This window comes from Kitasatospora sp. NPDC059599 (assembly GCF_042735125.1).
Lineage (GTDB): Bacteria > Actinomycetota > Actinomycetes > Streptomycetales > Streptomycetaceae > Kitasatospora.
Window position 1 is genome coordinate 1 of record NZ_JBHWCL010000002.1, and the last position, 50,829, is coordinate 50,829.

Below are 50,829 nucleotides of genomic sequence, written 5' to 3' on the forward strand. Positions count from 1 at the left end.
CCCCGGTGTAGCGGGCCAGCGCGCCGACGATCCGTGCGGACTCGATCCGCCAGACGGCCTCGACGGCCCGCCGCGCCGGTTCGGCGACCGGCGGGCCGTCGGCGGCCCCGGACGTCACAGCTGGCCGGTCCGCTCGCGCCACGCCCGCTCCTTGATGATCCACTCGTTGTCCTGCGGGAACTCCTCGATTCCGGGCACCCGGCGGACCTCGCACTTCGAGCCGGGGACCGCCGGGAGCCGCTTGGCCCACTCGACGGCCTCCTCCTTGGTGGCGACGTCGATCAGGTAGAAGCCGCCGAACAGTTCCTTCGTCTCACCGTACGGCCCGTCGGTGACCACCGGGGTCTCCCCGCCGAAGTCGACCACGACGCCCTGCGACGGGTCGTCCAGCCCCTCGGCGGCGACGAGCACGCCCGCCCGGATCAGCTCCTCGTTGAAGCGGCCCACCGTTTCGAGCATGTCCTCGAAGGGCGTCTCCATCATCTTCGCGACGGACTCGTCCGTGCCCCGCATGATCAGCATGTACTTCGCCATGGTCGGTCTCCTTGTCCGGGGGGGTCGTTCCTCGACCCTCTCAGTCCCAGGTCGAACGGCGCAGCCGCGGATCGACACGGTCGAGCGACCCGGGTGAGATTTTTTCGGATTCCTTCCCCGACGGGCGCTCCCGGCCCCCGTACGGGGAGGCGGCGGGGGCGGGAGCGCCCGTCGAGCGGCGGAGGGCTGGTGCAGGCCGGGCGCGGACCGGGCGCGCGTGTCAGCCGTACGTGTCAGCCGCGGAAGGCGGCGGTGCCGGCGGGGGTGCCGAGACCGGTGGGGCCGTCGTAGCCGGGGCCGGCGGTGCAGAAGTAGGCCGGGCTGCAGGATCCGTTGGTGCCGGTGGTGACGTCGTTGAGCGCGCCGGGGTGGGCGTAGGGGAAGGAGGCGGGGTTCGAGCCGGCGCTGGGGGTGCCCGCGTCGGCGTAGACGCCGGTGATGATCGGGGTGGCGGCGCTGGTGCCCCCGAAGGTGCTCCAGCCGTTCCGCTGGTAGCTGTCGTAGACGGCCAGGCCGTGGCCGGGGTCGGCGGCGGCGGAGACGTCGGTGGCCATCCGGTGGTGGCAGCCGGTGTCCTTCTGCCACGCGGGTTTGGCCTCGTAGGCGGAGCAGCCGGAGCCGGTGCCCTCGCCGGGTTTCGTGTTCCAGGCGCTCTCGCTCCAGCCGCGGCTGTTGCCGGCCCGGACGAGGGAGGTGCCGCCGACGGAGGTGGCGTAGGGGGAACTGGAGGGGTAGCCGACGCCCCAGGAGTAGTCCCAGTCTCCGCTGCCGGCGACCATGGCGATGCCGGGGTGGTCGTAGTAGTCCTTGTCGTAGGTGGGGTCGTCGGCGGATTCCTTGAAGATGTAGCTGTTGGAGACGAACTTCGCGCCGAGGGCGACGGCCCGGTTGACGGCGGCGCCGATGTCCGAGATCTTCGCGCTGTTCGCCTCGACCAGGATGATCTTCGCGTTCGGGGCGGTGGCGGAGACCAGGTCGAGGTCGAGGGAGTCCTCGGCGCCCTGGTTGGCGCTCGCGGGGGAGGGCAGCGGGCTGGTCCGGCCGTCGGAGTCGACCTTGCGGAAGCAGCCGTTGTCGGTGCTGCAGGCGGGCAGGCCGTACTGCTGGCGGTAGGTGGCGAGGTCGCTCTCGGCGTCGGGGTCGTCGTAGGCGTCGATGACGGCGATGGTCTGGCCGGAGCCTCCGTCGGACGGCAGGCGGTAGGCGGACCGGAGGTCGGCGGGCCCGTAACCGGCGGGGGCGGCCGATCCCTTGGCGACGGCCGGTCCGGTGGGGGTGTCGGCTTCCAGGACGTCGCAGCCTGCGGTGGTCTCGGTGGGGGCGGCGCACAGCTGGTGCCAGGGCCGGTGGGTGGCGGCGGACGGCACGGCGTGGGCGACGGGGGAGGTGGCGAGGGTGGTCAGGGCCAGGGCGGCGGCGGACCACAGGGCCCGGCGGGGGGTGCGGTGGCGCGGGTGGCGGTCGGTGGGGGTGCGGTGGCGCGGGGTCCGGTGGTGGGGGGTCATCGTCGGTTCCTCACTGGTCGGTTGGGCGGGGCCGCGGGGATCAGGAGTGCTTCCAGGTGTCGGTGAAGGAGTCGCCGCCGCCGGACAGCGGGCCGGGCACGGCCTCGGTGACGCCGTTGCGGGCCATGGTCACGGTGGCCGCCGAAGCGGCGGCCAGGGTGCGGCCGTCGACCGCGGCGTGGGTGAAGGTGACGCTGCCGAAGTCCGCCAGCGGCTGGCGGGAGCCGTTGCGGTTGGGGGCTTCGGCGATCACTTCGGCGCTGCCGTTGGTGGCGCCGCCGTAGCGGGGGAAGGACTTGGTCTCGGTCCAGCCGAGGGTTTCGTCGGTGAGCCGGGCGGTGTAGGTGTCCTGGGCGTGGTCGTAGGTGACGGAGGCGGTCATGGTGTCGCCCGGCCGCACGGCGTCGCGGTAGGGGGACTCCGGGTCCGGGTAGTTCTCCCACCAGGCGAAGTAGCGGGGCGTGGCGTTGACGGCGGTGCACTCGGCCTGGGTGCCGGTCTGTTCGACGGTGCTGGTGCCCTGGCCGTCGAGGCCGACCCAGACGGACACCGCGCCGACGGCTGCGCAGGTGATCCGGGGCTGGGTCCAGGTCGCGCTGACGGAGTGGTGGGTCGAGCCGGTGGCCGCGTAGCCGGACCAGTTACCGGAGGTGATGCCGGAGGTGATGCCGGAGGTGATGCCGGAGGTGATGCCGGCGCGGGAGGCGGCGGGCGTCCTCGCGGGGGTGGAGGCGGCGGAGGTGTCCGCAGGGGTGGAGCCGGCGGCCGCCGCGGCGGCCGGCGGTGCGCAGAGCATCAGTGCGCAGGCGGCGGCGAGGGAGCGGGCGTAGGAACGGGGGCGGGCGTAGGAACGGGGGCGGGTGCGTGCCGTGGCGCGACGGGGCATGAGGGGGCTCCTCGGGAGGGGGGAGGGGCCGGCCCCGAGGGGGGCGGGCCGTGATGGGACGAGAGTGTCGTCCGGCACCGCAGAAGTGGTCAACGCCTCTGGAATTCCTGGTGGTTGACGGTTCGAACCAGCCTCCCGAGGGCCGCCCGCAGGGCCGCTGAGCTGCGGCGCGGGGTGCGCCCCGGCCCGCGGGGCGGGCAATTCTGTGGATTCGCCAGTCGAGTGGCCCGAAGGCCCCGGGACGGAGCAGCCGCACTGGGGAATCCACAGAATTGGCCGCCGCTGCGGGACCGCGATCCGGCCGTCGGCCCGTCACCGCAGGCCTGCGGCATCCACACAGTTGACGGCCGCTTGACAGCAGGAACTCACCAGCTGCTCAGGGGTGTTGACGCCCCATCGGTGCTGCGGGACGGTCGACCCCTGCCGACGGCCCGGCGCGCCGCACCCGGTGGGTCCGCCGTCCGCACCACACCCCCAACCCCCACCCCCCTCCCCGGAGACAGGCATGCCCTTCCCCACAGCCCGTTCCCGCACCACGCTCGTCCTGGCCGCGGCGGTGGCCGGCGCGACCGCGGCCGCCGCGCTCACGGCCGGTACCACCGCCTCGGCCGCCGCCACCCTCCCCGCGCCCGACCACATCGTCGTGGTGATGCTGGAGAACCACGCCTACGGGCAGATCATCGGCAGCTCCGACGCCCCCTTCCTCAACTCGCTCGCCACCGGAGGCGCCCTGCTCAAGGCCTCGTACGGGATCACCCACCCCAGCCAGCCGAACTACTTCGCGGTGTTCTCCGGCAGCACCCAGGGAATCACCGACGACTCCTGCTACTCCCCCGGCTTCAGCAAGGCGCCCAACCTGGCGACCGAGCTGAGCGCGGCCGGAAAGAGCTGGGGCAGCTACAGCGAAGCCCTGCCCAGCCAGGGGTCCACCACCTGCAGCAGCGGCGACTACGCCCGCAAGCACGCCCCCTGGGTGGGCTTCGGCAACGTCCCCGGCTCCACCGCGCACACCTTCGCGCAGTTCCCCTCGGACTACGGCAAGCTGCCCAAGGTCTCCTTCGTCATCCCCGACCTCTGCAGCGACATGCACAACTGCTCGGTGGGCACCGGGGACTCCTGGCTGAAGAACAAGCTGGGCGGCTACGCCTCCTGGGCCAGGAGCCACAACAGCCTGCTGGTCGTCACCTACGACGAGGACGACCGCAACAGCGGCAACCACATCCCCACCCTGATCTACGGGCAGCCCGCCAGGGCGGGTGCCACCAGCAGCACCTCGTACAACCACTACGACCTGCTGCACACCCTGGAGGACCTGGCCGGCACCGGCGCGCACGCCGGCAAGTCCGCCTCGGCCACCGACATCACCGGCGTCTGGAACTGACCGTGTACCTCGCGGACAGCCGTCACACCCCGGCGTCCGACGCCGCCCCGGCCCGACGGCCGGGGCGGCCCGCTCGGATCGCCACCACCGTGCTGGCGCTCGGGACCGTCAGCCTCGTCACGGACATCTCCTCCGAGATGGTCACCGCCGTACTCCCGCTCTACCTGGTCACCACCATGGCCGTGTCCCCCCTGGGGTTCGGCGTCCTGGACGGCGTGTACAACGGCGCGACCGTCGTGGTCCGGCTGCTCGGCGGGCTGCTCGCCGACCGGCCCGGCCACCGGCCCGGCGGGTACGGCACCGACGGGCACGGCACAGAGGGGCACGGCACCGACGGCCACGGCGCCCACGGCCACGGGCACGGCACCGACGGCCACGACACCCACGGCCACGGGCGGCACAAGGCCGTCGCGGCCGCCGGGTACGGGCTGTCGGCGCTGTGCAAACCGGCACTGCTGCTCGCCCGCACCACACCGGTGCTCGGCCTGGTCCTCGCCGTGGACCGGGCCGGCAAGGGGCTGCGCACCGCCCCGCGCGACGCGCTGATCTCCCTGTCCACCCCGCCCGAGCGCCGCGCCCGCGCGTTCGGCGTGCACCGGGCGATGGACACCGCCGGGGCGCTGGCCGGACCGCTGCTGGCCTTCCTGATCCTGCGCGCCGCCCCCGGCGGCTACCACGCGGTCTTCACGGTCAGCGCCTGCGTCGCGGCGCTCGGCGTCCTGGTCCTCGTCCTGTGCGTGCCCGCCCGCCCCGGTGGCACGGTCGGCGGCGTGCTCCCGCTGCCGGCCGGACGGCCCGTCGCCCGGCTGCTGCGCCTGCCCGGCCTGCGCCGGGTCTGCCTGTGCGCGGCCCTGCTCGGACTCGCCACCCTCAGCGACTCCTTCGTCTACCTGTTCGCCCAGCGGCGCCTGGGCCTGCCGGCGGGCTGGTTCCCGCTGCTGCCGCTCGGCACGGCCGCGGTCTACCTGCTGCTCGCGGTCCCGCTGGGCACGGCCGGTGACCGGTACGGCCGGCGGCGGGTGTTCGTCCTGGGGCACCTGGCCCTGCTGTCCGGGTACGCCGTCCTGCTGCTGCGCCCGGCCGGCGGGCTGCCGGTCGCCGCGGTCGTCCTCACCCTGCACGGCGTGTTCTACGCGGCGACCGACGGGATGCTCGCGGCCGCCACGGCCGCCGTCGTGCCCGCGGCGCGGCAGGGGGCCGGCCTGGCGCTGGTGGGCACGGGCCAGGCCGCCGGCCGCTTCGGCTGCTCGCTGGCGGTGGGGGTGCTGTGGGCGCGGTGGGGGGACGGCGCGGCACTGGCGGCGATGACGGCCGCGCTGGCCGGGGCGGTGGCCGTGGCGGCGTGCGTGCTGCGGCCGGGCCCGGCGCGCGGGGAGGAGGCCGCGTGAGCGGCGGACGCAGGTTCCTGGTCCTGCTCGCGGCGGTCGCGCTGCTCGCGGCGACCGGCACGCTGGCGGTGCTGCACGCCGCCGGGCAGGCCCGCGGCGCCCGGGCGGACGGGCCGCCGGTGCGGGCCGGGACGGTGACGCTCGGCGCCCAGCCGGACGGCCCCCGCCTGGTGTTCCGCAGCATGACCTGGGGCCCCGACCGCGACGAGCTGGCCTCCGTCCCGCTCGGGCAGCCGGACGACACCCGCACCGCGGCGTCCGCCCCCACCTGTCTGCGCTTCCACGCGGCGGCGGGCACCGGGATCTGCCTGCAGGCGGTGCACGGGCTGGTCCAGGACGGCTACCGCGCCGTGGTCCTGGACGCGGCCCTGCACGAGGTGCGGCACTACGACCTGGCCGGGATCCCGACCCGGGCCCGGGTGTCGCCCTCGGGACACCTGGTGGCGTGGACGGTCTTCCTCAGCGGGGACTCCTACGCCGGCGGCTCCTTCTCCACCCGCACCTCCGTCCTGGACACCCGCACCTGGACGCTCCAGGAGAACCTGGAGGACGACGCCGTCACCCTCGACGGCGCGCCCTACCGCTCCCCGGACGTCAACGTCTGGGGCGTGACCTTCGCCGACGACGAACGGTTCTACGCCACCGTGGCCACCGGCGGCCGCACCTACCTGGCCGCCGGCGACGTCACCCGCCGCACGCTCACCACCGTGCACGGCAACGTCGAGTGCCCCTCGCTGTCCCCCGACGGCACCCGGATCGCGTACAAGAAGCGCGTGCCCGGCCTGCCCGACGACGCGCCCTGGCGGCTGTACGTGCTGGACCTGCGGACCATGGCGGAGAGCGCGACCGCCGAGCAGCGCGACGTCGACGACCAGGCGCTGTGGCTGGACGGGCGGACCCTCGCGTACGCGCTGCCGAGCGACGACGGCACCGACGTGTGGAGCGTCCCGGCCGACGGCTCCGGGGCGCCCGCCCTGCTGGTGCGCGCCGCCCTGGCACCGGCCGTCGTCCGCTGACACCATCCGTCGACACACCTGACGGATCGTCACCAACCCTTCGGCGGGCCGTCGGCACGAGCGGCGGCCCGCCGAAGGGCGCTCCCGGCCGGGGTGGTCAGCCGGCCCGCGGCGGCACCGGCGCGAGGTCCTCGTTCCACTCCCAGGACAGCCCGTAGATACCGGGGGTGACGTCCGGGAACACGGCACAGGCGTGGCCGGCCGGGGAGACCCTCAGCTGCTCGTCACTGGACGGCGGCGCGTCGTGCTGCGGGCGCCAGAGCGCGGCACACCCGGCCGGGAGGTCCGCCGGGTCGAAGCGCGCCCGCAGGACCAGGTTCTTCCCGGGGAAGCGCACCATGCGCTGGTAGCGGGTGGCGACCTGCTCCGAGGGATAGGCGTAGCTGTACTCGACGACCGTGCACTGCCCCGGCCCGAGCACCAGATCGAGGAGTAACTCCGCTGCGGCCAGGCCGCGTTCGCGGTCCACCCGGCGCCGCCCGAGTCGGCAGCCGACCAGGCCGGAGAGACCGAGGTCGGCGCCCGCGGACATCTCGGGCTTGGCCTGGGTGAGCAGGATCAGCCGGTCGGCGCCCGCGGCCAGGGCGCGGACCACCTGCACGACGTCCACCCGGCGCTCCTCCCGCCGCGCGCCGATGTGCACGTCGACCCGGGTGTGCAGGGTTTCCACCCGGGCGTTGGTGCGCGGGTCGAGGTCGGCCAGGACGCCCTCCACCGCCGGATCACCGAAGGTGCTGGCGTAGTCGAGCGAACCGGGGACGTGTTCCACCCAGCGTCCGCGCGGGCGGCGCGGGCCGAGCAGGACGACCAGTTCGTCCCGGTGCAGGCCCAGCACCTCCTCCAGCACCCGCACCGCCGCCAGCGAGTCGGGCCGTTCGGGTCTGCTGCGGCCGCGCTGCCAGTAGCTCAGGCTGGAGACGCTGACCTGGACACCGCGGCGGTCGAGACGGCGCTGGATCCCCTCCAGGCTCAGCCCGCTGTCGCGGATCGCCGTGCGCAGCGCGAGGTCGAACGGCCCGGTGCGCAGGGCCTGGAGGAGTTCGGGGCGGCGCGCGGGGCCGACGGGCCGAAAGGGTGGACCGGGCACGGTGTCCTCACTCTCCCCGGGGACCGCTGCCGGGCGGCGGTCGTACCGGCGGAGTCCCACGATGGCAGCGAAATCTACCGCCGGAGGGCGCCGCGGGAGCCCCTGATCGCAGATCCTTCACCTCCTCCGCCCGGCCGGGGGCGCCGACCGCCCCGGGGTACGTCCCCGCGGCGGTCGGTCGCCGTCAGCGGCGGCCGTCAGGGCCGGGCGGGCGCCGTCACGGCCGGGCGGGCGCCGGATCCTGGACGCGCCCCTGCAGTTGCCTGGACAGCTCCGCGACGCAGGCCGCGAGCTGCCCGGTCGTCAGCTGCCCCGGATCACCACCGCACCCGCCCGTCGGGGCCGACGCGCCGGGTGCCGGGGCCGGGGTCGCGGTCGGTGCCGGTGCTGGTGCCGGTGCCGGTGCCGGTGCCGGTGCCGGCTGGCCGCCGCCGGGCGGGGTGATGCTGCCGTTCAGCGACACCAGGTTGGGCGTCACCGTGGCATCGCCCGACAGGTCGATGTAGTCCTGGGTCTGCCCGTTGAAGTCCACGAAGCCGCGCCACATGTCCCGGCCGAACGGGACGAGTTCCTGCAGCGCGCCGCCCTGCCCGGCGCTGATGGTGATCGAGGTCTGCTGCGCCATGTACGACACCATCCGGCCGGCCAGCACGTCCAGGTTCACCGACGGGGCGTCGTCGCGGCGCACGTACACGTGCAGTTCGTTGAGGCCGCCGCCGGCCCGGTCGGCCTGCAGCACGGCGTACCCGACCACCAGCTGCGAGGAGCTCTCCCGCGGTACCAGCGGCGTCACGTAGTACAGGTGGCCGTCGGCCTTCGAGCGGAGCAGGAACTCACCCGGGTTGCCGGCGTTGGTCGCCGCCGAGGTGTGGTCGTAGCCGAAACCGCGGTCGTCCTTGGCGCCGCGCCCGCCGAGCCACTGCACCTCGTGGATCTGGTCCCGGACGACCGAGGCCGGGTACACGGCGCCGGGCAGTTCACCCGGGGCGACCTCCGCCCGGTACGTGACGGCCGGCCGGCCGTCGGGCGAGCCGCGCAGGACCAGCACCCCGGCCGGTTCCAGCACGGTGCGCTGCCGCCAGCCGATCTGCCGCGCCACCGAGACCACCACCACCGGCCGGGCGGTGCGGGGGTCGGCACCGTCGCAGTAGCCCCAGATGTCCTGGTCGCTGTAGACCAGTTCGGGGAACCGCTCGGCGAGCAGGTTGCGCAGGCTGACCGCCCCCGAACCGGCGAAGGCCCGGCCGAACGCGTGGTCGCCGCGGAACGCGCAGGTGGCCACCGAGTTCGAGCGGCCGTCCCAGACGGCGACGCCCTCCATCGGCTGCTCGCCGGAACCGTCCAGGACGGCCGTCCACACGCCGCCGCCCCGCGAGGCGTCGGGCAGGTAGTGCAGGCTGTGCCCCATCAGGTGGACACCGGAGGTCAGGCCGGCGCTGTCGGTGAGGGCCTTGGTCGCCGCCGCGTACGAGGCGGTGCGCGCCTCGAAGTCGAAGTCCGGCATCGGCGCGGTCTTCACGCAGGCCGGCACGTCCGCGGTGCCCACCAGGTCGCAGCGGACGCCGTCCCCCGGGCGGGAGTGCTCGGTCACCGGCAGCACCGAACGCGGCGTGCCCGCACCGCCCTCCGGGACGTCGAGCACGGTCGCCGCCGCGTAGAAACGGCCCGCGTCCTTGTCGTCGTCCCACAACCCGGTGCCCACCCGCACCAGCGAACCGACCACCGCCAGCACCGTCACCACCAGCGCCAGGCGCACCCACCGGCCGCCGAACCCGGCCCCGGACTCCCCCGCGACGTACACCACCGCGCCCACCGTGCCGCACAGGCCGACCGCGGCCCAGATCCAGAACAGCGGCGTCGCGTCCAGGACACCGCCGTGCGGGAACAACTCCTGCTGGAGCAGCAGCACGTAGCTCTGGTCCTGCTGCCCGAAGCCACCGAACGCGAAGTGCTTGACCAGCCACACCACGACCGCGACCAGCGGCATCCACAGCCACCAGACGGCCAGCGCCACCAGCCCGTTCCGCACCACGCTCCGACGGACGTCACGCTCCGTCATCCGCGCCCCCTCTCCTCCGCCTACCGGCCGCTCCCCGCCGCGCGCTCCCCGCCGCGCGCTCCCCGCGCACGGCCCCGCCCCGGAGGCGGGCTCCGATGCTACGCGCCGGGCGACCCCGCCGGCCGGGAATACGCACACCCCAACCACCAACCAGGGAAAGGTCCTTGACGTCGGCGGGGGTACGGAACGGCGAGCCCGGGGCGGAGCGGGCACGCCGTCCGGAGGTCGCCGGACCGGATCCGCTCCTCGTCCGGCTCCACGGCGAAGACGCCCGGCCTCCGGACGCACTCCTCGCCCGGCACGCCGTCACCGCCGACGGCCGTCCAGCCGGTGAGGACCCGCTGCGGGCTCCGCGCGACCGTCGGGTTGCCACGGCCCGGCAGGAGGTCGGCCGGTGGGCCGCGCCGGTCGTGGTCGGCAAGCGGGAGGCCTCGCCGGTCGTGGTCGGCGAGCGGGAGGTGCAGGTGTGTACGACGGGCCCACGGCAGGCCCACGACGGGCGCACCCACCGGCCCGGCGACGGGGACCGGCCGGGCGACCGGGCGTGCGTAGAACCGGCACCGGACCGGTGACGGGGCGCCGTCCGTCCGACGGCGCCCGGGTGGGAGCAGGCCTCGGCCCCCGGTCAGTGCCGGCGCCGGGCCCGACGCCCGCCGGCGGGCCTGCCGGACCGGGCCGGGCCGGCGCCGTCCGACCGCTCGTCCACCGGGTCCGGCGGCGTCCCCTCCGGGCGCAACGCCAGGCCCACACCGACGGCGGCCGCGACCAGGCCCAGCACCGCGAGGGGGCGGGACCACTCGCCCGCCCCGGTGGCGGCGAAGGCCGGCAGCAGGACCAGCAGCGCGGCGGTGAGCGCGGCACCCGCGGCGGCGGGGCGGATGTTCGGGCGCCGGGGGCCGAGCGCGTCGAGCAGCAGCAGGTGCGCCGCGAGCAGGACGGTCACCGCGAGCGCCCGCCACCAGGGCGGCTCGCCGAGGGCGGCGAGCAGGACGGATCCTGCGGCGAGGAGGGTGGTGCGGGCGGCGGACAGGTGCCTCAGCCAGGCCGGCGAGACCGGGCCGTCCGGTGCGGGGACGGCGGCCCAGAGGGCGCCGACCGCGACCGGCAGCAGGCAGACGGGCCCGAACCGGTCGGTGAGCGTCCCGGCTCCGGTGCCCGCCGCGGCGAGGGCGAGGGCGGTACCGGTGCCGCGCAGGGCGGCGCGTTCGAGGCGCGGGCCCCAGCCGGTGGGGCGGGCCGTGCGGAGGCGGCGGGCCGGGGCGGCGAGCCCGCGATCGGGTTCGCCCGGTGTGCGGTCCGGGGCGGCGAGCGTGCGGTTCGGGGCGGTGAGCGTGCGGTCCGGGGCGGCGAGCGTGCGGTTCGGGGCGACAAGCGTGCGGTCCGGTGGTCCCGGCTCGGTGGCGGTCATCCGGCGGCTCCCGTGATCCGGCGGCGCAGCAGCGGCGCGAGCGCCAGGTCCAGGGTCTCCCCGGGCGTGTGGCGGACCACGGGGACGCCCCGGCCGCGCAGGGTGGCGCGCATGGCCTCGCGTTCCGCGCGCCACAGGCGCAGCGCGAGGACGTCGGTCCCGTCGCCGGGGCGGGCCGCCGGTTCGCCGACCGGGATCTCCACCACGACGAGCGGGTTGCCGCGTTCGCGGACCCGGCCGAGCACGTCGAGGACGCGCTGGTCGGCGAGCGGGGTGAACGCGTAGACGAGGGCGTGACCGGGCAGGGCGGCGAGCGGCAGGGGCGGGAGGGGGCCGCGCGCGGGCCGGTCCTGACGGACCTCCAGCACGCTCTCCACCATGCGGTAGAGCTGCCGTTCCCCGGTGGAGGCGGTGAGCAGGCGCAGGCGCCCGCCGACCGCGAGGAGGCCGATCCGGTCGTGCCGGCGCAGGTAGGCGCGGGTGAGGCCGGTGGCGGCGCGCAGGGTCTCGTCCAGGCTGCGCCGTCCGGTGGCGGCGTCGAGGTAGTCGGCGAGCGTGTCGAGCAGGACGACGGCGTCGGCGGCGCGTTCGGCGGCGAACTGGTTGATCTGGACGGCGTCGCGGCGGGTCGTGGACGGCCAGTGGATCCGCCGCTGCCGTTCGCCGGGCACGTGCGGGCGGACGCCGATGACCTCGATGCCGGTGCCCTCGTGCGCGGTGGTGTGCTCGCCGATCCGTTCGGGCAGGCGGACCGGGATCGGGGTGAGCCGGGCGGCGTCGGGGACGGGGAAGACGTCGACGGTGCCGAGGTCGGCGCGGACGGTGCGAAGGGCCAGGCCGCGGGCGTCCGGCACGTCGAGGTCGACGACGCCCAGGTGCCGGCGGCCCCAGCTGTCGGCGCGCAGGACGAGGTCGACGCCGGTCGGGGTGACGGTCAGCGCGTCCAGGGCGAGGCCGGGGCCGAGTGCCACGGCGGGCTCGGGCGGGCCGGTCCGGCCGTCGTGGTGCACGGTGACGTGGACGGTGACGGGCTCGCCCTCGAAGCAGCGCTGCGGCCGGGCGGTGCTCTCGGCGGACAGCCGGGTGGGGCGGCTGCCCGCGGGGGCCGCCAGGGCGAGCAGGACGGCCGCGAAGGCGGCCGGGGCGAGCAGCCAGGCGTGTCCGGTGGCCAGGGCGGCGAGGGCCGCGACGGTGGCCACGGTGAGCAGGCGCAGGGTCTGCTCGGCGGGCCGCCAGTGCGGTGACGGCGGGCTGTCGGGCAGGCCGGCGGCGGTGGCGCGGACGCTGCGGGCGACGGCCAGGGCCCGGGCGCGGCGGGCGAGCCGGTCCGTGCCCTCGCCGGACGGGGCCTGCGCGGGGGACGGGCCGGCGTCCGGGGTGCGGTTCACAGCGCCTCCGCGCGGGCCGGCGTCCGGGGTGCGGTTCACAGCGCCTCCGCGCGGGCCGGCGTCCGGGGTGCGGTTCACAGCGCCTCCGCGCGGGGCAGCGTCCGCGGCGCGGGGACGGAGGCGATCAGCCGCGCCAGCACGTCGTCCGCCTCGATCCGGCGCACCCACAGTTCCGGCTTGAGCGTGATGCGGTGGGCCAGGGCCGGGCCGGCGAGCGCCTTGACGTCCTCCGGGGTCAGGTAGTCGCGGCCCTCCAGCATGGCGTGGGCGCGGGCCAGTTGGATCAGCGCCAGGCCGCCGCGCGGCGAGGCGCCGACCTGGATCTGCTGGTCGTTGCGGGTGGCGTCGACGAGGGCGATGACGTACTCGACCAGGTCGTCGTCGACCTCGACCCGTTCCACCGCGGCCCGCATGGCGAGCAGTTCCGCGGGCCCGGCCACCGTCCGCAGCACCGGCTCGGGGGCCGCCCGGTCGATCCTGGCGCGCAGCATCGCCGCCTCCGTGGCGGTGGGGAGGTAGCCCATGCGCACGCGCAGCAGGAAGCGGTCGAGCTGGGCCTCGGGCAGGGCGTAGGTGCCCTCGTACTCGATCGGGTTGGCGGTGGCGATGACGAGGAAGGGGTCCGGCAGGCGGCGGGTGGCGCCGTCGACGGAGACCTGGCTCTCGGCCATCGCCTCCAGGAGGGCGGCCTGGGTCTTGGGCGGGGTCCGGTTGATCTCGTCGGCCAGCAACAGCTGGGTGAACAGCGGGCCGGGCCGGAACACCATCTCGCCGGTGTTGCGGTCGTAGAAGGGCGCGCCGGTGACGTCCGAGGGCAGCAGGTCGGGGGTGAACTGGATCCGGCGGAAGTCCAGGCCGAGGGTGGTCGCGAACGAGCGGGCGAGCAGGGTCTTCCCGAGCCCGGGCAGGTCCTCGATCAGGACGTGTCCGCCCGCGAGGGCGCCGAGCATGACGAGGCGCAGTGCCTCGGGCTTGCCGACCACGGCCCGTTCGATCTCCGTGATCACCGCGCGGGCCCGCTCGCCGGCCTGCTGCGGCGTCAGCGGCGGCAAGGTCAGCGGCGGGGTCGCGGGGACGGCCTCCGGCGCACCCGGGACGGCAGGGTCTGCCGACGCGGCCGGGTCGGCCGGGCCGACCGCGGGCTGGGCGGAGTCGTGGACGCTGGTGGAAAGGTCGGACATGACGCTCCTGCGGAAACGATGCGGTCGGTGGTGGGAGGCGTGGCGGACCCGGGCTCCGGAGGCGCCGGCCCCCGGGTCCGGAGGGTCAGAGCGAGTCGAGCCGGTCGACGAGTTCGCTCAGGACCGCCGCCGGGAAGGCACCGGCCGGGGCCGGCGCCAACGGGTCGATCCACGGCCACAGTCGGGGCCCGAGCAGGTCGGCAGCCCGGTCACGGTCGACCGACAGGTCCACGCCGTGGACCTCCGCCAGCCGCACCGTGTACAGCCGTTGGAGGCGGAAGCGCAGCGGCGCGGCGTCGCCGTCCGGGTCGAGGCCCTGGCGGACCGTCCAGCGCCAGTCGCCGAGGCCCGGCTCGTACGCCTCCATCTGCCGCGCCCGGCTGCGCAGGGTGCGGGCACCGGTTCCCGCCCCGGCCACCCGGCGGGCGACGAGCAGACCGGTGGCCGTCAGCAGGACGACGCCGGCCCCCGCCCCGGGCCACCCGCCGACCAGGCCGAACAGCACCTCGGCGAGGACGGCGGGCACGGCCAGCTCGATCAGGCTGTGCCGCACCGACCCCGGCCGGGCGAGCTCCCGCTCCGTCCCGTCCGCGGACCTGTCCGCCGACCCGTCGGAGCCGTCCACCGGCCCGTGGTGTCGCGGTGTCGCGCTGCTCACCGGCGTCCTCCCCCCGTCTGCGCCGCGGCGTCCGCCGGGGGTGCGGTGTCCTCCTGGGGTGCCGCGTCCGCGAGCCCGGCGGCGATGGCGTCCAGGGCCGTACGGGCCCGGCGCACGTGGCCGTCGTCCATCGGGTGGGTCGAGTACCGGGCCTCCCGGAACAGCGCGGTGAGTTCCCGGGCCCCGGTGGCGTCGATCCGGCCGTCCGACAGCGCGCGGCGCAGCAGCTCCGTCGGGCTCTCCCAGGCGTGCCGGGGCAGGCCGGAGGCGGCCAGCGAGTCCTCCATCGCCGCGTAGCAGGCGATCACCGCCGCCCGGGCGTCCGCTCCCCTGAGGGCCCGGCGGCCGGAGTCGACGGCCTCGGCGAGGGCGGCCTCGGCGCTCGCGGGCGCGGGGGCGGGCAGCACCTCGGGCACCTCCGGGAGCCGGGCGCGCCGGCGCAGCCGGAGCACGAGGACGACGACGAACACCACCAGCGCCGCTGCCGCCAGGGCGATCAGCGCCGCGAGCAGCACGCCGGGCGCCTCGGCCACGGTCGGCACCGGTGGCGGAGCCGGCGGGACGGTCTCGGGGGCGAGGGTGACCGGCGGACGATTCGGGTGCGGCAGGTCGGGCGGTCCGGAGACCCGGCTGCGCAGGACCAGCAGCAGGAGCGGCACCGCGACGGCGGCCGCCGGCAGCAGGAGCATCGCCGCCTCCCGCAGGCGCTCGGCCCGGGGCGTCGGCCCGTCGAGGTGGCGGACCTCCTCGCGGAAACGCACCGCGAACCGGCCGACCAGCACCGCCCAGCCGAGCCCGATCAGCACCACGACCCCGGTGCCGGTCACCGGCCCGGCAGCCGCCGTGCCCAGGAGTCCGCCCCCGGGTCGCAGCGCCGCGGCGGCGAGCAGCAGGCCGACGACGACCAGCAGCACTCCCACCGGCCGACCGACCCGCCCGCGCGTACGCGACGGCGACCCACCGCTCATGCGAACCCCCCGGCTCCCCCGCGTGCGACAGCACGCGAACTGCAGCGTCGCACACCGACCGTCACGGTGTCACCTGCCGCCCCGTGCGTCCCCGGCGCCCCACGGAACCTCCGGCGGCGCTCCCCGGGCCGCGGCGCCCGCGCGGCCACCGGCAACGCCGTCACCGGCCGCACCGCCAACGACCACGCCGCCGACGGGACCGGCAGGCGACGGGAGCGGCAGCCGACCGCCGACCCGCCTGCCCCGACGGCGGGTTCGCCGTTCTCCGCCGACCGTCGCGGCCCGGCCCGGCCGGTGCACAACCGGTGCGCACGTCACCGTTCCCCCGTCGAGCCGTGCCGGCCGCCCGGCGCGAACGCCGTGGAGGCCCTCACCGCCGGGTGAGGGCCTCCATCGGACGGTTCTCCGGTCGGCGGTTCAGCGGTGCCGGCGGGCGTAACCGGGCGAGACCAGTGCGATCAACACCGCCGCCACGCCGACCTGCAGCGCGTGCCGGATCCAGTCGATGCCGCCGGTGTGACGCACACCCAGGTAGGAGGCCGCGGCGTTGCCGAGCACCGCGCCGGCGGCGCCGACGAGGACGGTCAGCCACAGCGGCACCGGCTGACGGCCCGGCAGGACGAGCTTCGCCAGCAGACCCACCACCAGACCCGCGATCACGGCCCACAGGATCGTCACGACGTTCTCCCCTCGTTCGGTCTTCGGTCCGACTCGGACGCCCACCGTGTGCCCCCACTCCGGGACTTCATGCCCGGCCCCGCGACCGCGCCGTGCGGGCTTCGCCGAACTCGGCGCCGGGTCGCGCGGGCTTCCGCCGAACCCGGGTGTTTGGCCTGCCGGATCGGGGTGAGAAGAGGGCCGGGTGGGCAACGAGCCGCCCGGACGGCGTCCCTCCCCCGCCTGGTTCGCCGTCCGGGCCCGTCCCGCCACTGCTCAGAGCCCGGCCACCGTGTCGACGCTCCACCGGCGGCCGGGCGGAGCCGGGGCTCACGGACGGACCGTCAGTCCGTCCAGGGTGAGGTCCAGGAGGCGTTCGGCCCGCTCCCGCTGGTCGGGTCTGGCCGAGGTGACGGCGATGCCTTCGAGGGCGGCGCCCATGTCGGCGGGGCTGATGTCGGTGCGGATCGCGCCGACGGCCGCGCAGGCGTCCATCAGCTCGGCGAGGGCCCGGCGGATCATGTCCCGGCTGTCGCCGTGCGGGTTGTTGCCCGCCGCGGTGACGGCGCGCAGCACGTCGGCCATCCCGGATTTGGCGGCGACGTAGTCGAGGAAGAGCCGGGTCCAGGCGTGCAGGGCCTCGTAGGGCGGTCTCGCGGCGAGCAGTCCGGGGACGGCCGCGCACAGCTGGGCCACCTCGTTGCGGTAGACCGCCTCGACGAGGGCCTCCCGGGTGGGGAAGTTGCGGTAGAGGGTGGCGCTGCCGACGCCCGCCGCTTTCGCGATGTGCTCCAGGCGGGCGTCGAGGCCTTCCTCGGTGTACACGCGCACCGCGGCCGCGAGGATCTTCTCCCGGTTGCGCTGTGCGTCGGCGCGCAGCGGGCGCTGGGTGCTGCCGTCGGTCACGTGTCGTCCCTTCCTGTCCGGTCTGTCGGCTGTCGGCTGTCGGCTGTCGGCTGTCGGCTGTCGGCTGTCGGCTGTCGGCCGATTTTCCGACCGATGGCGGGTCGATTGCCAAGCGGGGAGTTCCCCACTTACTCTTCGGAGAGGTAAGCGGAGGAGTCCCCACTTACCTGCGTGGCCGCCTGCGGCCATCCACCCAGGGAAAGGAAGTGGCCCGTGTCGGGAATCGAAGGCAAGGTCGTGGCGATCACCGGCGCCAGCAGCGGCATCGGAGCGGCGACGGCCCTCCACCTCGCCGCGCAGGGAGCGCACCTCGTACTCGGCGCCCGCCGCCGGGAGCGGCTGGACGCGGTGGTCACCGAGATCACCGCACGGGGCGGCAGCGCCGTCGGCGCCGTCGTCGACGTGACGCGTCGCGAGGACCTGCGGCGCCTGACGGACACCGCGCTCGACCGGTACGGCCGGCTCGACGTGCTGGTCTCCAACGCCGGCACCATGGCCGTCTCCCCGTTCGACGAACTGCGCCAGGACGACTGGGACGCCATGGTCGCCACCCACATCACCGGCCTGCTGAACGGGATCGCGGCCGCACTGCCCGTCTTCCGGGAGCAACGCTCCGGCCACTTCGTCACCATCGCCTCCACCGCCGCCTACGTCGTCAAGTCCCCGCAGGCCGTCTACGCGGCGACCAAGACGGCCGTGAAGGTCCTGACCGAGGGCCTGCGGCAGGAAGCGGGCCCCGACCTGCGCGTCACCCTCGTCTCACCCGGCTTCACCGACACCGAGGGCGTCGGCAAGGGAGTCGGCCCCGACGTGGCGGCGGCGCTCGCCCGGCAGCGCGAGGAGATCGCCATGCCGCCCTCCGCCGTGGCCGCCGCGATCGGCTACGCCATCGACCAGCCCGAGGGCATCGACGTCAGCGAGATCGTCGTCCGGCCCACGGCACAGGCCTGACACCGCGTCCGGAAGTCCGCCGCACCCCACCCGCCCGGGCCGCCGTCGGCTCCCCATCAGCGCTGGGGGCGCGTGCGGGGGCCGTGGTCGGCCCCGGGTTCCGCTCATCGTCGCGTGACGGTCACCTGGACGGTCTCCTGCCCGGGAGCGGCGACGAGTCGGAGCAGCCGGGCGTCAGGGGCGGACACGACGTCGGCGCCCCGGCTCTCGACCCGGTAGCCGTCGGGGTAGTCGCCCTGCGGCAGGAAGACCTCGGTGCGCGCTCCGGGGGCGAACGGCTGACCGGAATCGGCACGGCGGGCGCCGTACCGGAGGGTGAACGTCCCGGTCGTGCCGTCGTAGTTCCACTGCTGCGGGGTACCGGCGACCGCGCGCGGATACGGCCGGACGACCGCCGGGTCCATCAGGTTCGGGCCGGTCGGCGGCTCCTGGGGGTGACCGGGTGTCTGGTCCTGCGGCCGGGACCAGAACATCCAGGACAGCATGGCGCCGTCGAAGCGGTCGGCGAGGCGGGTCAGCCTCGCCGCGTCCTCGGTCGCACCGAACTCGGTCAGCAGGCCGACGACGCCGTCGGCGGCGGCGCGGTCCGTCCCGTTGGGCACACAGGTGTCGACCGGGCCGAAGCAGTAGTCGTGGAAGCTCATCCCCGCGTTCGGATCGCCGGTGGGGTTCGGCATCCAGTCCGGTGTCCCGAAGTCGTTGGTCAGGGAGGGCTCGTAGAACAGCAGGTGATCGCGGTCGACCCGGCGGACGGCGTTCATGGCCTTCGCCTCGAACGGCGCGAGCACGTCCTTCTCGAAGCGGGGGCACCCGCCCGGGAAGCAGGTCGGGTAGTCCCAACCGGGCCACGGCTCGTTGATCAGGTCGTAGCCCAGGACGTACGGCCGGCCCGCGAAGCGCTGCGCGACGTGCGCCCACATGGCCGCGTAGTGCTCCTGCAGACCGACACCGTCGGACGCGGCGTGATCGTGCCAGAAGTTCGCCCACGTCTGGTTCTGCGCGGGGCTGGTGAAGTAGACCTCCGGAAAGCCCGGATTCGGCTTCACCGGGAGCCCGTCGGCGAACACCGCCCACGCGGGGAACCCGCTCCAACTCGCGCCCACCGATTCGTTGAACGCGTCCTGGTGGGAATCGACGAGACTGTGGATTCCGTACCGGGCCAACAACTGCTGGGTCTGCCCGATCTGCTCGATGTAGGCGTCGTCGTAGACCCCGGGCTGCGGCTCGACGGCATTCCACGCGAAGCCCAGCCGCACCGCGTTGAAGCCGTTCTCCGCCAGGAACCGCGCGTCCTTCTCGCCGAAACCTCCCGCCGCGGGGAAGTACGGCGGCTTCTTGTAGACCATGTTCACGCCGTGCAGGGTGACGACCCGGCCCTGGTCGTCCGTGAGCCACCGGCCCGCGCGCCCCAGGTCGGGCGGCGCGGGCGTCGCCGCGGCCGGCGTGGTCAATCCCATGACCAGCATGGCCAGTCCGAGACACCGCGCTGCCGAGGAAGCGATTGTCATCATACGAACCTTTCGGCGGGAAAGCGCCACCTGCGATTCCACGGCGCCGGCGAGAAGGGCGGGAAGCTGTTGCGGCGAACCGGAAGTCACCCGCGGCGACACCCGCCCCGGTGCGGTCGATCGATCCGAACGAAAGGACCGTCGAGATCACGGAACCGAGATCACGGAACCGACGAGGAAATGCTATCCACCGCGGACCCGATTCGGTCACGACACCCCGCCGAATCCCGAACCGGCCTGCCCCCGGGGCGGAACGGCCGCGCCGGCGCCGGGTCCGCCGTCGAATGTCCGGGGCACCTGCGGGTGCGTGTCCTCCACGGATGCTCGGCCCGTCGCGGGAGCCTCCGAGGGTGTCGCGGTGAAGGCACCTGTCGACGTCACGGGAGGGCACAGGAGGTGGGCCACGGCGGCAAGGCATTTGCTCAGGGTCGCACTGACACCAGGCCCGTCTCGTAGGCGTTGATGACGAGTTGGGCACGGTCGCGGGCGTTGAGCTTGGCGAGCAGACGGGTCATGTGCGTTTTGACGGTGCCCATGCTGATGGTGAGGTGGGTGGCGATCTCGGTGTTGGAGAGGCCTCGCCCGACGAGGGTCAGCACCTCGCGTTCGCGTTCGGTGACGCCATCGAGCGATTGCCGCGCCGAGGTCGGCTCGGCGCGGCTTGTGTGGTGTGCGATCAGGCGGCGGGTGGCACTCGGCGCGATCAGGGCATCGCTGGCGGCGACGACGCGGATCGCACCGAGGATGTCCTCCAGCGCCATGTCCTTGACGAGGAAGCCCGAGGCACCGGCGCACAGTGCGGCGTAGACGTACTCGTCGTCGTCGAAGGTGGTCAGGACGACGACGCGGGCTGTGGTGGGCCCGGCGGTGATCAGCCTGGTGGCTTCGATGCCGTCCATGCCGGGCATACGGATGTCCATCACCACGACGTCGGGCCGGGCGCTCTCGCAGAGCCGGACCGCGTCGGTGCCGTTGCCGGCCTCTCCCACGACCTCGATCTCGGGGTTGGTGGCAGCGGCCATCCGCAGGGCGGCGCGCACCAGTGGTTGGTCGTCGACGAGGACGATGCGGACGGTCATCGGACCCCTGTCGGCAGGGGCAGACGGGCGGTCACCCGGAAGCCTCCCTCGGGCCGGGGCCCGGCGGAGAACTCGCCGTCCAGGAGGCCGACTCGTTCCCGCAGTCCCATCAGGCCGTAACCGGAACCCACCGCGGTGCCGCACCCGCGCCCGCAGTCGAGGACCTCGATGAACAACTCTTCGGGGCGCTGGTCGATGGACACGTTGCACGAGCCTGTGCCGGCGTGTCGGACCACGTTGGTGATCGACTCCTGGACGAGCCGGAAGGCCGACAGGTCGATCTCCGGAGGAATCGGTCGCCGTTCGCCCTGCCACCGCACCTCGACCCGGACACCGGCCGCTGCCGTCGCTGTGGCCAGCCGCTCGACATCCGCCAAGCCCGGTGCCGGACCCAGCGGCACGGGCCCGGACAGGTCATCGGGTTCGGCCTCCCGCAGTGCGCCGAGCATGCGGCGCAGCCCTGCCAGGGTGTCCCGGCCGGCGGCTTCGACGGCGGTCATGGCCTGGCTCGCACTCGGTGGATCGATGTCGATCACCATGCGCGCGGCGCCGGCCTGGAGGGCGATGATGCCGATGTTGTGCGCGACCAGATCGTGCAGCTCGCGCGCGATCCGCAGCCGCTCGGCGGTGGCGGCCTGGGTTGCCGCCTGGGCGCGCGACGTGCGGGCGTGGTCGCGGGCCTGACGTACCGTGTTGCCGATCAGCCAGGCAACCGCGCCGGACAGGGCGTCGGCGAGTTCCGCCGTGGTGCTGACCGGTCCTGCCAGCAGTTGCAGGCTCGGGTAGCCGACCAGTGCGCCGAGCGCCATGGCAGCCGCGGTGAGCGAGGTCCTACGGGGGCGGGAGGCGGCGAGGAAGCCCAGCGCCACAACGGCCGCCAGGAACAACAGAATCGGGATCTGCTTCAGGTTCAGCGCCATGGAGGCGGTGAACGCGCCGACGAGTAGCAGGGCGAAGGCCGGCAGCGGCCTGCGGTGCAGTGCGGCGCTACCGACCAGTGTGACGGCAGTGGCCACTGCCAGAGCCAGCCAGCCCGAGCCCGAGGGGCTGGTCCCTGCCGCGGGGTAGTCGATCGGTCGGGACCGGCCGGGGAACGACGCGTACACGGCCAACACGTACACCATCGCCGCACACCAGGTCAGTGACGTGCAGAGACCCGGTGGCACGCGTCTGAGCAGGGACAGGCTCGGCAAGACGGACATGCGCCCGATCGTAGCCACACGATCTCCGTAAGGGCGTCAGACCAGGGTCGTACGATGTCCGGTTGACCGGAAGTCACAAGAGCGGACACCGGTCTGATGCCGGGACGCGCGCTCCGGGGCACCGTTGGACGCGTGATCGAAGCGAAAGAACTGACGAAGCGCTATGGCAGTACAACGGCTGTCGACGCCCTGACCTTCACCGTGCGGCCGGGGCACGTTACCGGCTTCCTCGGCCCCAACGGAGCGGGCAAGAGCACCACTCTGCGCATGATCCTGGGGCTCGACCGGCCGACGGGTGGCACAGTCACGGTCGGTGGGCTGCGGTTTCGCGACCATCCGCGCGGGCTTCGGCATGTCGGTGCGCTGCTCGATGCCGCAGCCGTCCACGGCGGGCGCAGCGCGTACGCACACCTGTGGGCCCTGGCCCGCAGCAACCGCATCCCGCGCCACCGGGTGGACGAGGTCTTGCGGGAGGTCGGCCTGGCCGACGCGGCGCGCCGGCGGATCGGCGGGTTCTCGCTCGGGATGAAGCAGCGGCTCGGCATCGCCACCGCCTTGCTCGGTGACCCGCCGGTGCTGCTCTTCGACGAGCCGCTCAACGGCCTCGACCCCGAGGGCGTGCTGTGGGTACGCGGCCTGCTCCACCGCCTGGCCGCCGAAGGCCGCACGGTGTTCGTCTCCAGCCACCTGATGAGCGAGATGGAGAGCACCGCCGACCAGCTCATCGTGATCGGCCGGGGTGAACTGATCGCGGCCGAAAGCCTGACCGAGTTCGCCGCGCGCAGCGCTGGGGCAAGCGTGGCCGTGCGGACGCGCGAGCCCGAAGCACTGGCAGCACTGCTCACCACCCACGGCGCGATCGTGCGCCCGGACGGGGAGGGGACGCTCAAGGTCACCGGCCTGAGCGCAGCCCGGATCGGCGAACTTGCCTTCCAGGCCCGCATCCTGTTGGGCGAGCTGGCCACACAGAACGCCTCCCTGGAGGAGGCGTTCATGGACCTGACCACCGATCACGTCGAATACCGCGCCGGAGACCCGCGATGACAACGACCAAGGCGACCACCCGAGCCGCTGTCCCCGAGCCCCGCCCGCAGTTCCGCGACCTGCTCGCCGCCGAATGGATCAAGCTCTGGTCGCTGCGCTCGATCCGGTGGACCTTCGCCCTCAGCGCGGCAGCCCTCATCCTGTTCAACACCAACGGTGTCCTCGCCGACTACCGCAACTGGCCGGACTACTCGCCACAGTTGCGGGCAAGCTATCCGGCGGCGGGCTATCTGGACGCTTACGTCCCCAGCGCGGCGATGGTCCTCATGCTCGTCAGCGGCAGCATCGGCGCGATCGTCGTCGTCAGCGAGTACGCCAGCGGCCTGGTGCGCACGACCTTCACAGCAGTCCCCGCCCGAGGCTCCTTGACGGCCGCCAAGTCGCTTGCCGTGGCCGCCGCCACCGCCGTCTACGGCGCACTGATCGCCGCGACTTCGTTCGCCGTGGCCCAGGCCGTCCTGTCCGGTCGGCACATCGACCTGTCCATCAGCCACCCGGGCGCGCTGCGCGCTGTACTGGCCTCCGCCCTGCTCGCACCAGTGTGTGCGCTGATCGGCATGAGTATCGGCGCCGTCATCCGGCACACGGCGACCACCATGGTCACGACGGCTGCCTTGCTCCTGCTGGTCCCTGAATTCTTCGACGAGCGGCATCACTGGTCGGCCGCCATCGCGCACGCCATGCCCTACACCGCCTGGCAGCGGCTGTGGCGCCTCGACGAACTCGGCTTCCCACCGGGCATCCACTACCCGGCGACGGCCACCGAGGCATGGATCACCCTCGTTGCCTGGCCCCTGGTTGCGGTGCCCTTCGCCGCGCTCGTCGTACGCCGCCGAGACCTGTGAAAGGGGGCTGCACGACGAGGGTTTCTTCCCGCACGAGGGGTTGCCGTTTGACGGAGATGCGCTCTGCTGCCGGTGTGGGCGAGCGCGGGCGCAGACCCTGCATGCCCACGACGACGGAGTCGGTGCAGCTGTCACAGACCACGGCCGGCCACTCATCCGCACCCGCGGACTCCCCAACCGGGATGTCATCCAAGAGCTCGCGCACGTAGGCGACGTGGGGGGCCTCGACGACAAGGCGAGCACGGGTTTCAGCGATCACGGAGTCGCGACGCTCCGTGGCCGCCCGAGAGACCTGTGCCCGTCCTCACGTCATGGCTGGCGACCCGCTTGGGGATCGGTTCGCGGCGCTGCCACCCGCGCGGCCGAGGGTCGATCCGACCCGTCCCGCGGGAAGCGCCGTTGCGCCCTCCGAAGGGCGCGACGGCGCTTCGCCGTGGTGACGGAAGGGGGTCAGCGGCCGATCTTGTCCAGTTCGGCGAGATCCTCCTCGGAGAGCGGGAGTCCCGCGCCCGCGACGTTCTCGCGCAGGTGCGCCACCGACGAGGTGCCGGGGATCAACAGGATGTTCGGCGACCGCTGCAGCAGCCAGGCCAGGGCGACGGACATCGGCGTCGCCTCCAGCCCGGAGGCCACGGCTGTGAGCGCCTCGGACTGCAGCGGGCTGAAGCCACCGAGCGGGAAGAAGGGCACGTAGGCGATGCCCTGCTCGGCGAGCTCGTCGACCAGCTCGTCGTCGTGGCGGTGAGCGAGGTTGTACATGTTCTGCACGCACACGATGGACGCGATCGCCTGCGCCTCGGCGACCTGTTCCGCCGTCGCGTTGCTCACGCCGAGGTGCCGGATCAGGCCCTGCTGCTGGAGTTCGGCAAGCACCTCGAACGCCTCCGCGAGCGAACCGGTCACGGGGCCTCGGGCGTCGCCGAGCCGGAGGTTGACCACGTCCAGCGTGTCGAGACCGAGGTTCTCCAGGTTCTCCTGGACGGCGCGGCGCAGCTCTTCGGGTCGCCGGGCCGGAGGCCAGCCCCCCTCCTCGTCCCGGGTCGCGCCGACCTTGGTCACGATGTGCAGCGAGTCGCGGTACGGGTGCAGCGCTTCGCGGATCAACTGGTTGGTGATGTGCGGCCCATAGGCGTCGGCGGTGTCGATGTGGGTGATGCCGAGGTCGATTGCCTCGCGCAGGACCGCGAGTGCGCCGTCGCGGTCGACCGGCGGGCCCATGACCCAGGGGCCGGCGAGCTGCATGGCGCCGTAGCCGAATCGGGTGACGATCAGGTCGCCCAGGGTCCAGGTGCCGCCGGGAAGCGAGGCGGAGGACGTACTCATGCTGTGCCTTTCGCGCTGAGCCGGATAGCGGTGCCCAGTGGCACCTTGCATCACTATTGGTGTGTAGCTTCCTGCCGGGAAGAAGGCACTTCGGAGTGCGTAAGGCACCCGCGGGTGAAGGGAATGGTCCATGGCAACGATGACGGCGGCCCAGCAGAGGGCACAGGCCAAGATGGAGTACGACGCCTTCCTGGCCGCCTGCCCCAGTCGCAAGCTGCTCGACCGGCTCTCCGACAAATGGGTCACGCTGATCCTGGCCGCGCTCGGCAGCGACAGCGCGCATCAGCCAGGCACCGACTGCGCCGGCGAGCCCCGGTCGATGCGCTACTCGGAGCTGCTGCGCCTGCTGGCCGGCGTCAGTCAGAAGATGCTTACCCAGACGCTGCGCTCCCTGGAACGCGACGGTTTGATCACCCGCACCGTGACGCCGACCGTGCCGGTCACGGTCACCTACGAGCTGACCGACCTCGGCCTGTCACTGCACGAGATGATGCGCGGCCTCAAGACCTGGGCCGAGATGCACATGGACGATGTCCTCGCCAACCGCGAGACCTACGACACCCGCGTCGCCTGAACCACAAGGGCAGGACGTGGCCGGTGGTCCGCTTCAGGCATGGGATCGGATCAGGGTTGCCGGCGGCGGGAACGGTCGCGTGTGCGGGTCGGTCAGCCATGACGGAAGCCCGGGCACAGATCCCCCCGGTGATCACAGAGCGTCGCAACTCCGTGATCACGGAGACCTGTGCCCGCCTCGCTGCCCGGGTACCCCACCCCCACCTGTCCGTGCAGGCTCTAAGCTGCCCGCCATGGGCCTGAACACGAACGAAGCACCGGCGTCCGGAGCCCTCGTCCTCCTCGACGCCGCGGCGGTGGCCGAACTACCCGGGGGCGCCGAGGACTTCGCGGCGGCCGCGCACCGGATCCTGGCCGAACTGGTGGAGGCGGGCGCGGCACTGGGCTGGCTGGAGCCGCCCTCGGCCGACGAGGTCGCCGTGCTGGTCGAGCAGGTCCTGGACCGGGCCCGGTCCGGCGACGGCGCCCTGCGGGCCGCGTACCTGGACGGACGCCCGGCCGGGTTCGGCTACTGGCTGCGCCACCGACGCCCCACCCACCGCCCCCACGCGGACCTGGAGAAGCTCGCCGTCGCCTCCGCCGCCCAGGGCCACGGCATCGGTCGGGCCCTGAGCACCGCGCTGATCGCGGACGCCAGGGCCGCGGGCATCGAGGTACTCACCCTGGACGCCCGCGGCGACAACGCCGACGCGCTGCACCTGTACTTCTCGCTGGGCTTCACCGAGTACGGGCGGCTGCCGGACTACGTGGCCGTCGGGGAACGCCGCTACGACAAGGTGTTCGCCATGCTGGACCTGCGCCGGGACTGACACCACTCGGGCCCCGGACGTCTTGCGGCCGGCCTACTTGAACGTTTCCAGCGCGGTGTCGGTGTTGTCGAGGGCGGTGACCAGGAGCTCCCGGCCCGCCTTCAGCATCCCGCCCTGGTTGATGACGGTGACGAAGTCGACGGTCGGGTCCGCCTCTTCGAGTGTGCCGATCACGCCCAGCATGATGTGCAGCGCCTCGGCGGCCTGCGCGGCCGCGTCCACGATGGGCCCGGTGTCCGGATCGTTGGCGAGGAGGAAGAGCGGGATACCCACCCGCCGGACCTGCCAGCCCAAGAAGGATATCTGCCTGGCCGAGTCCTCCCAGGTGCCGGCGCCCCTCAGCTGCTCCAACCATGCGGTGAACAGGTCCTCGCCGTCCTCCTCGGCCTCGTCGGCGAGCTTCGCCTGCCCCTGCACCGCGCCCAGCAGGGTGTTGAGCAGACGGAGCCGGTAGATGTCGGGGCTGCCGAACTGTGCGGCCCTTTCGGCGTGCTCGGCCGGTGTGTTGTCGCCCTCGTAGACGCCCAACGCGGCCAGAGCCGCGCCGATCTGTTCCACCGTCACTGGGGTCTCATCGCTCGTCATGTCGGCACGCTACCTGGCCCGGGCCGGGCGTGGGGGGCCAATGTGACGACAATCGGCAGCAGTTCTCGATCCCCTGTCGGATCGGCCACTCAGCTGACATTGCGGCGGAGAAAACGACACGGGACCTGAGAACCTGCACGGGCACGACCCGGAGTACTGATTCGGCACTACTCCGCGCGTAATGACCTCGGCGTACCCCGTCCGTCCTCTGCCGTCGCGAGGGTTGTGAAGATCCTTTGCGCGCTGCACAGTCGTTCCCGCACAGCACGAACGGCACGCACGGCACGCACGATCGGCACGACTCGTACGGCCCGAACTACCCCCGCACACCCCGACGCAGGAGGTTCCGATGAACCGGTCCGTACCCCAGTCCCCGACCAGGCGCCTGGGCGCCCTCACGGCTCCGCTGCTCGCACTCGCCACCCTCGGGCTCGCCGCCCCCGCCCATGCCGCCACTACCCACGCCGCCACCGCGCCGAGCGTCACCGTGGTCTGCGACTCCGGCAACAGCGTCTGGTCCTGTGACGCCTACGCGGCCGGCGGCAGCGGCACCTACAGCTACTCCTGGACCGCGGTCGGCAACGCGGGCTTCTACTCCGGCCTCACCGCCCCGGGCGCCTACGGGCCGTGCCGGACGAACCTGGCGGCCGCGGTGAAGGTGACCGTGACCGACAACGGCACCGGGGCGAGCGTCTCCCGGCAGGAAGGGTTCTTCTGCTACGCCATCGCGCCGTAGCGGTCCGACGGCCGCGACGCCCCGGGGCGGACGACCCCGGGCGGACGACTCGGGCCGGACGGTGCGGGCCCCGACACCGTCCGCCCCGGGCCCGGCGGAACCGGCTACGTCCGCCCCGGGTACGGCCGACCCAGGTACGTCCGCCCCGGGTACGGCCACCCCGAACGCAACAGGGCCGACCTGCAGATAACTGACAAATCTGCAACAACGAAGGCAAGTTGCCCCCGCGGCCGACGGCTTCCTGCCATCATCCCGCTGAGCCCCGGCGGGTGCCCGGGACGCGAGGTGGCGGAGGTGCGGTGGACGCGCGGATCAGGGTCATCGGCGGCGACGAGGTGCGGGAGACGGCGGAGCTGTGGGACTGGCTGCGGCGCGAGCGGGCGCTCGCGGGGCTGGTCCGGGCCGTCCCGACGCCGCCCGCCGACGGGGAGTTGGGCGGGGTCACCCAGGTCCTGGAGGTCGCGCTCGGCGCCGGCGGCGCGGGCGCGGTGGTGGCCAGGGCGCTGGCGGTCTGGCTGCGGACCCGCCGCTCGGACGTGACGGCCGAGGTGACGACACGGCACCGCAGGGTCAGGGTGACCGCCACCCAGGTCAGGTCGGAGGACGTCGTGCCGCTCCTGGCCGAGGTGTTGGGCGAGGACGACGACGAGACCGGGCCACGGCCGTGAGCGAGCCGCCCGGACCGGGCGGGTTCGACGACTCCCGGGCCGTCCTGATCGGCACCGGCAGCTACGAACACCCGGACCTGCTGCCGCTGCCCGCCGCGCGCAACAGCCTGACCGCGGTGCACCGCATGCTCACCGACCCGCAGCTGTGCGGCTGGCCCGAGGAGCGGATCACCGTGATCCCCGACCCGGCCGACCCGCACCGCCCGGCCGCCACCCCGGCCGCCCTGGTGCCGGACCTGCGGCGGCTCGCCAAGGAGACCCGCGGCGTCCTGGTGCTCTACTACGTCGGCCACGGGCTGGTGCTGCCCCGCGGAGAGCTGTGCCTGGCCCTCGGCCGGACCGATCCGGCGCACGCCGACGTGACCGGGCTGGCATTCGGCATCGTCCGTGAGGCGTTCCTGGAGAGCCCGGCGAGGGCCAAGGCCGTCGTCCTGGACTGCTGTTACGCCGGCCGGGCCATCGAGGCGCTGTCCGGCGACGCCGTCCTCGCCGGTGCCACGGCCATCCGGGGCACCTACGTCCTGACGGCCAGCGACGGCCCCGCCCACGTCGTCCCGCTCGCCGAGCAGGCCGACCGGCCGACCTCCTTCACCGGCACCCTGGTCGACCTGGTCCGCGCCGGTCTGCCGGGCGGACCGAAGTGGCTCACCCTCGAAGCGCTCTACCCGGACCTGTGCGCCGAGTCGAGCCGCCGCGGTCTGCCCGCTCCCAACCAGAAGACCACCGACAGCATGGGCAGGTTCGCCTTCACCCGCAACGCCGCCCACCGGCCGCCGCCACCGCGGGCGTCCCCGCTCGCCAAGGCGCTGACCGCCGCCCTCGCGCAGCGCGCGGACGCGGCCGGGGGCGGAGCCGGGGGCCCGGGCGGTGTCACAGCGGAGCGACTCGCCGAGGCCACCGGCCGGTCCACGGACGACGTCACGTCCTACCTCACCGGCCGGGCGATCCCGCCCCGCGCGTTCCTGGACGCCTTCGCCGCCTTCCTGGCACCCCGCGGCCGGCCCCTCACCCCGTCCGGACTGCGCCGGCTCCACGACCTGCGCACCGCCGAACTGCGCGACAGCCCGAACACCGCCGACCAGGTCGTCCACCTGCGCGAAACCGTCGAGCACCTGCGGCAGGCCGTCGCGGACCTGACCCGGCAACGGGACGAGGAACGCCGCGCCCGCAGCGACGACCGGTCGCGGGCGCGCCGCGAGGCGCAGCGGCTCGCCGCACTGCTCGACGCCGAGGAGGAACGCGGCCGCCGCCTCCGGGAGGAGTCCGAGGCGAAGGGCCGCCGGCTGGACGCCGCCGTGGGGTACACCCGCGCGCTGGAGGAGGAACTCACCGGGGTGCGGGAGCAGGCCGAGACCGTCACCCGCGAACTGCACGTCCTGCGCGGGCAGGTCAGCCGCCTGCTGGACCCGGCCGACCCGCCCGCAGCCGACCCGCCCGCGACCGACGCGCCGGCCCGGGTGCCCGCCACCGTCGCGGCGACCGCGGCCGACACCACCGACGCGCCGGCCCCCGCGCGGCATCCCGCGGCCGGGACGGACGCCCCGCCCGGGCGGGCCCGGACGGTGTACACCCGGACCCTCCCGGGCCTCCCGCCGGGGCACCGCGCCCCCGGGTGGGCCCGGGGCCTGCTCGTCCTGGTGGGCGTGGCCGCCGTCGCCCTCGGCTTCGCCCGGTACGCCGGCGCGTACACGACGGCCGGCGCCTACCTCACCGCCCCCGTCTGCGGCACCCCGGCCGCCGTCGCCGGCGCGGACTGCCTCCTGCGGACGACCGGGAGGGTGACGGACAAGCAGACCAAGGACGGCACCGGCGCCGAGTACGACCTGACCATGACCCGTGGCGCTCCGGCCCCCACCGACACCTCCGTGGTCGACCGGGGGTTCTACGACGCCGTGGAGATCGGCATGGCGGTGGACCTCAAGGTCTGGCGGGGCCGGGTGATGGAGATCTCCAAGCCGGGGCAGCACTACGTCGTCGAGTACACCCCTTTCCTCACCTGCACCGAGCTCGCCCTCCTCATCGGGCTGGGCACGGCGCTGACGATCGTCGGGGCGGTCGGCCCGAAGCCGGGGGCGCCGGCCTCGGCGGCCCGCTCCGGAGCCCTGATCGCGAGCTTCGCCTGGATCGTCAGCGGCGAATTCCTCACCGACCTCTGGCCGTTCACCCCGACCCTGGTCGTCTCCGCCGTCGGCTGGGTGCTCCTCACCGCCGTCGGCTCGGCGGCCGCCGCGTCCAGGGAGTACCGGCTGCCCGACTGAACCGGTGCGGAGGCACCGCCGGCGAGGCCTCGCGGACGCGTCATTCCCCTGCCGGGGCCGCTCCGGTTCGGACAACTCGCCCACCCCGCCCGGCACCCGCCGCGGGGCGGAGGTACCGAGGTCGGCCCGCAGGCTCTCGCCCGGCAGCACGAGGCGCGACGTGGTCATCGGGCGGCGTACGGCAGCGGCGGGCGGCCTCGGCCCGTCAGCGGACCTGCTCCAGCGCGGTGTCGAACCTCCACGCCTTGAGCAGGCGGGCCGTCAGGTGCCGCAGTCGCTGCACACGCCGGTCGTCGTCGGGGACGAGGTCCGACGACCGGGCGACGCTTTCCCGCCGGTCCTTGGCCGCGCGCGAGGTCGGAAGCGCCGAGAGGCCGAAGCGCCGGCTGCGCTCACGCAGCGCGTGCGGCTGGATCCCGGCGAGCGGGCTGCCGGCCGGTACGTCACGCAGGGCGTGTTCGGCGAACACCGTCATCAGCTTGCGGCTGCCGGCCCGCCACGCGCCCACCGGCCCACCGGCTGCGGCTGCGGGGCGGCTGCGGGGCGGCTGCAGGGCGGGATCGTTCCGGTGGTCGGCCGAGTTGGAGTCCGTGAGCGGGCCCCGTTCTCCACGGGGTCCGGCAGCGGACGAAGGGGGACGAGGGAGCGATGGGGAGCGGAACGGCGCCGGACAACGCGGCGCAGCGGCGGGTCGAGGAGATCCTGGGCGAGGTCACCGGGTCCGGTGCGGAGCTCGGGGTGCAGGTGGCCGCGTGGCTGGACGGCGAGCTGGTGGTGGACGCCTGGGCGGGCGCGGCCGACGAGGCCGGGGGCCGACCGATGGGGCCGGACACGCTGGTGCCCGCCTGGTCGACGGGGAAGGGGGTGGCGGCGGCCCTGGTGGCGGTGCTGGTGGACCGGGGGGTGCTGGCGTACGGGGAGCCGGTGGCCCGGTACTGGCCGGAGTTCGGCGCGGCCGGCAAGGAGCGGGTCACGCTGGGCCAGGTGCTCTCCCATTCGGCCGGGCTGCCGCAGCTGCCGGCGGACGTGACGCCCGAACGGCTGCTGGACCTTCCGGCGACTGCGGCCTGGCTGGCCGGTCAGGCGCCGCTGTGGGAGCCGGGCAGCGCGGTCGGTTACCACGCCTGGACGTTCGGGGTGCTGGTGGCCGAGATCGTGCGCCGGGCCACCGGCCGGGGCTGTGACGAGTTGCTGCGCGAGGAGCTGGCGGGGCCGCTCGGGATCGCCGACGACCTGTTGTTCCACGCCCCGGAGCGCCTGCAGTCGCGGGTGGCCGTCTGCGACGACGGCGGGTGGGCGGCGCGGCTGGAGGCGATGCCGGCCGGGGCGCCGTTCCTGGTCGCCGCGCCGCGCGCGGTGTTCCCGGTGGCCGGGCTGGCCAACCGTGCCGACTTCCGGCGCACGCCGCTGCCGGCCAACGGTGTGCTGACCGCGCGTGCGCTCTCCCGGCTGTACGCGGCGCTGGCGGGCGGCGGTGAGCCGGCGGGGGTGCGGCTGCTCTCGGCGCCGACCCTGCGGGAGGCGACCACGGGCCGGGTGAGCGGCGTGGACCGGACGCTGGGCATCCCGTGGACGATGGGCTACGGCTTCCTGGTCGGGGACGGCTCCACGCCGGTGCGGCCGGCGGGCGGGTTCGGCCACAGCGGGTCGGGCGGCAGCACGGGGTTCGCCGACCCGGCGCACCGGTTCTCCTTCGCGCTCGTCAAGAACCGGATGACCACGGGCTCCCTGGACGCGCGGCTGGCCCGCGAGGTCCGCACGGCGCTGGGCATCGCGGACGGCTGAGCCGCGACGGCCCCGGGGCGGGGGCGGGTCTGCTCCGCTTCCCTCCCGGGGGCCGGCGTCCGCGGCGCCGCGCGTACCACCGCGGCGTCGCTCGCCCGGGGTTCACCGGCCGACGGGCCCCGGGTGTGCCGGTGGCCGCGCCTGCGCCGTCGCTCCTGCCTGCTCCTGCTCCTGCTCCTGCGCCCGCGCCCGGACCTGCAGTTCCGCGACCAGGAACGCCAGGTCGAGGGACTGGCTCCGGTTGAGCCGGGGGTCGCAGGCGGACTCGTAGCGCAGGGCGAGGTCGGCGTCGCTGATGGCGGTGGCGCCGCCGACGCACTCGGTGACGTCACAGCCGGTCAGCTCGACGTGGAGGCCGCCGGGGTGGGTGCCCAGTGCGCGGTGCACCTCGAAGAAGCCCCTGACCTCGTCCGCGATGTCGTCGAAGGCACGGGTCTTGTAGCCGCTCCCGGAGGAGAAGGTGTTGCCGTGCATCGGGTCGCAGGCCCAGACCACGGGCGCGCCCGAGGCGGTGACCTTCTCCACCAGCGGCGGCAGCAGGTCGCGGACCTTGTCCGCGCCCATCCGGGTGATGAGGGTGAGCCGGCCGGGTTCGTGGTCCGGGTCCAGGCGGTCGACCAGGGCGAGCGCGTCGTCCGGGGTGGCGTCCGGGCCGAGCTTGACCGCGACCGGGTTGCGGATCCGGGCGGCGAACCCGACGTGGGCGCCGTCGGGCCGACGGGTCCGCTCGCCGATCCAGATCATGTGCCCGGAGACGTCGTAGAGGTCGCCGCTGCGCGAGTCGGTCCGGGTCAGCGCGGTCTCGTAGTCCAGCAGCAGGGCCTCGTGGCCGGCGTAGAACTCGGTGGTCCTGAGGACGGCCGGGTCGGTCCCGCAGGCCCGCATGAAGGTCAGCGCGGAGTCGATCCGGTGGGCGAGTTCCCGGTAGCGCTCGCCGGCCGGGGAGCCCGCCACGAAGTCGCGGTTCCAGGCGTGCACCCGGTGCAGGTCGGCGTAGCCGCCGGTGGTGAACGCGCGGATCAGGTTCAGCGTCGCGGCGGAGGCGTGGTACGTCCGTCTGAGCCGGTCCGGATCGGGGGTGCGGGCGCGGGCGGTGAACTCCGGCGCGTTGACGGCGTCGCCGCGGTAGACGGGCAGTTCGACGCCGTCCCGCACCTCGGTGTCGCGGGACCGCGGCTTGGCGTACTGCCCGGCCATCCGGCCGATCTTGACCACCGGAACGGATCCGGCGTAGGTCAGGACGACGGACATCTGCAGCAACGTCTTCAGCTTGTTCTCGATCTGCCCCGCGGAGACGCCGTCGAAGGTCTCGGCGCAGTCGCCGCCCTGGAGCAGGAACGCCTCGCCGCGGGCGACCGCGGCCAGCCGGGCGCGCAGCTGGTCGCACTCGCCGGCGAACACGAGCGGCGGGAAGCCCGCGAGTTCGGCGACGACGTCGTGCAGGGCGGCGCGGTCGGGCCGGTCGGGTTGCTGGGCGGCGGGCAGGTCACGCCAGGAGTGGTGGGTGTTCAGCGTCTTGTCCTTGTCGCTGGGCGGCACGGGGGCGGCACGGGGGGAAGTCGTCCGGGTTCACGGCAAGCAGCAGCCGGGCCGCAGGCCGGTCACGACGTCCTGCCCGTCCGAGGTGACGGTCAGCAGGATCACCGCCCGGCCGGATCCACTCACCCTGCTGGTCCGACCCATCCTGCTGCTCCGGAGGCGTCGCCGTGCGGAGCAGCGCCGCCTGCCGGCGCGCGGCCCGGTCGGGTGCGGCCGGCGTCATCGCCCGGTCCTGCCAGGCGGTGACCGGGCGGATGCCGTGCAACGCGTTCGCCGTCCACACCTCCAGGCCGTCCGGGTCCTGCGGCCGGCGCGCTTCGTGGCGCACCTCGACGCCTCGCCGCGCGGCGAGGCGCCGGAGCAGCAACCGGGTGATGCCGGGCAGGACGGGCAGGACGGGCAGCCAGGGCGGTGGGCATGTCGTCCGGCTACTCCCCGATCGGCGCCACGACCATCTCGGACCGCATCGCCGAGCCGTTCTACAAGGGCGACGCAGTCTTCCCGCACGGCTACGCCTTCGGCGGCCACCCGGTCTCCGCCGCCGTCGCGCCGGCCAACCAACATCTTCGAGCGCGAGGGCATCGACCAGCACGTGCCGGCCGACGAGGGCAGCTTCCTCAAGACGTCGGACAAGCTGCGCGACCTGCCGATCGTCGGCGACGTCCGCGGAAACGGCTACTTCCACGGCGTCGAACTGGTCACCGACAAGGCCGCCAAGACCACTTTCACCGACGAGCAGTGCGAGCGCGTGCTCTACGGCTAGCTGTCCAAGACGCTGTTCGACAACGGGCTCTACTGCCGCGCCGACGACCGCGGCGACCCGGTCGTCCCGTTCGCCCCACCGCCGATCGCCGATCGCCGATCGCCGACCAGTCGACCTTCGACGAGATCGAGCAGATCATGCGCCTCTGCCCCACCGAGGCGTACCGCAGGATCTGACCGGCCTGCCTCCGGCCCCGGCGTCCCCGCGACTGCCCCCGCGGGGACGCCGGTACGGGCCCTGCCTGCGGGAACAGGCAGGGCCCGACTCGTCCCGGGGGAGCGGGTGGCCCGCGGCGCGCCCGGCGCCGGCGGCCCGGGCCCCGGGTCAGGCGGCGCGGAGCAGCGCGCGCAGTTCCGCGGTGTCGAGGATGCCGGCCCGGGAGGGCAGGACCCGGCGGAGCAGGAGGTCGTGGACCTCCGCGTCCGGGTCGGCCACCCCGTCGGACAGGACGTGGAGCCGGTAGTCGCGGTCCGCGGCGTCGACGACGGTGGACAGGACGGCGCCGCCGGTACTGACACCGGCCACGACCAGCGAGGTGATGCCGCGCTCGCGCAGCCGCCGGTCGAGGTCGGTCGTGGACAGGCCGCCGAAGCGCGTCTTGCGCACGACGATGTCGCCGTCCCGGGGGGCCAGGCGCTCGTGGACGGCCGTGGCGGGGTCCTCGTGGTGCAGGGCGCGGTACCGCGCCACCGGACCGAAGGACGTGTTGGCGTCCGGGACGGCCGCCCAGTCGTCCTCGGTGAAGCCGACCCGCACGTGGGCGACGGTGCCGCCGGCGGCGCGTACGGCGGCGACCGCTTCCTCCACGCGGTCGAGCAGAGCCTCGCGGGCGCCGTCCCCGGGCAGGGCCGCGAGGACCGCGGGCTGGCAGTCCAGGACCAGCAGGGCTGTGTGCGCGGGGTCGAGTGCGGGGGTCGTGCTCACGTGGGTGTCCTCCTTGACGGGTGGTGCTCGGTGGGATCGGTGGCCGGTGGGATCGATGCTCGGTGGGATCGGTGCCCGGTGGGCGATACCGGTCCGTCGGAGCGCGGGGCCCGACGTGCGTCACGCGTGGCTGCCGGCCGGTTCCGGCTCCTGCCGCGCCACCTGCTCGCGCCGGGGCAGCAGCAGCGGGGTGGCCAGGATGAGCAGTCCCGCGGCCGCCAGGGCGGTGCGCGGCCCGGTGGCGTCGGCGAGCAGTCCGCCGAGCGCGGTGAGGACGGCGATGGCCGTCTGCTGGCCGATCGACCAGGCCGACAGGGTGCGGGCGACGAGGTGCCCGGGGGTGCGTTCGAGGCGGTAGGTGGCGAGCACCGGGGTGTACAGGCTCATGTTGACGATGATCGCCAGCTCGACGGCGATCACGGTGACGAGGCCGACGACGCCGGGGCGGACGAAGGCCAGGCCGATCAGCCAGACGGCGCGCAGGGTGCCGACGGTCCGGAAGACCCGGTCCCGGCCGTACCGGGCCACGACCCGGCGGGCGAGCCGCGAGCCGACGAGTCCGCCGAGGCAGGGCGCGGCGAAGGCGAGGCCGTACTGCCAAGGCGCGAAGTCGAGTTGGCGGAGCAGGAGCACCGCGAGGACCGGCTCGGTGGCCATGATCAGGCCGGAGACGAGCACGTTGTTGAGGTAGAGGGCCCGCAGGCCGGGGTCTCCCAGGATGTGCCGCCAGCCGTCGAGCAGGGCGCCCGCCCGGAGCCGGTCGTCCCCGGCCGGCCGCGGCGCCTCCTCCCGGCCGCCGATCGCGGCGATGCCGAGCGCGGAGAGCAGGTAGCTGAGCGCGTCGGCCAGCACGGTGGTGACCGGCCCGAACAGACCGATCGCCGCCCCGCCCAGGGGTGGCCCGACCGCGATGGAGCTCCAGTTCGTCGACTCGAAGCGCGCGTTGGCCACCAGCAGGTCCTCCGGCCGGACGAGGGCCTTGAGGTGGGCACCGCTGGCCGCGCCGAACGCGATCTTGGCCGCGGCGACCACGATCGAGACCACGAGCAGTTGGCCGAAGCCGAGCCACCCGAAGGCGTAGGCGACCGGGATCGTCGCCATGGCTGCGAACCGGGTCAGGTCCGTCGCGATCATCACCGGCCGTTTCCGCCGGAACTCCACCCACGGCGCCAGCGGCACGGCGATCAGCGCGCCCATCGCGGGCCCCACCGCGGACAGCACGGACACCTCCGCCGGGCCGGCGTGCAGCACCAGCACGGCGATCATCGGCAGGGCCCCGAACCCCAGCCCCGACCCGTACGCGCTCACCGCGTACGCCGCCCACAGCCAGCCGAACTGCCGGCCCAGCCGCCTCCTGCCCAGCATGTGATTGCTCCCTCGACGTCCCGACCGAACAAAGCGAAGTTGACCGGTGAGAGCTAATCGGGCGACACAATGGCAGGTCAAACAACCATCCCGCCCACCTCACACAACCAGTGGTTGTCCACTAGGGTGGGTCGGCGTGGACCTCGAAGCAGTGCGCACCTTCGCCGCCATCGCGGAAGCCGGCCAGTTCCAGAAGGCCGCCGTCGACCTCACCGTCACCCAGCAGGCCGTCTCCAAACGCGTCGCGACGCTGGAGCGCGACCTCGGCGTCCGGCTGTTCACCCGCACCCCGCGCGGAGCCGAGCTCACCATCGACGGGCAGGCCTTCCTGCCGCACGCGCGCGAACTGCTGCGCGTCGCGGAACGCGCGGTCGCCTCCGTGCGCGCCGGCCACCGCGCGCTGCGCGTCGACGTGATCAACTCACGGGGCGCGGTGTCCGGCCTGATGCGCGACTTCCACCGCGCGCACCCGGACGTCGACCTCGACGTGCTGATGCTGTTCGAGATCGAGACGGCCGTCGCCGCCATCCGGTCCGGCACGGTCGACGCGTCCTTCCGGGCCGTCGCCGCACCCGGCCGGCCCCTGCCCGAGGACATCGTGTCCGTCCGGGTCCTCGACGAACCGCTCCAGCTCCTCACCGGCCCCGCCCACGCACTGGCCGGCGCCAGGTCGGTGACCGTCGCCGACCTCGTCGGCCACCGGATCTGGATGCCCGGCATCGTCCCCGGCACCGAGTGGGGCGCCTACTACGACGACCTCGTCGCCGCGTACGGCCTCACCATCGAGGCGACCGGCCCCAACTTCGGCTCCGACGCGCTCCTCGACACCATCGCCGACACCCCGGCCCTGGCCACCTTCATGAGCGAGCAGACCCGCCTGGTCTGGCCCGCCGGCCACGGCCTGCGCCGCATCCCGGTCACCGACCCGACCCCCGTCTACCCGCACTCCCTCCTGTGGCACCGCGACAACCCCCACCCCGCGCTGGCCACCCTCCGCGCCCACCTCGCCGCGACGGTCACCGGCCACGACGCCCCCGGCACGTGGAGGCCGGACTGGGCGCTCCCGCGCTGACCGCCGGCGGCCCGCCCGCTCAGTCCACGCAGAACTCGTTGCCCTCGACGTCCTGCATCACGATGCACGAGTCGGTGCCGTCGTACAGCACCTCCACGCGCACCGCGCCGAACGCGAGCAGTCGCTCGGCCTCGGCTTCGAGCGTGGCGAGGCGTTCCTCGCCCACGAGCCCGGTGCCGACCCGCACGTCGAGGTGGACCCGGTTCTTGACGGTCTTGCCTTCGGGAACGCGCTGGAAGTACAGGCGCGGTCCCACCCCCGAGGGATCGCTGCACGCGCACCACGACCCCCGCTTCTCCGGCGGCTGGGAGAGGTCGTACTCCTCCCACGTGGCGAACTCCGTCGACGGCGGCGCCATGACGTACCCCAGTACCTCGCACCAGAAGCGGGCGACGCGCACGGGCTCCGCGCAATCGAACGTGACCTGGAACTTCCTGATCGGTGACATGTTCGCACCGTAGAGGGCGCATCTCCTCCGTGTCTCCCGCTTATGTCCCGCCGGCCGTGCGCGGGTCGAGTTCTGACGCACCGTCGGATCCTCGACTCCCCTCCCGGGAAAAGCCGTTGGGCGGAGCAGGCCCGCGGGCGGACAGAGCAGGCGGGACAGACAGCCGGGGGCCGGGTGGCACAGGGGCACGACGACGCGCGACGCGCGGTCGTGATCGGGACGTCCGAGGGCCCGTTCGCGGTGGGCAGCGGCGCGGCGGCACCCGGCGGTCCGACGCGGCCGCGTGAATCGGGGGAATTCCGACGGGCTCCGCCGGCATCCGATGCTTTCCGATCGGTCGATTCGTGGACCCGCCGATTCACGGTTCGGTCGATCAACCGATCCGTCGATCCGTCGATCCGTCAGGAATGCCGGAACGCCGCTTCCGCCGGAATTCCGGAGTGCGCGATACGGCGGCGCCGTGCCCGATTCCCGTTCCCTCCCCCCTCCGCCCCGGTGGTCCACGGGCCGCGGATCGCCGTCGGCGGACCGCCTTCCCCACCGTGGGACCAGCGGTTTCCGGTGAGCAATCAGGTCCCGGATCCGATCATTGTGCGCGAACACAGGCGGGTCGCGTCACGATCCCAGTTGATCTTCTGGGATGCTGTTCCTGTTCGCCGTTCACGACTTCGAGCGGCGGGCGTCCGCAGTACCGGGCAGTCCGCCCGGGAAGCCCACGGAGAGAACGGAACATCATGAAGCCATCCGTGCTTGTCGTGTCCACCGACCCCCAGGGGTCCGCCGTCGTCTGGGCGGAGAGAGTGGGCGACAACCTGCCCTTCGACTTCATGGCGGCACACGACCATGCCGAACAGCTGATCAACCTCAAGAACACCGGCGCGAAGATCCACGTCATCGCCAACCAGAAGGGCGGCGTGGGCAAGACCACCACCACGGTCAACCTCGCGGCCTGCACGTTCGACGTCCTCGGCGAGAAGGACGAGTACGAGCACATCTTCATCGACACCCCGGGCACCCTCGCCGACGAGGAGATCCTGCGCCGGGCCCTGGAAATAGCAGATGACGTCCTGGTCCCGATGATCACCGAGCCGCTGTGCTTCGACCCGACGGCCCGGACCATCCAGAAGGTCATCGAACCGATGGACATCCCCTTCCGGATCGTCATCAACAACTGGGACCCCCGGGACGGCCGCGCCGACCTGGAGGACACCGAGGCGTACATCGCGGCGAAGGGCTGGCCCCGCGCCAAGACCGTCCTGCGCCGCTACAAGATCCACTCGCGGGCGGTCGCCGAAGGCACCGTCGTCACCCAGTACAAGGAGAGCGGCACCGCCTACCGGGCCCGCGAGGACTTCTTCCGCCTGTCCCTCGAACTCGGGTACGGGGGCCGCTGATGGCCGGCCGTCGCGTCTCGTTCGCGTCGATGGCCGCCGACCCGGTCGTCGACGCCCCGGGCGTGGACAGCGCCAACACCGGCGCCACCGCGACCGACACCCCGGCCCGGTGGGTCCCCACCGCCAACTGCCTCCCCAACCCGCGCAACCCCCGCGACGAACTGGGCGACCTCTCCGACCTGGCGAGCATCAAGGACCGCCAGCTCCAGAGCTGCCTCGCCGTCACCCCCGCCGCCTACCTCCGGCTGTGGCCCGAGGACCGGCAGACCCTCGACGCGGGACCGCAGGACGTCATCATCGTCAACGGCAACCGCCGCCGCGCCGCCGCCGCACTGTACGGGCGGGAACAACTGCTCGTCGTCGTCGACGACACGGTCGCGGAGTCCAAGGCGACCCTGCTGCGGGCCGCGCTCGACGAGAACATGGCCCGCAAGGACTTCGACCCCATCGAAGAAGCCAACGCGGTCCTGCTCATCGTGGCGCAGTACCCCACCGCCAAGGAGGCCGCCGAGGCCGAGGGTTGGTCCCAGAGCTGGATCTCGCACCGCAAGAACCTGCTGAAGCTCCACCCGGAACTCCAGCGCCAGGTGCGGGCCAAGGCACGCGGCGACGAGGGCATCTCCATCAACGTCGCCCGCCGGCTCGGATCGGTGAAGGGCATCGATGAGATGTCCCTCGCCGAACAGACCGCGGAACTGGACCACCTGCTCCAGGCCGACGCCGACGCCGTCGCCGCGAAGCGGGCGGCCAGGCTGCAGGCGAAGGCCTCGGCCAAGGACCCGGTCAAGGCCGCTCCCGCCGCTGCCCCGGCCCCTGCCGCCAGCGAGCCGGCTCCAGCTCCGGCTCCGGCTCCGCAGCCGGTGGTCACCCCCGCACCGGCCCCCCAGCCGACCGCGGAGGCGACGCCGTCCGTGACACCCCCGGCGGCGGAGCCGGTGGCGCCTGCGGCGCCCCGTCCGGCACCCGCCCCGCAGGCTCCGCGTGCGAGCGCGGAAGCCGCTGCGAGCACCGACCGATTTTCCGCGGAAAATTCCGAGCCGCTCGCGATGCCGGAACAGCGCGAGAAGCCGGCCGACACCACCTCCCAGGAGGGACTCGACGCCGTCGACTGGCACGACGTCGAGGAACTGGCGGACGCCATCTGCCGCACCCTCTCCGCCGACGAGGCCTACCGCCTCGCCGACGCCCTCGCCAACCGTCTGCTGACCACCAGCAGCTGAGGCATCGACGGTGCCCCGCCCCCCCAGCCGGGGGGGGGGGGCACTTCTGCGTGTCGGGGCTGCGTGTCGGAGCTGCCTGTCCGGGCTGCGCAGCGAGCACCGTGCCGGGCAGCCGGTCGCGGCGCGGGAGGCGGCCGCCGGGGCCCGCGACGAGGAAGGGGTCCACCGGTCCGTCGCCGACCTGGCCGGTGCGCCGAGCAGACCGGCGCGCCGAGTGGACCTCACCACCGGGCTGCCGCCCCGTACCTGATCGCCTCGGCCGGGAGGACCGCAGGCTGCCCCGACTCCCGAACGGCGCAATGCGGTAGGCACGGCAACCCGGTATGTGATGACTTTATGAAGGGCTCACCACCTTCCGTCCGGCAGTGGAGTCGCGCCACCGTGCCACCGCGGGATGCCCGGCATCGGCCCCGCACGCGCGTCGCGCCCGGTCACGGTGACGGCGCCACGGAGCTCGCCGCACCCGGAAGCGGCGTCACTCGACGTCCGCGAGACCGGTGTGCCGGTCAGGCGCGGCACACCAACCGTCCGGACCATCCTCTCGAAAGACGGACCATGCAGCCTCCCCCTTCGCCCCGCCGGCCCTCCCTCGCGCGCCGCGCCGAACGGCCGCTGGCCGGGATGGGCGCGCTCGCCCTCGCCGCCGCCGGTGCCCTCGCCGGTCTCGCGCCCGGTGTCAGTTCCGCCTCCAGCCACCGTGAGGCGCCGCTGATCGCAGGTGATCCCCGCGCGGACAACACCGACGTGTACGCCTTCGTCAGTCCCGACAAGCCGGACACCGTCACACTGATCGCGAACTGGATCCCCTTCGAGGAGCCCAACGGCGGGCCGAACTTCTACGCGTTCGCGGACGACGCGCGCTACAACATCAAGATCGACGCCGATGGTGACGGCAAGGCCGACACCACCTACACCTGGACGTTCAGCAACCACTACCGCGACGACGCGAACCAGTTCCTCTACAACACGGGTGTCGTGAACAACCTGGACGACCAGACGCTGAACTTCCGCCAGACCTACACCCTCACGGAGACCCGTGCGGACGGGTCCACGAAGACCCTCCTCAAGGACGCGGTCGCTGCGCCGTCGAACACGGGCCAGGCCTCGATGCCCGACTACGCGTCGCTGCGCAAGCAGGCGACGTTCGACCTGCCCGGCGGCGGGCAGACCTACGCCGGGCAGGCTGACGACCCGTTCTTCCTCGACCTGCGGGTCTTCGACCTGCTCTACGGCGGGAACCTCAAGGAGTCCGGACACGACACCCTGAGCGGCTACAACGTCAACACCATCGCCATCCAGGTCCCCAAGAAGGACCTCGCGCTCAAGGGCGACCCGACCCGCAACCCCGTGATCGGCGTGTGGTCCACCACCGACCGCAGGGGCGCGACGGTCGTCGGCAGCGGTGACAAGGGCGGCGAGGGCACGAAGGACGACAAGGGCGGCGAGGGCTTCCGACAGGTCTCCCGGCTCGGCAACCCGCTGGTCAACGAGGTCGTCGTCCCGATCAAGTACAAGGACGCCTTCAACGCGCTGAGCCCCGAGAAGGACGCCACCGTCACCCCGGTGGTCGACAAGGTCAAGGACCCGATCGTGCCGAAGCTCATCCAGAGCGTCTACGGCATCCCGGCGCCCGCCACCCCGCGCAACGACCTGGTGGAGATCTTCCTCACCGGGATCTCGAAGAACTCCGGCGGTCCCATCCAGGCCGACCTCAACTCCCAGCTCCTCAACGCCGACGTGAGCAAGGACGCGTTCCTGCCCGGCGAGGAACTGCGCCTCAACATGTCCGTCCCGCCGGCGGCGTCCCCCAACCGCCTCGGTGTCCTCGCCAAGGACCTGGCCGGTTTCCCCAACGGCCGCCGCCTCGCCGACGACGTCGTCGACATCGAACTCCAGGCCCTGGAGGGCGCGGCACAGACCGGAACGATCGTGCCCGCCCTGGCCGCCGGTGACGGCGTGAACGCCAACGACCACGCCTTCGGCACGGCGTTCCCCTACGTCGCACTGCCGAACACCGCCGCCGTCAACCAGGCCACCTCCGGCAACCCCGGCGGCGGCGTCGCCGCCGGCCTCGGCGGCCTGTCCCTGGGCGGCTTCCCGATCGCCGGCGCCAGTGCGCTGGGCGGCGGGGTCCTGCTCACCGCAGCCGCCGTCTTCATGCTGCGCCGACGGCACAGCGCCCAGCGGTGACACGTCCGTTCAGCCGCGGCCGTCGGCCCCTCCTCGCGTGGGGCCGACGGCCCGGGCACGCGCGCAGCCGTCCCAGCCGGAGCACCGCCGTGGCCACGCTGGCTCTCGGCCTCGCCCTGACCGGCGCCGGCACGGTGAGCCTCGCCACCGGATCGGGAAGCCCGGGACCGGCCGCGGTCCAGGACATCGGCGACATCCCCGGGCAGCCGTCCGACACGACGCGCCACGGCACCGCGGGCCCGGCACCCACGAGCCGTCAGATACCGCCGGTGCGGATACGGATACCCCGGATCGGGGTGGACAGCCCGCTCACCGACCTTCAGGTCCAGGGCGACGGACACCTCGGTACACCGGGCGACCCTGCGGTCGCCGGCTGGTGGAGCCAGGGGCCGGCCCCCGGGGACCCGGGTACCGCGGTGATCGTCGGCCATGTCGACTCCCTCACCGGACCGGCCGTGTTCAGCGGCCTGTCCGCCCTGCTCCCGGGCGACACCGTCGCCGTGGACGCGGCCGACGGCACCACCGGTCTCTTCACCGTCCAGGCCCTGCGCAGCTACGCCAAGGACGAGTTCCCCGACGACACGGTGTTCGGGTCCACTGCGGACCCGAGTCTGCGGCTCATCACCTGCGGGGGCGCCTACGACCGGGCCAGCCGGGAGTACCTCGCCAACCTGGTGGTCTTCGCCTCACCGGCCCGCACCGACACCGCGGCCGCCTGACCGAGCAGCCACACCGACACCCCGGCCGCCTGGCCGAGCGGTCGCACCGACCCGCTTCCACCTGGAGTTCGCCGTGAACCGACGCCGCCCTCTGCTGCCGGCCGCCGTGGCCACCGCCCTCGGCGTGGGGCTGTTCCTCGCCGGCGGCCTCGGGCCGGCCCCTCGGGGCGACGGCACCCGAGCCGCCTCCGAGCAGGCGGGCACCGGTCGGGACGCGACCGGCACCGGTCTGGACGCGGACATCCGGGGCCTGCAGGAGCACCTGAGGACGGTCCCCGCGGACGCCCTCGCCATGGCGTCCCTCGGCCTCGCCTACGTCCAGCAGGCCAAGATCACCGCTGACCCGGCCTACTACCCGAAGGCGGAAGCCGTCCTCACCCGGTCGCTGGAGACGGACCCGGCCGAGAACTTCACCGCCATGGCCGGCATGGCCGCCCTCGACGCCGCCCGGCACGACTTCACCGCGGCCCTCGACTGGTCGCAGCGGGCGATCACCGTGAACCCGGACAGCTCCACCCTCTACGGGACCCTCGCCGACGCCTACACCCAGCTCGGCCGGTACCCGGAGTCGTTCGACGCGGTGCAGCGCATGGTCGACCTCAAGCCGGGCACCCCGTCGCTGGCCCGTGCCTCCTACACGTGGGAGCTGCGCGGCGACCCGACGGCGGCCACCGCCGCCATGAAGCGGGCACTCGACGACGCCAACACCCCCGCCGACCGGGCCTTCGCCCGCTACCACCTCAGCCAGCTCGCCCTCGACAACGGCGACCCGAAGACCGCGCTCACCCACGCCGACGCGGGCCTGCGCACCGCGCCCGGCACCGCCTCGCTCCTGGAGGCCAGGGCCAAGGCCGAAGCCGCCCTCGGTGACACCGCCTCCGCCGTCGCGGACCTCCGGCGGGCCGTCACGCAGGTCCCCCAGCCCGAGTACGTGCTCGAACTCGGCGAACTGCTCCAGTCCCTGGGCCGCACGGCCGAGGCGCAGCAGCAGTACCGGGTGTTCCGCGCCGAGCAGCGGCTGTTCACCGACAACGGCGTCGCCCTCGACACCGACGCGGCGCTGTTCGAGGCCGACCACGGCGACCCCGCCGAAGCCCTCGCCATCGCCGAACACGGCCTGACCACAAGGCCGTTCCTGGAGATGCACGACGCCTACGCCTGGGCGCTGCACGCCGGCGGCCGCGACCAGGAGGCGCTGGCACAGTCCGACGAGGCCCTGGCCCTGGGGATGCGCAACGCCCTCTTCCACTACCACCGTGCCGTGATCCTGCAGGGGCTCGGGCAACTCGGCCAGGCGCGCGCCGAGTTGGAGACCGCGCTGGCGATCAACCCGGCGTTCCACCCGTTGCACGCCCCGGCCGCCCGCGCCGCGTTGACCGCACTCGGGGCCGCGGGCTGAGGGACGGGCGCGTCGTCTCCTACTTCGGCCGCGCCACGCGGCTCGGGTCGCCGCCGAGGCCCGCGTACAGGTCGGTCCAGCGGCGGTCGGTGTCGCTCGGCGGCTTGCCGTCGCAGTACGTCTTGGTCCCGTTGGCCGTGTAGAAGCGCATCATCTCCAGCACCGCTCGCGGATCGGACTTCTCCCCGCCGGTGTAGTCGGTGCCCGGCTCCCGGCTCTGGTGCAGGAGGCAGGACGGGGACGGCGTGCCGGGCTGGGCGTCGAAGCTGCCGCCTGGCTCGTCGCCGCAGGCCGCCAGCAGCGGAGCGGCGAGGAGGACCAGGCACAGCAGGTGCGCGCGGCGGGTGGTCATGGTGATCGGCCTCCGGTGGGGGCTGGTGTTCACAGGGTCGAGGGGAGGCTTCGGACGACCAGGCCCAGCCCCACGATCAGGATCAGCAGGGCGGTCAGCAGGGCGCTGTAGGGGGCGATTCGACGCAGTCGGCCGACGACGGGGCCTTCCGCCGTGCCCGCGAGCCGGTCGCCGAGGCGGACCAGGAGCAGGCCGACGGCGGTGAGGGTGGCCGCCATGCCCAGGCCGTAGGCGACCACCAGGGCCGCGCCGAAGAGGGTCCGGCCGAGGGCGACGGCGCCCAGCAGGACCACCAGGGCCGAGGGGCTGGGGACCAGGCCGCCGGCGATCCCGAGGCCGATGAGACGGCGGCGGCCTGGCGTCGCGGAGTCGTGGTGGTGATGGTGGCCGCCTCCGAACAGGCCGTGCCGGTGGCCGTGGTCGCGCCCTCGGTGGTCGTGCCCTCGGTGGTCGTGCCCTGGGTGGTCGTGCCCTGGGTGGTCGTGCCCTGGGTGGTCGTGGGGGTGACCGTGGTGCCGGTGGTGGTGGTCGTGCGGATGAGGGTGCGGGTGGTCGGGGTGGGTGTGGTCGTGTGCGTGGTCGGGAGGGTGCGGATGGTCGTGGTGATCGTTCGGTGCGGGTGCCGCGGACACGTGCGCGAGTTCCCTGAGGGGTTCGTTGCCCGTGCCCCCGTGGGAGTGCGGGAGGTGCTCGTGCGCTCGGGCACTCCGGGCGCGCCGGACCGCGTCCCGCAGCAGGCCGGCGCCGACGGCGGCGACCAGGGCACCGCTGAGGACGCCCAGCCAGCCGAGCAGGACGTCGCCGGCCAGCGAGGAGAACGCCGTCAGGCACAGCCCGACGACGAGGACGCCGGCGGTGTGGGTGACGGTGACGGTGGCGCCGACGGTGACGGCGTCCCGGGTGCTGCCGCGACGGCCCGCGAGGTAGGCGGCCATCACGGTCTTGCCGTGTCCGGGCAGCAGCGCGTGTCCGGCGCCCAGCACGATCGACAGGAGGACGGCGAGCAGGCCGAGCGGGACCGTGAGCCGCCGGGTGGCGCCGAGTTCGGTGAGGCGGGCGTCGAGGCCGGCGAGCCAGGCCGTGGGCCCGGAGCCGTCCGCCGTCACGCTCGCCTCGCGGGCGGGTGCCGCGTCGTCGCCGGGACGGGCGTGGAACTGGGCGCGGGTGACACCGCTGGGGCTGTCGAGCAGGTCGCGGGGGTAGTCCCGCAGTTCCTTGGAGACCGACCGGGCCGGAACGTCGGTGTGATCGACCGTGGTCCCGTCGCCGCGGGCGGTGATCTCGTTCCATCCGACCCGGCTCGGGTCGCTCCCGCTGGTGACCCGCACCGTGGTGCCGTCGGCCGGGAGGTGCAGGTCGGCCCGGAGGACGCACTCCAGGCGGCTGGTGCGCAGGCCCGCCGATCCGTCCTCGTACCGGAACCGCGCGGAGTCCGTTCGCCAGGTCAGGGCCGCGGCCGCCCGGTCGGTCGTCACCTGGAGGCCCTGCGCGGTCCGGGCGCACTGCTCGGCGGCCCAGGCGGTGCGTTCGTCGTCGTCGACGGTGCCGTCGCCGTTGCGGTCGATCCTCGGCTGTTCCTGGAGGGTGGGGATCTCGGCGGCGTCGGTGACGGCGAGGACCTCCAGGCTGTCGGGGTGGACGGTGAAGCCGAGGTAGTGGTTGAGGGAGAAGTTCCCCAGTGGATGGGCGTCTGCGGCGGGTACGGTGACGCCGAGCAGGAACAGCGTGCCCGACACGGCCACACCTGCCCGGGCGAGGAATCGGGGAACCGCCACGCTGGGCCTCCGGGGACGGGGCCGGCCGCCGCGGCGAAGCCCGGCCCGGCAGGAAGGGGATGCGGGCGCGATTGCCCGACGCACACCATCCGGGCCCGGAGGTGACTCGGGATTGGCACCACTCCGGCCCGGGCGGCGGCGTCACTCCGCCGGGGCATCACCTCCGGACACCCGTTCCCATGCATCGAACGGATGGCCGCAGCCCGGCGGACCTGCGACAAGGCGCCGGTGTGCACCTCCTCGCGCCCCCGGCGCGCCCCGTGACAGGACTCCTTGTTGCACCCATAGTGCACCTACAACCTCACCGCACCGACTGCGGTGCGGCAGCAGCAGATGCAGGAAGGACACCCATGGCCTCCTCATCCGTCTCCCCCTCCCAGGACCCGCCGAGATCCCCCCGCGCGACCGCCGTGGCGTCGATCACCCGTCAGGAGTGGCGGCGCCTGGCCGGGATGGGGGCGTTCGTCGTCGCGCTGCACGTGATCGGCTGGGTGACGCTGGTCGCCGTCGTCGCGCCCGAGCACCACACCGTCGGGGAGAAGAGCTTCGGTGTCGGGATCGGCGTCACCGCCTACACCCTCGGCATGCGGCACGCCTTCGACGCGGACCACATCGCCGCGATCGACAACACCACCCGCAAGCTCATGGAGCAGCACAAGCGGCCGCTCTCCGTCGGATTCTGGTTCTCCCTCGGGCACTCGTCCATCGTGTTCGCCCTCGCCGTCCTGCTCTCCTTCGGAGTGAAGTCGCTCGCCGGCCCCCTCCAGGACGACGGTTCCGGCCTCCACCGGGTCACCGGCCTGATCGGCACGGCGGTGTCCGGCTCGTTCCTGTACCTGATCGCGATCGTCAACCTCGTCGTCCTGGTGGGCATCTGGAAGGTGTTCCGGCAGATGCGCTCCGGGCACCTGGACGAGAGCGCGCTGGAGGAGCAGCTGGACAAACGGGGCCTGCTGAACCGGGTGCTGGGCCGGGTGACCCGGTCGGTCGGCAAGCCGTGGCAGATGTACCCGCTGGGCATGCTCTTCGGCCTCGGGTTCGACACCGCGACCGAGATCGCCCTGCTGGTGCTGGCCGGTTCCGGGGCCGCGTCGGGTCTGCCGTGGTACGCGATCCTGTGTCTGCCGGTGCTGTTCGCCGCCGGGATGTGCCTGTTGGACACCATCGACGGGTCGTTCATGAACTTCGCCTACGGCTGGGCGTTCTCCAAGCCGGTCCGCAAGATCTACTACAACCTGACCATCACGGGGCTGTCGGTCGCCGTCGCGCTCGTCATCGGCACCGTCGAGCTGCTGGGCCTGCTCGCCGACAAGCTCGACCTGCACGGTGCCTTCTGGGACTGGGTGTCCGGGCTGGACCTCAACACGGTCGGCTTCGTGATCGTCGGCCTGTTCTTCGCCACCTGGGTCATCGCGCTCGCGGTGTGGAGGTTCGCCCGGATCGAGCAGAGATGGAACGTGCCGACCCCGGTCGCCGCGCCGCCGGCCGCCACGAACGAAGGCTGAGGCCGCGTCAGGGACGGCAACGCGGACGAAAAACGAGTGGCGTGCACCCGGGCAGGTGACGTCGCTGGCCCAGGGGAGTGAGGCAACCCGACCACACCTGCACCGCTCGCGAAACCGTGACGGGATCCGGTCCACAGTGCCGAGTGCGGCTGCCCAGCCGGATCCCCGCTCCGCCGCTCCCTCGGCGCGGAGCGGAACCCGCCCGTCACGGAAGCGAGAACCCCACCCGCATGAACGTCACGCGCCGACCTGCCCGCAGAAGCCCGACCGCCCGTACCGCCGCGATCCTCACCAGCATGAGCCTCGCGCTCGCCGGCACCGCGATCCTCGGATCCGGCGCCGGTACCGGCAACGCCTCCAGCCACCGCGAGGCGCCGCTGATCGCGGCCGACCCGCAGGTCGACAACACCGACGTCTACGCCTTCACCAGCCCCGACAACCAGGACACCGTCACCCTGGTCGCCAACTGGCTGCCGTTCCAGGAGCCCAACGGCGGCCCCAACTTCTACCCCTGGGCCGACGGGGCGCACTACGACATCAACATCGACTCCCAGGGCACCGGCAAGCCCGACCTCACCTACCGCTGGACCTTCCACACCGAGGACCGGCGCGGCACCGACACCTTCCTCTACAACAACGGCGTCGTGAACAACCTCACCGACCCCACCCTGCTGTTCCGCCAGTACTACACGCTCCAGGAGCTGCGCCCCGGCTGCGACCCGGTCACCCTGGTCGAGCACGGCACCGCCGCCCCGTCCGACACCGGCCGCGCGTCCATGCCCGACTACGCCGGGCTGCGCCGACAGGCCACCGTGCAACTGCCGGGCGGAGGACAGACCGTGGCCACCCAGGCCGCCGACCCGTTCTTCCTCGACCTGCGGATCTTCGACCTGCTCTACGGCGGCAACCTCTCCGAGGTCGGCCAGAACACCCTCGCCGGGTACAACGTCAACTCCCTGTCCATCCAGGTGCCCAAGAGCCGCCTCGCCCACAAGGGCGACGCGACCCGCAACCCCGTCATCGGTGTCTGGTCCAGCACCGAGAAGCAGACCCTGAAGCTCAGCCCCGGCAAGGCCGAGCCGGCCGGCACGTTCGTCCAGGTCTCCCGCCTCGGCAACCCGCTCGTCAACGAGGTCGTCCTGCCCGCCGGCCTCAAGGACGCCTTCAACTCCCTCCCGCCGTCCGAGGACCACAACCAGCCCGCCGTGGTCGCCAAGGTCCTCAACCCCGAGGTGCCGCAGCTGATCCAGGCGATCTACGGCCTCCCGGCCCCGGCCACCCCGCGCACCGACCTCCAGGAGATCTTCCTCACCGGCATCGCCAAGGCCACCGGCGGCCCCTTCCAGGTGGATCTGAACTCCCAGCTGATGAACCGGGACATCGACCCGAAGAGGTTCGTCCCCGCCGAGGAACTGCGGCTGAACATGTCCACCCCGGTCACCCCGAACCCCGACCGGCTCGGCGTCCTCGACGGAGACCTCCAGGGCTTCCCCAACGGCCGCCGCCTCACCGACGACGTCGTCGACATCGCCCTCCAGGTGATGGAGGGCGCCACCCCGGGCCACCTCATCCCCGCGCTCGCCGCCGGCGACAAGGTCAACACCGCCGACAAGCCGTTCGGCACCACCTTCCCCTACCTCGCGCTGCCGTACGACAAGGCCGTCAACCAGCCCAACTGACCTTCCCCGCCGGGTGGGGGGGCCCCGCTTGCGCCGCCCGGCCCCCGCCCCACCCCCCACGCACCCCACCCAAACCTAGGGGGAGAACGCACCGCGC

At 73.7% G+C, this 50,829-nt stretch carries 43 protein-coding genes and 2 pseudogenes; 21 read left to right on the plus strand and 24 right to left on the minus strand.

Annotated features, from left to right (window positions below; genetic code table 11):
• Nucleotides 1-114 precede the first annotated feature (114 nt).
• From ACFV04_RS01045 to ACFV04_RS01055, 3 genes are all read right to left on the minus strand, one after another.
• A complete protein-coding gene (locus tag ACFV04_RS01045) occupies nucleotides 115-534 on the minus strand; it encodes a YciI family protein (RefSeq protein WP_380334459.1) in 420 nt (139 codons plus the stop codon).
• 233 nt (nucleotides 535-767) lie between these two features.
• Complete coding sequence (locus ACFV04_RS01050; RefSeq protein WP_380525923.1) at nucleotides 768-2,039, minus strand: S8 family serine peptidase; 1,272 nt, start codon at nucleotides 2,037-2,039, stop codon at nucleotides 768-770.
• Nucleotides 2,040-2,079: 40 nt separating this feature from the next.
• Complete coding sequence (locus tag ACFV04_RS01055; RefSeq protein WP_380525924.1) at nucleotides 2,080-2,925, minus strand: G1 family glutamic endopeptidase; 846 nt, start codon at nucleotides 2,923-2,925, stop codon at nucleotides 2,080-2,082.
• A 505-nt stretch (nucleotides 2,926-3,430) separates the two neighbouring features.
• Between ACFV04_RS01055 and ACFV04_RS01060 the strand changes: the two genes are divergently transcribed.
• The 3 genes from ACFV04_RS01060 to ACFV04_RS01070 are packed head-to-tail and all read left to right on the plus strand — an operon-like array spanning nucleotide 3,431 to nucleotide 6,710.
• Nucleotides 3,431-4,306, plus strand: a complete 876-nt coding sequence (locus ACFV04_RS01060; RefSeq protein ID WP_380525925.1) for an alkaline phosphatase family protein — start codon at nucleotides 3,431-3,433, stop codon at nucleotides 4,304-4,306.
• A gap of 2 nt (nucleotides 4,307-4,308) precedes the next feature.
• Nucleotides 4,309-5,694, plus strand: a complete 1,386-nt coding sequence (locus tag ACFV04_RS01065; RefSeq protein WP_380525927.1) for an MFS transporter — start codon at nucleotides 4,309-4,311, stop codon at nucleotides 5,692-5,694.
• Entirely contained in the window at nucleotides 5,691-6,710 is a 1,020-nt protein-coding gene (locus ACFV04_RS01070) for a TolB family protein (protein ID WP_380334448.1), read from the plus strand. Before ACFV04_RS01065 ends, ACFV04_RS01070 begins: the two co-directional genes overlap by 4 nt.
• Nucleotides 6,711-6,807: 97 nt before the next feature.
• Here ACFV04_RS01070 and ACFV04_RS01075 read toward each other — a convergent pair whose 3' ends face one another.
• From ACFV04_RS01075 to ACFV04_RS01115, 9 genes are all read right to left on the minus strand, one after another.
• The gene (locus tag ACFV04_RS01075; RefSeq protein ID WP_380334446.1) at nucleotides 6,808-7,797 is read right to left on the minus strand and encodes a helix-turn-helix domain-containing protein; all 990 of its coding nucleotides are present in this window, start codon (nucleotides 7,795-7,797) and stop codon (nucleotides 6,808-6,810) included.
• A gap of 217 nt (nucleotides 7,798-8,014) precedes the next feature.
• Entirely contained in the window at nucleotides 8,015-9,856 is a 1,842-nt protein-coding gene (locus ACFV04_RS01080; protein ID WP_380525930.1) for a hypothetical protein, read from the minus strand.
• A 625-nt stretch (nucleotides 9,857-10,481) separates the two neighbouring features.
• Nucleotides 10,482-11,264, minus strand: coding sequence for a hypothetical protein (locus ACFV04_RS01085; protein WP_380525932.1), 783 nt, complete (start codon nucleotides 11,262-11,264; stop codon nucleotides 10,482-10,484).
• A complete protein-coding gene (locus tag ACFV04_RS01090; RefSeq protein WP_380334438.1) occupies nucleotides 11,261-12,652 on the minus strand; it encodes a DUF58 domain-containing protein in 1,392 nt (463 codons plus the stop codon). The genes ACFV04_RS01085 and ACFV04_RS01090 overlap by 4 nt, the downstream gene beginning before the upstream one ends.
• A 74-nt stretch (nucleotides 12,653-12,726) precedes the next feature.
• Nucleotides 12,727-13,833, minus strand: coding sequence for an AAA family ATPase (locus ACFV04_RS01095; RefSeq protein ID WP_380334435.1), 1,107 nt, complete (start codon nucleotides 13,831-13,833; stop codon nucleotides 12,727-12,729).
• 85 nt (nucleotides 13,834-13,918) lie between these two features.
• On the minus strand, nucleotides 13,919-14,491 hold the full coding sequence (locus ACFV04_RS01100) for a hypothetical protein (RefSeq protein WP_380334432.1): 573 nt from the start codon (nucleotides 14,489-14,491) through the stop codon (nucleotides 13,919-13,921).
• Nucleotides 14,488-15,411: a DUF4129 domain-containing protein gene (locus ACFV04_RS01105; RefSeq protein ID WP_380525934.1), complete on the minus strand. Its 924-nt coding sequence runs from the start codon at nucleotides 15,409-15,411 to the stop codon at nucleotides 14,488-14,490. Before ACFV04_RS01105 ends, ACFV04_RS01100 begins: the two co-directional genes overlap by 4 nt.
• Before the next feature lie 465 nt (nucleotides 15,412-15,876).
• Entirely contained in the window at nucleotides 15,877-16,137 is a 261-nt protein-coding gene (locus ACFV04_RS01110) for a GlsB/YeaQ/YmgE family stress response membrane protein (protein ID WP_380334427.1), read from the minus strand.
• A 309-nt stretch (nucleotides 16,138-16,446) separates the two neighbouring features.
• Nucleotides 16,447-17,022: a TetR/AcrR family transcriptional regulator gene (locus ACFV04_RS01115; protein ID WP_380334424.1), complete on the minus strand. Its 576-nt coding sequence runs from the start codon at nucleotides 17,020-17,022 to the stop codon at nucleotides 16,447-16,449.
• A 213-nt stretch (nucleotides 17,023-17,235) separates the two neighbouring features.
• Here ACFV04_RS01115 and ACFV04_RS01120 point away from each other — a divergent pair, with 213 nt between their 5' ends.
• A complete protein-coding gene (locus ACFV04_RS01120; protein WP_380525937.1) occupies nucleotides 17,236-17,973 on the plus strand; it encodes an SDR family oxidoreductase in 738 nt (245 codons plus the stop codon).
• Between the two features lie 104 nt (nucleotides 17,974-18,077).
• On the opposite strand, the gene ACFV04_RS01125 is transcribed toward ACFV04_RS01120, so the two are convergent.
• From ACFV04_RS01125 to ACFV04_RS01135, 3 genes are all read right to left on the minus strand, one after another.
• Nucleotides 18,078-19,430, minus strand: coding sequence for a cellulase family glycosylhydrolase (locus ACFV04_RS01125; RefSeq protein WP_380525939.1), 1,353 nt, complete (start codon nucleotides 19,428-19,430; stop codon nucleotides 18,078-18,080).
• Nucleotides 19,431-19,903: 473 nt separating this feature from the next.
• Entirely contained in the window at nucleotides 19,904-20,560 is a 657-nt protein-coding gene (locus ACFV04_RS01130; RefSeq protein ID WP_380334415.1) for a response regulator, read from the minus strand.
• A complete protein-coding gene (locus ACFV04_RS01135; protein WP_380525942.1) occupies nucleotides 20,557-21,762 on the minus strand; it encodes a sensor histidine kinase in 1,206 nt (401 codons plus the stop codon). The genes ACFV04_RS01130 and ACFV04_RS01135 overlap by 4 nt, the downstream gene beginning before the upstream one ends.
• A 132-nt stretch (nucleotides 21,763-21,894) precedes the next feature.
• Between ACFV04_RS01135 and ACFV04_RS01140 the strand changes: the two genes are divergently transcribed.
• The gene (locus tag ACFV04_RS01140) at nucleotides 21,895-22,806 is read left to right on the plus strand and encodes an ABC transporter ATP-binding protein (protein WP_380334410.1); all 912 of its coding nucleotides are present in this window, start codon (nucleotides 21,895-21,897) and stop codon (nucleotides 22,804-22,806) included.
• A complete protein-coding gene (locus ACFV04_RS01145; RefSeq protein ID WP_380334407.1) occupies nucleotides 22,803-23,651 on the plus strand; it encodes an ABC transporter permease in 849 nt (282 codons plus the stop codon). The genes ACFV04_RS01140 and ACFV04_RS01145 overlap by 4 nt, the downstream gene beginning before the upstream one ends.
• A gap of 450 nt (nucleotides 23,652-24,101) precedes the next feature.
• Here the strand turns inward: ACFV04_RS01145 and ACFV04_RS01150 are convergent, their stop codons facing one another.
• On the minus strand, nucleotides 24,102-24,974 hold the full coding sequence (locus tag ACFV04_RS01150; protein WP_380334405.1) for an aldo/keto reductase family oxidoreductase: 873 nt from the start codon (nucleotides 24,972-24,974) through the stop codon (nucleotides 24,102-24,104).
• Nucleotides 24,975-25,104: 130 nt separating this feature from the next.
• Between ACFV04_RS01150 and ACFV04_RS01155 the strand changes: the two genes are divergently transcribed.
• Both ACFV04_RS01155 and ACFV04_RS01160 read left to right on the plus strand, forming a co-directional pair.
• Complete coding sequence (locus ACFV04_RS01155) at nucleotides 25,105-25,548, plus strand: winged helix-turn-helix transcriptional regulator (protein ID WP_380334402.1); 444 nt, start codon at nucleotides 25,105-25,107, stop codon at nucleotides 25,546-25,548.
• 232 nt (nucleotides 25,549-25,780) lie between these two features.
• A complete protein-coding gene (locus ACFV04_RS01160) occupies nucleotides 25,781-26,356 on the plus strand; it encodes a GNAT family N-acetyltransferase (RefSeq protein ID WP_380334399.1) in 576 nt (191 codons plus the stop codon).
• Between the two features lie 33 nt (nucleotides 26,357-26,389).
• On the opposite strand, the gene ACFV04_RS01165 is transcribed toward ACFV04_RS01160, so the two are convergent.
• A complete protein-coding gene (locus ACFV04_RS01165) occupies nucleotides 26,390-26,941 on the minus strand; it encodes a DUF6245 family protein (RefSeq protein ID WP_380525946.1) in 552 nt (183 codons plus the stop codon).
• A 349-nt stretch (nucleotides 26,942-27,290) separates the two neighbouring features.
• On the opposite strand from ACFV04_RS01165, the gene ACFV04_RS01170 reads away from it, so the two are divergent.
• The 3 genes from ACFV04_RS01170 (at nucleotide 27,291) to ACFV04_RS01180 (ending at nucleotide 30,603) form a co-directional block, all read left to right on the plus strand.
• On the plus strand, nucleotides 27,291-27,677 hold the full coding sequence (locus ACFV04_RS01170) for a hypothetical protein (protein ID WP_380334393.1): 387 nt from the start codon (nucleotides 27,291-27,293) through the stop codon (nucleotides 27,675-27,677).
• 299 nt (nucleotides 27,678-27,976) lie between these two features.
• Nucleotides 27,977-28,345 carry a hypothetical protein gene (locus ACFV04_RS01175; RefSeq protein WP_380334390.1) on the plus strand — a complete coding sequence of 123 codons (369 nt, stop codon included), beginning with the start codon at nucleotides 27,977-27,979 and terminating at the stop codon, nucleotides 28,343-28,345.
• Nucleotides 28,342-30,603 (plus strand): helix-turn-helix domain-containing protein, encoded by a 2,262-nt coding sequence (locus ACFV04_RS01180; RefSeq protein WP_380525949.1) that lies wholly within the window; start codon nucleotides 28,342-28,344, stop codon nucleotides 30,601-30,603. The genes ACFV04_RS01175 and ACFV04_RS01180 overlap by 4 nt, the downstream gene beginning before the upstream one ends.
• A 205-nt stretch (nucleotides 30,604-30,808) precedes the next feature.
• On the opposite strand, the gene ACFV04_RS01185 is transcribed toward ACFV04_RS01180, so the two are convergent.
• The gene (locus ACFV04_RS01185) at nucleotides 30,809-31,111 is read right to left on the minus strand and encodes a hypothetical protein (RefSeq protein WP_380525951.1); all 303 of its coding nucleotides are present in this window, start codon (nucleotides 31,109-31,111) and stop codon (nucleotides 30,809-30,811) included.
• 140 nt (nucleotides 31,112-31,251) lie between these two features.
• Here ACFV04_RS01185 and ACFV04_RS01190 point away from each other — a divergent pair, with 140 nt between their 5' ends.
• A complete protein-coding gene (locus ACFV04_RS01190; protein ID WP_380525953.1) occupies nucleotides 31,252-32,388 on the plus strand; it encodes a serine hydrolase domain-containing protein in 1,137 nt (378 codons plus the stop codon).
• Nucleotides 32,389-32,586: 198 nt separating this feature from the next.
• Here ACFV04_RS01190 and ACFV04_RS01195 read toward each other — a convergent pair.
• Nucleotides 32,587-33,927 (minus strand): annotated as a pseudogene (locus ACFV04_RS01195) (class II 3-deoxy-7-phosphoheptulonate synthase); the annotation flags it as partial.
• 408 nt (nucleotides 33,928-34,335) lie between these two features.
• On the opposite strand from ACFV04_RS01195, the pseudogene ACFV04_RS01200 reads away from it, so the two are divergent.
• A pseudogene (locus tag ACFV04_RS01200) lies at nucleotides 34,336-34,866 on the plus strand (aminotransferase class III-fold pyridoxal phosphate-dependent enzyme); the annotation flags it as partial.
• A 148-nt stretch (nucleotides 34,867-35,014) separates the two neighbouring features.
• Here ACFV04_RS01200 and ACFV04_RS01205 read toward each other — a convergent pair.
• A complete protein-coding gene (locus ACFV04_RS01205; protein ID WP_380525955.1) occupies nucleotides 35,015-35,614 on the minus strand; it encodes a cysteine hydrolase in 600 nt (199 codons plus the stop codon).
• A gap of 120 nt (nucleotides 35,615-35,734) precedes the next feature.
• Entirely contained in the window at nucleotides 35,735-36,979 is a 1,245-nt protein-coding gene (locus ACFV04_RS01210) for an MFS transporter (protein WP_380334375.1), read from the minus strand.
• Nucleotides 36,980-37,115: 136 nt separating this feature from the next.
• Here ACFV04_RS01210 and ACFV04_RS01215 point away from each other — a divergent pair, with 136 nt between their 5' ends.
• On the plus strand, nucleotides 37,116-38,051 hold the full coding sequence (locus tag ACFV04_RS01215) for a LysR family transcriptional regulator (RefSeq protein ID WP_380334373.1): 936 nt from the start codon (nucleotides 37,116-37,118) through the stop codon (nucleotides 38,049-38,051).
• A gap of 19 nt (nucleotides 38,052-38,070) precedes the next feature.
• Here the strand turns inward: ACFV04_RS01215 and ACFV04_RS01220 are convergent, their stop codons facing one another.
• Nucleotides 38,071-38,499, minus strand: a complete 429-nt coding sequence (locus tag ACFV04_RS01220; RefSeq protein ID WP_380525957.1) for a VOC family protein — start codon at nucleotides 38,497-38,499, stop codon at nucleotides 38,071-38,073.
• 755 nt (nucleotides 38,500-39,254) lie between these two features.
• On the opposite strand from ACFV04_RS01220, the gene ACFV04_RS01225 reads away from it, so the two are divergent.
• From ACFV04_RS01225 to ACFV04_RS01245, 5 genes are all read left to right on the plus strand, one after another.
• Nucleotides 39,255-39,893 carry a ParA family protein gene (locus tag ACFV04_RS01225; protein WP_360256319.1) on the plus strand — a complete coding sequence of 213 codons (639 nt, stop codon included), beginning with the start codon at nucleotides 39,255-39,257 and terminating at the stop codon, nucleotides 39,891-39,893.
• Nucleotides 39,893-41,113, plus strand: a complete 1,221-nt coding sequence (locus ACFV04_RS01230) for a ParB/RepB/Spo0J family partition protein (RefSeq protein ID WP_380525959.1) — start codon at nucleotides 39,893-39,895, stop codon at nucleotides 41,111-41,113. The genes ACFV04_RS01225 and ACFV04_RS01230 overlap by 1 nt, the downstream gene beginning before the upstream one ends.
• A 555-nt stretch (nucleotides 41,114-41,668) precedes the next feature.
• Entirely contained in the window at nucleotides 41,669-43,303 is a 1,635-nt protein-coding gene (locus tag ACFV04_RS01235; RefSeq protein WP_380334366.1) for a DUF4331 domain-containing protein, read from the plus strand.
• A gap of 89 nt (nucleotides 43,304-43,392) precedes the next feature.
• On the plus strand, nucleotides 43,393-44,022 hold the full coding sequence (locus ACFV04_RS01240; protein WP_380525961.1) for a class F sortase: 630 nt from the start codon (nucleotides 43,393-43,395) through the stop codon (nucleotides 44,020-44,022).
• 73 nt (nucleotides 44,023-44,095) lie between these two features.
• Entirely contained in the window at nucleotides 44,096-45,421 is a 1,326-nt protein-coding gene (locus ACFV04_RS01245; protein WP_380525963.1) for a tetratricopeptide repeat protein, read from the plus strand.
• A 19-nt stretch (nucleotides 45,422-45,440) separates the two neighbouring features.
• On the opposite strand, the gene ACFV04_RS01250 is transcribed toward ACFV04_RS01245, so the two are convergent.
• Together ACFV04_RS01250 and ACFV04_RS01255 are read right to left on the minus strand one after the other, a co-directional pair.
• Nucleotides 45,441-45,773, minus strand: a complete 333-nt coding sequence (locus ACFV04_RS01250; RefSeq protein WP_380525965.1) for a hypothetical protein — start codon at nucleotides 45,771-45,773, stop codon at nucleotides 45,441-45,443.
• Between the two features lie 29 nt (nucleotides 45,774-45,802).
• Nucleotides 45,803-47,509, minus strand: coding sequence for a high frequency lysogenization protein HflD (locus ACFV04_RS01255; protein WP_380525967.1), 1,707 nt, complete (start codon nucleotides 47,507-47,509; stop codon nucleotides 45,803-45,805).
• A gap of 389 nt (nucleotides 47,510-47,898) precedes the next feature.
• Between ACFV04_RS01255 and ACFV04_RS01260 the strand changes: the two genes are divergently transcribed.
• On the plus strand, nucleotides 47,899-49,053 hold the full coding sequence (locus tag ACFV04_RS01260; RefSeq protein ID WP_380334352.1) for a HoxN/HupN/NixA family nickel/cobalt transporter: 1,155 nt from the start codon (nucleotides 47,899-47,901) through the stop codon (nucleotides 49,051-49,053).
• Nucleotides 49,054-49,349: 296 nt separating this feature from the next.
• A complete protein-coding gene (locus ACFV04_RS01265) occupies nucleotides 49,350-50,732 on the plus strand; it encodes a DUF4331 domain-containing protein (RefSeq protein ID WP_380525969.1) in 1,383 nt (460 codons plus the stop codon).
• The last annotated feature ends 97 nt before the right edge of the window (nucleotides 50,733-50,829 follow it).

What these genes read in the sequence shown, in the direction of transcription:
- ACFV04_RS01145 (WP_380334407.1), top strand. Translation starts at nt 22,803, where the DNA reads ATGACAACGACCAAGGCGACCACCCGAGCCGCTGTCCCCGAGCCCCGC.
- ACFV04_RS01135 (WP_380525942.1), bottom strand. Translation starts at nt 21,762, where the DNA reads ATGTCCGTCTTGCCGAGCCTGTCCCTGCTCAGACGCGTGCCACCGGGT.
- ACFV04_RS01055 (WP_380525924.1), bottom strand. Translation starts at nt 2,925, where the DNA reads ATGCCCCGTCGCGCCACGGCACGCACCCGCCCCCGTTCCTACGCCCGC.
- ACFV04_RS01050 (WP_380525923.1), bottom strand. Translation starts at nt 2,039, where the DNA reads ATGACCCCCCACCACCGGACCCCGCGCCACCGCACCCCCACCGACCGC.
- ACFV04_RS01250 (WP_380525965.1), bottom strand. Translation starts at nt 45,773, where the DNA reads ATGACCACCCGCCGCGCGCACCTGCTGTGCCTGGTCCTCCTCGCCGCT.
- ACFV04_RS01220 (WP_380525957.1), bottom strand. Translation starts at nt 38,499, where the DNA reads ATGTCACCGATCAGGAAGTTCCAGGTCACGTTCGATTGCGCGGAGCCC.
- ACFV04_RS01170 (WP_380334393.1), top strand. Translation starts at nt 27,291, where the DNA reads ATGAACCGGTCCGTACCCCAGTCCCCGACCAGGCGCCTGGGCGCCCTC.
- ACFV04_RS01130 (WP_380334415.1), bottom strand. Translation starts at nt 20,560, where the DNA reads ATGACCGTCCGCATCGTCCTCGTCGACGACCAACCACTGGTGCGCGCC.
- ACFV04_RS01260 (WP_380334352.1), top strand. Translation starts at nt 47,899, where the DNA reads ATGGCCTCCTCATCCGTCTCCCCCTCCCAGGACCCGCCGAGATCCCCC.
- ACFV04_RS01190 (WP_380525953.1), top strand. Translation starts at nt 31,252, where the DNA reads ATGGGGAGCGGAACGGCGCCGGACAACGCGGCGCAGCGGCGGGTCGAG.
- ACFV04_RS01045 (WP_380334459.1), bottom strand. Translation starts at nt 534, where the DNA reads ATGGCGAAGTACATGCTGATCATGCGGGGCACGGACGAGTCCGTCGCG.
- ACFV04_RS01160 (WP_380334399.1), top strand. Translation starts at nt 25,781, where the DNA reads ATGGGCCTGAACACGAACGAAGCACCGGCGTCCGGAGCCCTCGTCCTC.
- ACFV04_RS01085 (WP_380525932.1), bottom strand. Translation starts at nt 11,264, where the DNA reads ATGACCGCCACCGAGCCGGGACCACCGGACCGCACGCTTGTCGCCCCG.
- ACFV04_RS01060 (WP_380525925.1), top strand. Translation starts at nt 3,431, where the DNA reads ATGCCCTTCCCCACAGCCCGTTCCCGCACCACGCTCGTCCTGGCCGCG.
- ACFV04_RS01165 (WP_380525946.1), bottom strand. Translation starts at nt 26,941, where the DNA reads ATGACGAGCGATGAGACCCCAGTGACGGTGGAACAGATCGGCGCGGCT.
- ACFV04_RS01155 (WP_380334402.1), top strand. Translation starts at nt 25,105, where the DNA reads ATGGCAACGATGACGGCGGCCCAGCAGAGGGCACAGGCCAAGATGGAG.
- ACFV04_RS01125 (WP_380525939.1), bottom strand. Translation starts at nt 19,430, where the DNA reads ATGGGATTGACCACGCCGGCCGCGGCGACGCCCGCGCCGCCCGACCTG.
- ACFV04_RS01265 (WP_380525969.1), top strand. Translation starts at nt 49,350, where the DNA reads ATGAGCCTCGCGCTCGCCGGCACCGCGATCCTCGGATCCGGCGCCGGT.
- ACFV04_RS01235 (WP_380334366.1), top strand. Translation starts at nt 41,669, where the DNA reads ATGCAGCCTCCCCCTTCGCCCCGCCGGCCCTCCCTCGCGCGCCGCGCC.
- ACFV04_RS01095 (WP_380334435.1), bottom strand. Translation starts at nt 13,833, where the DNA reads ATGTCCGACCTTTCCACCAGCGTCCACGACTCCGCCCAGCCCGCGGTC.
- ACFV04_RS01230 (WP_380525959.1), top strand. Translation starts at nt 39,893, where the DNA reads ATGGCCGGCCGTCGCGTCTCGTTCGCGTCGATGGCCGCCGACCCGGTC.
- ACFV04_RS01150 (WP_380334405.1), bottom strand. Translation starts at nt 24,974, where the DNA reads ATGAGTACGTCCTCCGCCTCGCTTCCCGGCGGCACCTGGACCCTGGGC.
- ACFV04_RS01080 (WP_380525930.1), bottom strand. Translation starts at nt 9,856, where the DNA reads ATGACGGAGCGTGACGTCCGTCGGAGCGTGGTGCGGAACGGGCTGGTG.
- ACFV04_RS01210 (WP_380334375.1), bottom strand. Translation starts at nt 36,979, where the DNA reads ATGCTGGGCAGGAGGCGGCTGGGCCGGCAGTTCGGCTGGCTGTGGGCG.